Origin of the sequence: Qipengyuania algicida (genome assembly GCF_009828025.1) — a bacterium.
GTDB lineage: Bacteria > Pseudomonadota > Alphaproteobacteria > Sphingomonadales > Sphingomonadaceae > Qipengyuania > Qipengyuania algicida.
Window position 1 is genome coordinate 1 of the sequence record NZ_WTYA01000002.1, and the last position, 57671, is coordinate 57671.

Genomic DNA, 57671 nt, shown 5'->3' on the forward strand with positions numbered 1-57671 from the left:
GACCACACCAGCTACGCCTTCGCGCTCACCCTGCCCGCCATCTGCTACGCCATCATCGCTGGCTTCGGCATCTTCGCCAGACGTCCTGCACAAGCCTGACGCGGAATCGCAGATTAGGAGAAAGGCCCGGCCGCCAAGCGCGACCGGGCCTTTTCTTCTGCCTCAGCGAGCCTGTTCCAACCAGCCGCCGATGAACCCTGCTCGTTTCAGGCCTCGCACGATGTTGGCGCTGCGGTGCATCGCACGCCACACGCTTTCGCTGCGATAATTGGCCAGCATCCCGATAATCGGGCCCTGATCGATGCCGAGCCAATCGTTAGCAACCCATCCTGTTTTCGGATCGACTGTGCCGGAGTTCTGCTTTTCATCCATGTAGGTGAAGCTGGGATTGAAGGAATCCCGGAAACCATATTGGCCATAGAGCCGTTCGCCGTGCCGTTCATGCATCACGATAGCGGATGGGACACAGATTTCCGGAGCAAACGCAACCGACCCGAGCATGGCGGTCGGCGCAATCGTGCCGTCGTCGAAGCCGTCGGGTTCCGAGATTGGGCCGCGCGCCGAATAGCCGCGATAATTCGCCTGGTGATGATCGAGCTGGAGGTGAAAACCACCGGGACCATCGCAGGCCGTCAGGCCCCAGATATGTTCATCATATCCATGCCAGCCCATCGGATTGGCGATGGCATAGGCGTGCTGTGCCAATGTTGCGCGGCGGCTGTTCTCGAAATAATCGAAGCCGGCCTTGCGCATCGGCGCGTCGTAGATCCCGCGAAAATCGATCCACATTTCAGAATACTGATGCCCGAACATTGGAGCGAAGGCGAGCCTGCGGAGCTTGCCCTCCCCGCGCCAGAACTCGGGATAGGGTCTGGTCCACGCCTCCCAACTGCCGGGTTTGACAGGGTGTTTGCCCGACCCAAGAGCCAGAACATAGACCAGCTTGCCTTCGTTATAACCGTCCCAGTTGCGCTCGATGAATCCGGTCTCGGGATGCCAGCCCATCGGGATGGCAAGGTTGTCACGCTGGAACCAGTCCCACTCGGCACGGTCGACCAGCTCATGGGCCAGCTTGCGAAGTTCGGCTTCGCGCGGGTCGCCGCGATCGAACCAGCTCGCCGCGTGGAGGATGCCCATGTGCATCAGCGCCGTATCGACCGTCGATAGCTCCGTATGGCCGACACGCAGCCCGGTTTCCATGTCGAGGAAGTGATAGAAGAAGCCGCGATAGCCAGCGAACCCGATCGGCCCCTCGCCCATCGGCAGATTCGCAAGGAAGCGCAGGGTTGCAAGCACTCTGTCGCGGACTTGCTCGCGCGTGACCCAACCTCGCTCCGCACCGATGATCCAGGCGGTGATCCCAAAACCGATCGCTGCGATACTGCAGGATGACTTGCTGGGCCAGCGGTCGGGGACAAGGCCCTTGTCACTGGCTCGTTCCCAGAAGAAGTTGAACGTCCTGCGCTCCAGATCAGTGAAAAACGGCGGCAAGGTCTTTGCACCCGTGCCCACAGGTTTGAACGTATCGGACGATCGCGCCCACACCGCGCCACCCGTGCTCAGTGCGGACAGCCCAATAGCCGCGCCGCAGACCAGTCCGCGACGATCAGTGGTCACAGTCATCTCTCTCCTTTCGTGCGAGCCGTCATCCGCTCGCGGTGGTTGCCCTCGTGATCAAGGTAGGGGTGACGCGCTCGAGTGTGGCCGGAGGGGCATCGTTGCTCAGCTCCGCCACCAGTCGCTCGACCGCTCGTTTCCCAAAATCGCTGATTTCGATCCGCATCGTCGTGAGGTCGAGGAAGCTCGCCAAGGGAATATCGTCGAAGCCTGCCACGGCGACCTGACCGGGGACGCTGATTCCGATCGTGCGGAGTACCTTCAGCGCGCCAAGCGCCATCATGTCGTTTGCGGCGAAGATCGCGTCGAATTCCTCCCCCGACGCCAGCAGTTGCTGAACCAGCAGTTCCGCACCGGTATCGGTGAAGTCGCCATCCAGCACACGAACGGGAAGTTCCGGGGCCAGCGCCTTCATCGTGTCGCAGAACGCCTGCTTGCGCTCTACCGCGTCTAGATTTTCCGCAACACCCGCCAAATGCACGATCCGCTTGCGCCCGCTGGCAAGGAGGTGGCGGACCATCAATGTCACTCCACCGCGATTGTCGATCCTCAGATTGTGGTGCTGGCCATCTTCCTCCGGGCTGTTGACCAACACGGCTGGCGAACCGGCTGGCAAAGCGCGCCGCAGATCCTCGGGTGAGAGTTGCGGCGCCATCACGATTGCGCCGTCGATCCGCCCGCGCATCGCCGAAAGTGCCTGTATCGCCCGTTCGCGATCGGCGTGCATCGTGGACAGCAGCATCATGTAATTGGCATCGCTGGCGGCCATATCCATCCCGCGCACCAGCTCGCTGAAGAATTCGCCGTGAAGGTCCGGAAGGACGATCCCAATCGCGTGAGAACGGGCGGTGCTCAGGCTGCGGGCCGCAGCATTGGGGACATAACCGAGCGTATCCATTGCTTTCAACACGCGTTTTCGCGTGTCGGCATGGACATTTCCGTGCCCATTGAGCACACGCGACACCGATGCCACCGAAAGTTCCGCCAGTTTTGCCACGTCGCGAATCGTTGCCGACGAATTGGCCACTCGGTTGGTACTCCACGAGAGATGAAAATACGAAGATAGCTGTGTATCCGGATCATTGCCACAGGCGCCAGCCTTCTTTATGTAACCGGTTACATGACGCGTCAACGGTCGTATCGATTCGACGTCCAACACATATAATGGTCAGCAAACGGGAGAGAAAATGACGGATCTGCGGATTTCGCGTCGCAGCGCGCTCATGGCGATGGGGGTCATGTCGGCCTGGGCGGCGAGCCCCGTTCGCGCGGCAGTCAAGGCTGCTTCCAAGCTGGCCGACAGCCGCTTCATCGATGATTTGCTGGCACGCATGACGCTGGAGGAAAAAGCTGGGCAGCTGACCCTCATGCCGTCCGCCTGGGGCGGCAGTCTGGCCGCACAGCTCAATCCGCCAGGCAATGGTCAGAACTTCGATGCCCAGATCGCCGATGCTGTCGCCGGCAAGCTGACCGGTGTCTTCAACGGCAATGGTGCGGTCATGGCGCAGCGGATGCAGGCCGCCGTGATGAAGCATTCGCGTCTCAAGATCCCGCTCATCTTCGCAGCCGACATCATTCATGGCCATCGCACGATCTTCCCTATCCCCGTTGGTGAGGCAGCCAGTTTCGAGCCGACGCTGGCAGAGCGCACCGCCCGCGCCGCCGCGTTCGAGGCAGCAGGCGCCGGGATCGATTGGACTTTTGCTCCCATGGTCGACATCGCGCGCGATCAGCGCTGGGGCCGGGTCATGGAGGGTGCAGGCGAGGATGTGCTGACCGGCGAGATTTTCGCTGCCGCGCGTACCCGCGGCTTTCAGGGCACAGACCTCAAGCGCGACGACGCCATGCTCGCCTGCGCCAAGCACTTTGCCGCCTATGGCGCGGTAGAGGCGGGCCTCGATTACAATTCAGTCGACATTTCCATGCGAACGCTGCGCGAAGTTTATCTCCCCCCTTTCCGCGCGGCGATCGATGCCGGGGCCGAGACCATCATGGCCTCGTTCAACGATATCAACGGTGTACCTTCGCACGCAAACCATTGGCTGCTGACGGACCTGCTGCGGGACGAATGGAAGTTCCCCGGCATGGTCGTTTCCGACTATACTGGCGATGAGGAACTGATCGCGCATGGCGTGGCCAAGGATGGCAAGGACGCCGCACGCTTGGCTATCATGGCCGGGGTCGACATGAGCATGGCGAGCGATCTCTATATGCTCCACATGCCCGATCTGGTGCGTGAAGGCACGGTTCCGCAATCGGTGGTCGATGCCTCGGTCCGCCGCGTTCTCGCAGTCAAGGCGATGGTCGGCCTGTTCGACGATCCGTTCCGCCGGATCGACCCGGAGCGTGAGCGCAAACGCTCCATGCTGCCCGCAACCCTTGCCCTTGCTCGCGAATCCGGTCGCAAGTCGATCGTCATGCTCAAGAACGATGGCGATCTGCTCCCGCTGCCCAAATCGGCAAAAGTCGCCCTGATCGGCCCCTTCGCGTCAGGTCAGCACGATTTGATAGGTGGCTGGTGCGTATATGGCAGCGACAAGCAGGCGGTCGACCTGGCGACGGGCATGCGCAATGCGGGTGGCAATATCACCGTGGTCGAAGGGTCGGGTATCACCGATGCAATCGAGGGCGGTGTGGATGCTGCCGTGGCAGCAGCGAAAGCTGCCGATGTCGTGGTGCTGTCGATCGGCGAATCCGAGAACATGTCCGGCGAAGCGCAGTCGCGCACGCGGATTATCGTACCCGAAGCGCAACAGGCTTTGGCTGAGGCGATTGCCAAGACCGGCAAACCGCTGGTCGTTGTCCTGCGCAGTGGTCGCGCCTTGGCGCTGCACGGCGCGGTACGCGATGCGCCCGCCATTCTCGTGACGTGGTTCCTCGGCACCGAGAGCGGCAATGCAATCGCCGACATCGTCTATGGCGCCCAATCGCCAGCCGGTCGCCTGCCGATGAGCTGGCCCTATCGCACAGGGCAGGAACCCTATTACTACGATCATAAAAGTACCGGTCGCCCGCAGCCGCCGGGGCCACGCCTGCCGTACAAGGCGCAATATCGCGAGGTTCCCAATTCCGCGCCGTTCCCGTTCGGTCACGGCCTGACCTATGGCAAGCCCGAGTATTCGGACATATCCGTGGGCAGCGGAACTCTGCCGTGGAACGGCACTATCGAGATCAGCGCCAAGATCACCAATGCGGGCAAGCGCGCGATCGAGGAAGTCGTCCAGCTCTACGTCCACGACAAGGTTGCCACCATCACCCCACCGGTTCGCGAGTTAAAGGGCTTTCATAAAATTGCACTCGAACCCGGGGGCAGCAAAACGGTGAAGTTCACCCTCACCCGGGCCCAGTTGGAATACATCGGTCTGGACAACAAGCCCACCGTCGAACCGGGCGAATTCATCGTGTGGATCGCGCCTTCCGCTCAGGATGAAGGCGTCACATCGAGCTTTGTCTTAAGCCAGTAAGCAACTGGCACAAGCAATTGGCCAACGTTCGAACGAAAACCGACGACCATATTCTGCGCTTGGCGGAAATGATGGTCGTCGGCGATCAGGGGAGATCCTATGCCTCGAGTTATGCGAAATGTCCTGACGACGGACAGTGAACCTCGATGCTTTTGAAGGGCACCTATGGCTCTGCTTCATCCTAAACCTGTCGTTCCGGGCACGACAACATTGCGCACGTTCGCCTCAATCGAGCGTTATGTACGCTGGCGCGACATGGTCAGTTAGCCAAACTCCATTTCCCGAAATGCGAAACTCCTGACCTTGAGCAGACAGTCGCCCAGCCAAAACTCGCAGAACAATGGGCTTCCCGCGTCTCGCGCCTACCGTCCGAGCTGTACCGACGTCGCTTGAAAGATGAACGTGATGTCGGCCCATCGGCTTCAAACCTTGGGAAAAAATGGACGCAACAAAACGCTCGACGGTGCCATGAAACAAAATTTCTGGTGGTTCCGTTACGGGCCAGTTCAAACTCACGGGAATCGTATGACCTTGTCTTGCCCGTATCAGCTTTCCATCACCCGACAACTCGAAGCGGTTCTTGTCGCTCTCCGCAACAACATCTTCAACGGCTCGCCTGCCTCCAGGCACACCAATTCGCTCCAGTGCAGCCAGAACTTCATCGACATCGACCCAACCAGCCGGATCAACGGTGAGATTGCCATCATCCGGCTTGTGTCGGAGCCAATAAGAAAGTCGTTTTGAAAGGCGAATGTCGCTAGCCATTAGGCTCGATTGAATGAAGCAAACCGATGACGAACGCAACGCACATAGAATGCGTCAGCTCCCCCCAACATTTCGGTCATCGAACCCGCTGGTCGAAAACCTCAATAGCGGACACTTGCGGGCGAGACAGTCGTCCACCCGCTCTAAAAAGTATAGCCAATCCCCAGCCCTGCGGTCCACTGGTTCGCGCTGCCGCGGATGCTGGTGAACGGCGTATCGGCGGCCGAACCCTGCAAACGCGAATAACCGCCGATCGCGAAAACCGCCCAGCCGCCGTTCGCCAGATTACCGTCGAGGTCGATCGCACCAAACAGCGTGGCTGACAGCTTGTCGAACCCGCCCTGCGCGTTGAACACCGGTAGCTGGTCCGCCACCGGCACACCGGCCGGGGCGGTCGGGACCGAATAGTAATAATCCGCGAATCGGTCGTTAACATGTCGCGCCGAAAGCGACAGCGACACCGCAGCGCCCCGGCTGACCGGCGTGAAATAGCTGACCGAGGGATTGACGATCATGCCCTTGGACGCGCCCGCCACGTCCCACAGGACATCGACGTTGACCGAGAGGCTGTCATAAGGGTTGAGCACGCCGGGAAAGCGCACCCCGACCGTGGGACCGACTTCGACCCCGGTGTCCAGTTCGCCATATTGTTCAACCACCCGGTCCTTGATCCGGCTGGAGCGGTTGCGGTCGAGCCGTGCCGCGATGCCCAGCGACAGCGATGGCTTGCCGTCCGAAGATGGCAGAAAGTTCAGCGCCAGACCCGCGGGCCGGGGGTTGATCCCGATTCCCGCAACTCGTCCCTGGATAACCGGGACGGGCGTCACGTCGTAATCGTTCGAGCCGGTATAGGATGGCGACAGGATCGCACCCACACCGATGCTGATCCAATTGCCGTTATACACGCTGTTTCGGAGAGCGTCTCCGGCAGTGGCGGCATCGGATGCCGCCCCGCTGGCGACGGGCGGCGGTGTGGTTTCGGTGCGGTCCTGCGCGGCGAGCGGGCCGCCAAGCGAAAACGCGCCGAGAAATGCGGCCAGAGCCACTGCAGATCGAAACGACATGTCTTGAAATACCCCTTGTTTACATTCTGAACGAAACAAGCCTCCCGCCGGTTCCTGAAGATATGTGCCGCATAGCTTGCGCACGCACTTCATTGTAACGCAAGCCACATCGCCCTACTCACAGCAGCGTGACGAACGGCAACCCTTCCGACACTGCTACCGCCTGCGATATCGCCATCGTGGGCGGCGGGCTGGCAGGTGGCCTTGCCGCGCTGGCGATCCATCGGGCGCATCCTGGATTGAGGTTGAGGCTGTTCGAGGCGGGTGCACATCTGGGGGGGACCCACCGCTGGAGCTGGTTCGACAGTGACCTGCTGCAACCCGAAGCCGAGCTGCTGGCGGAGTTTAGCACCACCAGCTGGCCATTGGGCACGCAGGTCATCTTCCCCGGCCACCGGCGCGAGCTGAGCGCGCCCTACCGCTCGCTCGCCAGCACGGATTTCGATTCGACGCTGCGCCGCCTGCTACCGGATGATGCCATCCGCTGCGACGCGCCCGTCACCCGGCTCGACGCGCAAGGGGTAACGCTTGGCGATGGTCAGCGAATCACCGCGCGCGCAGTGATCGATTGCCGGGATTTCCCACCATCACGCACGCTCACCGGCGGTTGGCAGCTCTTCGTGGGGCGCCACATCAGGACTGCGCAGCAGCACGGGCTAGACCGCCCCATCATCATGGATGCTGACCTGCCGCAGCACGGGGCCTATCGTTTCGTCTATTCGCTGCCGCTGTCCCCGCACGATATCTTCGTCGAAGACACCTATTACGCCAACCAGCCGGAGCTCGACCGCGCCGCGCTGGGCGACAGGATCGCGGCCTATTGCACCGCGCGCCGCTGGGATGGCGAGATCTTAGGCGAAGAGCACGGCGTGCTGCCCGTCCTCACCGGCGGCGATTTTCCCGCTTATCGCGGTGAGGTGAGCACATCGGGCGTGGCACTGGCGGGCGCCCGCGGCCTGTTCACCCATCCCCTCACCAGCTACACCCTGCCATTCGCCGCCGCCAACGCGCTGGCCATTGCCGAGGCGGCCCAATTGCCCGGTTGCGCGCTGGCCGGGCTGATGGACCAGCGCGCAGCTCAGCACTGGCACGCCACGCAGTTCTATCGCCTGCTGGGCAAGATGCTGTTCGAAGCCGCAGAGCCTGAACACCGCTATCGCATTTTCGAACGGTTCTATCGCCTGCCCGAACCGCTGATCGAACGGTTCTATGCCGGATGTTCGACCGGGCGGGATCGACTGCGTATCCTGAGCGGCAAGCCGCCGGTACCGATCCATCGGGCAATCGCCGCGATGCTTGGCAAAGGGGCACCACTCGTTCAAGAGGACGCACAGTGACCACCGCTACACCGCCCGATTTCACCATTGCCCCTGCTTTCGATGCGCAGGGCGAACCGATCGCTTCGACCGGCAAGACTGCCTGCGTGATCGGCGCGGGATTTGGCGGGCTTGCACTGGCAATCCGGCTGCAATCTGCCGGGATCGCGACCACGCTGATCGAAGCGCGCGACAAGCCTGGCGGGCGCGGCTATTTCTGGGAGCGGGACGGGTTCACCTTCGATGGCGGGCCGACGGTCATCACCGACCCCGATTGCCTTCGCGAGCTGTGGGCGCTGACCGGCCATACGATGTCTGACGATATCGAGCTGATGGAAGTCACCCCCTTCTATCGCCTGAGCTGGCCTGACGGCACGCAATTCGATTATTCCAACGACGAAAACCGGCTGTTCACCGAAATCGCCCGCCTCAACCCCGCCGATGTCGCCGGTTACCAGCGCTTCCTCGAATACTCCGCCGGGGTCTACGAGGAGGGCTATGTCAAATTGGGCCATGTGCCCTTCCTCGATTTCAAATCGATGCTGAAGGCCGCGCCCGCGCTGATGACGAAGCAGGCATGGCGCAGCGTCTATTCGATGGTGAGCCATTACGTCGAGAACGAGAAGCTGCGCGAGGCGTTCAGCTTTCACACGTTACTGGTCGGCGGCAATCCGATGACCACCAGCGCGATCTATGCGCTGATCCACAAGCTGGAAAAGGACGGCGGCGTGTGGTGGGCAAAGGGCGGCACCAACCGCCTCGTCGCCGCGATGGTCACCCATTTCGAACGGATCGGCGGCACGGTGCGGATGCACGATCCGGTGACCTGCATCCATACTTTCGGAACGCGCGCGAGCGAGGTGGAAACCGCCTCGGGCTGGAAAGAACGGTTCGATGCGGTCGCCAGCAATGGCGACCTGATGCACACCTATCGACAGCTTCTGGGCCACACCAAGCGCGGCGACAAATACGCGCGCAGCCTTGCCAAGAAACGGTTTTCGCCCGGCCTGTTCGTGGTCCATTTCGGGGTGGAGGGAGCATGGCCCGGCATACCCCATCACTCGATCCTGTTCGGGCCACGCTACAAGGGCCTGCTGGAAGACATTTACGATCGCGGCGTGCTGCCAGCGGATTTCTCGATCTACCTCCACCACCCCACTGTGACCGACCCCAGCGTCGCGCCCGAAGGCATGAGCACCTTCTATGCGCTCGTCCCCGTCGCCCACATGGGCAAGCTGGCAATCGATTGGGAACAGATCGGTCCGCTGCTCGAACAGCGCATCCTGGAGGAGATCGAGCGGCGACTGATCCCCGGCCTCAAGGACCGCATCGTGACCAAGTTCCACTATGCCCCGCGCGATTTCGCACATGATCTCAGCGCGCACCTGGGCAGCGCGTTCAGCCTCGAACCGATCCTGACGCAGAGCGCCTATTTCCGTGCACACAATCGCGACGACGTGATCGAAAACCTCTACCTCGTCGGTGCAGGTACGCATCCGGGCGCAGGCATTCCCGGCGTGGTCGGCAGCGCCAAGGCCACCGCCGCGCTGATGATGGAGGACCTGGCGTGATGAGCCCCCTCGCCACTGCCTGTGCCGCTGCGATAATGGCCGCATTCCTCGCCGCCCCCGCTGGGGCGCGGGATATGGTGCTGCTGCACGAAACGCAGGCCCACAATCGCATCCTGCTCGACCGCGACAGCCTGAGCATTACCAAGCAGTTCGATCGCACTTTGCGTGAAGGCATGGTGTCGCTCGATAACAGCGTCAGCACCGCAGCGGTCAACCTCTACGCCGCCGATGTCAGGGTGCAGGCCGATTGCGCCACGGGTCAATTGGCGGTGCTGTACGCGCGCGCCTATTCGCCGGACGGCAGCCCTTCACCCAGCTCCTTCACCCCCACACCGCATGAACTGGCCAAGCCTGCCACTCTGTTCGAGCGGATTGTCTACAAAAGGATTTGTCAGTCACGATGAAGCGTATTGCCGTCTATTGCGGGTCCGCCACCCCCGCAGATCCGCGTTACATGGAATTTGCCCGCGAAGTGGGCCGCTCTCTGGCAGAGCGCGGGATCGGTATCGTCTACGGCGGCGGAAGGCTCGGGCTGATGGGGGCGGTCGCATCCTCCGCGCTTGCCGCAGGGGGCGAGGTGATCGGCGTGATCCCAGACGCGCTCGCCAGCGCGGAAGTGGCCAACACCGATTGCACGCAGCTGATCAAGGTCGGCGGGATGCACGAACGCAAGCAGACCTTCACCGATCTGTGCGATGGTTTCCTCACCATCCCGGGCGGCGTGGGAACGATGGACGAATTGTGGGAGGCAATGAGCTGGGCGCAGTTGGGCTATCACAGCAAGCCGGTCGGCCTGCTCAACGCTTTCGGCTTCTACGACCATCTGATCGTTTTCAACCGCCACATGGCCGAGGTCGGCTTCGTGCGGCCCGCCCATCAGAATATCCTGATCGCAGCGGACACGTTAAGCGAATTGTTGGAATTGATGGCTAGCCATCGCCCGCACACACCGATCTTTGCAATGACAGCGGACGACCTCTGACCAACACGCGCTCCCTTGCCCCTTCGCGCTTCATCCGCAGCACGCCCGTCCGCGCGGGCGGTGGGCGCGAGCGCACGGCGCTGGTCGCAAGTGCGAAAGCGGCGATAAGCGAGGGATCGCACTCCTTCGCCGCCGCCAGTCGCCTCTTCGACCGCCGGACGCGCGAGAGGTGCTGGCTATTCTACGCCTGGTGCCGCCGGTGCGACGATATTGTCGACGCGCAGCACGCAGGACATCCGCTGGCCGAAAACGACCATATCGATGCCGAGCTGCTCAAGAATGCCGAGGACCGGCTGCAAGCCATCCGCGTGTTGACCCGCCGCGCGTTCGAACGTCAGCCGACCGCCGATCCGGCTTTCGACGGGCTGGGCCTGCTGGCTGAGGAATGTGGGCTGACCCCGGACATGGCAGAGGATATCATTGCCGGTTTCGCGCTGGACGTGGCCGAATGGCGTCCGCGGACCGAGGGCGACCTGATGCGCTATTGCTACCACGTCGCGGGCGCGGTGGGCATTGCCATGGCCAAGATCATGGGCGTTCCCGGCGATGATGGCGACACGCTAGACCGTGCCTGCGATCTGGGGCTGGCGTTTCAACTCGCCAATATCGCGCGCGACGTGATCGAAGATGACGCCAACGGGCGCTGTTATATTCCCACCGACTGGCTGGTCGAGCTGGACCTGCCGCCCGGCGGGCTGGCCTGGCCGCAAAACCGCGAAAAGCTCGCGACGCTGATGCCGCGCATGATCGCGCTGATGGAGCGTTATGCGGCAGCCTCCAGGCTCGGCGCGGCGCGGCTCGCTTTTCGCCAGCGCTGGGCGGTGCTTGCCGCCGCGCGGATCTACACCGATATCGGGCACAAGGTGCTCGCCGCCGCGGCGCAGGCGTGGGACCGGCGGATTGTCGTCACGCGGCGCGAAAAGCTCGTTCACGTCGCGCGTGCTTTGCGCGAAGCTTTGCGCAACAAGCCCGAAGCGCCCGCCGAACCGATCGACTGGACACGCCACGATTTCAGGCCGGTTGCCGGGTGGTAGCTTGAAGCGCTGGCCAGTGCGGGCTAGCGCAGCATCCATGATATCCAAGCTTCTCATCGCCAACCGTGGCGAGATTGCCTGCCGCATCATCCGCACTGCGCGGGAAATGGGGATTGCGACGGTCGCTGTCTATTCCGATGCCGATGCCAAGGCGCTGCATGTCCGCTCGGCCGACGAGGCGGTGCATATCGGCCCCTCGCCCGCTGCCGAGAGCTATCTGGTGGGCGAAAAGATCATCGCCGCCGCGAAACAGACCGGTGCCGAGGCGATCCATCCCGGCTATGGGTTTCTCAGCGAGAACGCAGGGTTTGCGCAAGCGGTGATCGATGCCGGTCTGATCTGGGTCGGACCGAAGCCTTCGAGCATCGAGGCGATGGGGCTGAAGGATGCCGCCAAGAAGCTGATGCGCGAGGCGGGTGTGCCCGTGACGCCGGGCTATGATGGTGACGACCAGAGCCCCGAACGGCTGAAGCAGGAGGCCGATGCGATCGGCTATCCCGTGCTGATCAAGGCGGTCGCGGGCGGCGGCGGCAAGGGCATGCGCAAGGTCGATGCGCCCGAAGATTTCCTCTCCTCGCTCGAAAGCTGCAAGCGCGAGGCCAAGGCCAGCTTTTCCAACGACGAGGTGCTGCTGGAAAAATGGATCACCAGCCCCCGCCATATCGAGGTGCAGGTGTTCGGAGACAGCCATGGCAATGTCGTCCATTTGTTCGAGCGCGACTGCTCGCTCCAGCGCCGCCACCAGAAGGTGATCGAGGAAGCCCCTGCCCCCGGCATGGGCGAGGACACCCGCGAACAGCTCTGCGCCGCCGCCGTGCGCGCGGCCAAGGCAGTCGGTTACGAGGGCGCAGGCACGATCGAATTCATTGCCGATGCCAGCGAAGGCCTGCGCGCCGACCGCATCTTTTTCATGGAGATGAACACGCGGCTTCAGGTCGAACATCCGGTGACCGAGGAGATCACCAAGGTCGACCTGGTGGAGTGGCAGCTTCGCGTTGCGAGCGGTGAGCCGATTCCGCTGAAGCAGGAGGAGCTGAGCATCAACGGCCATGCCATAGAGGCTCGGCTTTATGCTGAGGATCCGGCAAAGGGGTTTCTGCCGAGTACGGGGCGGTTGGATCACCTTCACTTGGATACTGATTTACCCACCCCATTCGCCATGTTCAGATATATAGAAAACGGCGGCTTTGAGGGGCTCGAGTTCGGTGCGGAAGCCCCCGCCCCCTTGCGGATCGAAACCGGTGTCGAGCAAGGCTCGGAAGTATCGCCCTACTATGATCCGATGATCGCGAAACTGGTAGTATCCGCCATCGATCGAGTTGCGGCGGTCAAGCGTCTTGCGGAAGTTTGCGGCAAGGTAGAGGTTTGGCCAATCCGCACGAATGCGGCATTTCTGTCTCGTCTTTTGCAAGAAGAACCCTTCCTTGCTGGCGAAGTGACGACCGCGTTCATCGGCGAGGTTGGCGACAACCTTGCTCAACCGCTTTCCCTCCCCGACGACGATGCGGCCATGGCGCTAGGCTTATTGCAAAGGGAGGCAGAACCAGATCAAGGCAGCTTGGGACCACAGGGTTTTCGGCTTAATGCAGCTCGGCGGAATAGTGCCACCATTTTTGTCGACGGCATTGCCAGGGACGTCGTGCTTCCGGACACCAACTTCCCATCTTGGGCGCACAGCAAGACGATCACGGACAATCTGGTACGCGACACGGGCGATCTCATCCTGTTCGCCGCTGGCAGCCCGCATCGCGTCACCCTGCGATCTCCTGCGGACTCTGGGGCGCAGGCCCACGATGGCGCCATCATCGCCCCCATGCCGGGCAAGGTCATCGCGGTCGATGTGGCCGAGGGCGACAGCGTCACCGCTGGCCAGCGGTTGATGGTGCTCGAGGCGATGAAGATGGAGCACGCGCTCACCGCGCCGTTCGACGGGACCGTCACCGAACTGTCCGCCGAGACAGGCGGACAGGTGCAGGTCGAGGCGGTGCTCGCCGTGGTGGAGCCTGTTTCCCACGAATAGGCGTCATCCCAGCGAAAGCTGGGATCGCCATCGACTCAGCGCGACACCGACAGCGGTCCCAGCTTTCGCTGGGACGACGGCTTGGTTATGGGTCAGCTATGAGCTGGGCAAAAGAACTCGATGAACTGCGCGCACGCGAACAACTCGCCGAGCAGATGGGCGGCACCGACAAGGTCGCTCGCCAGCATGGACGCGGCAAGATGGATGCGCGCGCAAGGCTTGCCGCGCTGGTCGATCCCGGCAGTTTCCGCGAGATCGGCAAGATCGCTGGGAAAGGCTCCTATGACGATGACGGCAATATCGCGTCAGTCCTGCCCGCCCCCTTCCTTTTCGGCAAGGCCCTGATCAACGGGCGACCCGTGGTCGCCACCGCCGACGATTTCACCATTCGCGGGGGCGCGGCGGATGCCGGGATCAGCCGCAAAATGGTGCAGGCGGAAAAGATGGCACACGAGCTGCGGTTGCCCATCATCCGCATGATCGACGGCACTGGCGGCGGCGGCTCGGTCAAGACGCTCGAAATGATCGGCGCAACCTACATTCCCGCCGTCCCCGGATGGTCGGATGTAGTGAAAAACCTCGATACCGTGCCGGTCGTCGCGCTCGCGCTGGGGCCGACCGCGGGGCTCGGCGCGGCGCGTGCCATCGCCAGCCATTATTCGGTCATGGTCAAGGGCCTCAGCCAGATCTTTGCCGCCGGTCCCGCCGTGGTCGACGGGCTGGGCGATGCCTACAAGGGCTCGGACGACCACAGCCAGGCCAAGGAAGATCTCGGCGGCAGCGCCATCCATACCCGCAACGGCGTGGTCGATGACGAGGTGGGATCCGAGGCCGAAGCCTTCGCCCGCGCGCGTCATTTCCTCTCCTTCATGCCCGAATACGCCGGGCAGCCCGCGCGCCGCACCGCCAGCATCGATCCGGTCGACCGGCGCGAGGAAGATCTGCTGAGCCTCGTCCCGCGCGATCCGAAACAGGTCTATTCAATGCGCCGCTGTCTGGAGATGGTGTTTGATTCCGGCACCGTGTTCGAGATCGGGCGGATGTGGGGCCGCACCTGCATCACCGCCCTCGCCCGCCTCGATGGCTGGCCGGTAATGGTGCTCGCCAGCGACCCGAGCTATCTCGGTGGGAGCTGGGATGCCAAGACATCGGAAAAGGTCGAGCGGTTCGTGAAGCTGGCCGATCTGTTTCGCCTGCCCATCGTCCATCTGGTCGACAATCCCGGCTTCATGATCGGTCGCGAGGCGGAAATGGCAGGCACGATCCGCTATGGCGTGCAGGCGATGAATGCGATCTACAAGGCGAGTGTGCCGCTGGCGTCCGTCGTGCTGCGCCGCGCCTATGGCATTGCGGGTAGCGCGATGAGTAACGCTGAAACCTATCAGTACCGTTATTGCTGGCCTTCGGGCGACTGGGGCAGCCTGCCGATCGCGGGTGGGCTGGAAGTCGCCTACAAGTCCGACCTCGAAGCAGCGGACGATCCCGCCGCCGAACTCGAAGCGATCCGCGATCGGCTGGCCAAGGTCACCTCGCCCTTCCGCAGCGCCGAACGCTTCAATGTCGAGGACATCATCGACCCGCGCGATACCCGCCCACTACTGTGCGAATTTGCCCAGCTGGCGTGGCGCAGGCTCGGCAGCGAGGCTTAGTGAAACTGGCTCATGGAGGGAATCTTGCGCGCCGTGCCCGGACGGGTGAACAGCTTGCCGTGTTCGCTGAACAGCACCAGCGCGAGCGTCACCAGGCTGCATAGCAACAGCGCGAAAGCCAACGGCCTTGCGCTGCCGTCATAGAACTGGCCGATCACGATCCCCGTTCCTGCACCCAGGATCATGCGAACAAAGGATTGCGCGCTCGACGCGGAACCGGCGGCACGTTCGAACGGCTGCATCGCGATCGAGCTGAAATTGGCGCCGGTGAAGCCGAGCAGGCAAAGGTTCGCCGACATCAGCGGCACGAACAGCCACAAATTGCCACCCTGCGTCAGCGACGCATAGACCTGCATCACCGATACGACCACGAAGGCGACCAGCGCCGTGTGCGAAACCCGGCGCGCGCCGAACCGTTCGACGATCCGCGAATTGAGGAAGCTCGACAGCGCCAGCGTCGATGCGGTGACGCCGAAGATCACCGGAAACATGTCACCCGCGCCGAAGTGCTCACCCACCAGCTGCTGCGCGGAATTGATGTAGCCGAACACAGCCCCGAAGGTCAGCCCGCTCCCCAGCACATAGCCGATCGCCGCGCGGGTGCGGAACGTCAGCAGCAGATTGTGCAGCGCATGGGTAAAGTCGAGTGCCTGCCGGTCTTCCGGGTGCATGGTTTCGGGCAGACGCGCCCACGCCCACACCAGCACGAGCAATGCCAGAGCTGCGATCACCACGAACACATAATGCCATGTTGCGAAGGTCAGCACCGCCTGCCCCACGCTGGGCGCGAGCACCGGCACGACCATGAAGACGATGAAGATGGTCGACAGCAGCCGCGCCATCGTATCGCCTTCGAACCGGTCGCGGATGATCGCGGCGGGCAGCACGCCCAGTCCCGCCGCGCCGAACCCTTGCAAAGCGCGCAGGCCCAGCAGAGCATCGAAACTCGGCGCAAGCGCACATAGCAACGCGGTCACGACATAACAGCCCAGCACCCCGAACAGCACGCGCCGCCGCCCAAAGCGATCGGCCAGCGCGCCGGGAATCAGGCAACCGACGCCGTTCGCCAGCAGGTAAATGCCCACCACCAGCTGGCGTTCGTTGGGATCGGTCACCCCGAACCCTTGGGCGATCTGTTCCAGCGCGGGCAGCATTCCATCGATTGCCAGCGCGCCAAGGCTCATCACCGCAGCCATCAGCGCGATGAACTCGGGCCGGCGCAGGCTGCGGCCGCTCGTGTCGCTGGCGGTGATGGCGGTACTCATGCGCAGCGCCATGCCTGTTGCGCTGCAACAAGCCAAGAGGATTGCGCGCGATCTTTCCTTACGCCCCCGTCAAGCCTAGCTTCGGGCGATGAGCGAAACGCAGCGGCAGGACGATGATGGCGAGGCCGATGGCCTGCGCAAGATCATCCATGTCGACATGGACGCCTTCTTCGCCAGCGTCGAGCAGCGCGACAATCCCGACCTGCGCGGCAAGCCCGTGGCAGTCGGCGGGGCTGGCGGACGCGGCGTAGTCGCCGCCGCCAGTTACGAGGCACGCACATTCGGGGTGCGCAGCGCGATGCCCTCGGTCACGGCCAAGCGGCTGTGCCCGGACCTGATTTTCTGCAAGAGCCGGTTCGACGTGTACCGCGAGGTCAGCCGCCAGATTCGTGCGATCTTCCACCACCACACCGATCTGGTCGAACCGCTGAGCCTCGACGAAGCCTATCTCGACGTGACCGAGGACAAGCTGGGTATCGGCAGCGCCACCCGCATTGCCGAGCTGATCCGGCAGGAAATCCGCGCCAAGACCAGGCTCACTGCCAGCGCCGGGGTGAGCTACAACAAATTCCTCGCCAAACTGGCCAGCGACCAGAACAAACCTGACGGGCTATGTGTGATCCGACCGGGCGAAGGGGCCGAATTCGTGGCGGGCCTGCCGGTGCGGCGGTTTCACGGGGTCGGCCCGCGCGGGGCGGAGAAGATGGCCAAACTCGGTATCGAAACCGGCGCCGACCTTGCCGCCAGGGATATTGCCTTCCTGCGCCAGAATTTCGGCAGTTTCGCCGACTATCTCTATCGCGCAGCGCGCGGGATCGACCTGCGTCCCGTGCGCGCGCATCGCATCCGCAAGTCGGTGGGCGGAGAGCGGACTTTCGGCGAGGACATTTCGTCCGGTCCAGCGCTGCGCGAAACGCTGGAGGACATCATCGACATCGTATGGGGATATATCGAGCGCGCCGAAGCGAAGGGGCGCACCATCACGCTCAAGCTGAAATATACCGATTTCCAGACTTTGACGCGGGCGAAATCGGTAAACCAGCCAATCGCCGACAAGGCCGAGTTCGCACGTATCTCGCGCGATCTGCTCGACGAGGTGCTCCCCTTGCCTTTGCCCATTCGCCTTATGGGCCTGACATTGTCGAAGCTGGAACGAGCTGACGAGGAGGACGATCAAAGCCGCCACGATGCGCAGCTCTCGCTCCTTTAAAGCACTGCCTGATCGCGATGTGCCATCGCTGCCTGGTTGTCGCGCGATGCGGCAGCATCAAGTCCATATACCGTGACCGTGCGCCCACCGCCAAATTCTTCCCGGACCACGATCAGACCCTGACGTTCCAGATGATCGAGCAGGCGACGAATGCGACTTGGCGAAGACGTGCCGTACACCCGCGCGAGTTCCTCCTCGTCCGGCGTTGCCAGGCCTTGCGCAGCCGCAACCGCAAGGGTGAGGTAAGGTGCAAGAACGTCATCCGGCACATCTTCGGCCAAACGTTCGATTGTCTCCCGCGTTGCAGAATCCAACCGCTCGAGCCCCGCACTGGCATAGGCGAACAATCGGCGAAAATGCACCATGTCGATATGCGCGCTCGGCACACGCGCCTGCCTGCATCGCATTGCAAAGCTGCGGAACAGGGCTGCCGCTGACTGGAAGGTGGAGCCGTCCTCGGCAGCAAGCTCGCCGATAATCCGCATGACAGCGTGCTCATCAATGTCCGGCGCCGATGCCGATGCAGATTCGCTCTCAGAAGAGGTCGATCTATCGCTCGTGTGGGAAGCGGCAGGACGTTCGGCCTCACTCACGCCGCGTCGTGATATCTCCTGCTCGACATCGACCGAGCGTTGAACGCGAACGGCGGCGCGGGGCAAAGGCTCGGCGGCTTCCTTGGCGAGTTCGTCATGCAAAAGCGCCTCGAGGTCAGCGCCGGTTGCGGTTGGCAATGGAGTCAAATCCTCGGCTGCGTTCTTCCCGCCGGTCTGGACCGATCCGATCTGCACCGCGATCGGGTGGCGGCTGATCGCAGGGCCGAGGCCGAGGAAATGTCCACGCTGCAAGTCGCGGATGCGCTCGGCCTGCCTGCGATCCATGCCCAGAAGATCGGCCGCACGCTGCATGTCGATATCAAGGAAAGTTCGCCCCATCAGGAAGTTCGAAGCCTCCGCGGCGACATTCTTCGCCAGCTTCGCAAGGCGCTGCGTGGCAACGATCCCTGCAAGTCCGCGTTTCCGGCCACGGCACATCAGATTGGTCATGGCGGACAGCGTCATCCGGCGCGTATCCTCAGCCAGTTCGCCGGCGGCGGCAGGCGCAAACATCTGTGCCTCGTCAACCACGACCAGCGCGGGGAACCAATGTTCGCGCGGCGCATCGAAAAGTGCGGCAAGGAAAATCGCAGCGCAGCGAATCTGCTGCTCCACTTCGAGTTCGTCCAGCGCCAGGACCACCGAAACGCGGTGCTGCCGAACACGCCCTGCCAGTGCCTCTATTTCGCGGGAGGAATGGGCCGCCGCATCGATCACCACATGGTCGAATTGATCGGCGAGACTGGTGAAATCGCCTTCCGGGTCGATCACCACCTGCTGGACGAGCCCCGCGCTCTGCTCCAGCAAACGGCGCAGCAAATGCGATTTACCCGACCCGGAATTGCCCTGCACGAGCAGCCGTGTGGCGAGCAGTTCCGCTACATCGATAGCAACGGCTTGCTGAGCCGAATCCGTGCCAATCTCGATTTGCGACCTCATTCCGAAGGGGAATAGGTCCACCTCGCCCACCAGCAAAGGTCTACCGGGCACTTATCCATAAATGGTCCGAGCCGGCCGCTTGGGTGGCCTTCGCTATTCAGCTGCGTCCGGCACCCGCTTGCGCTCGTCAATTCGCTTGGCGATATAACCGCCCGCAGCCAGTGCCAGCATTCCAGGAATGCTCAGACGCCTCAGGATCGCCGGTGCGAGAACGCCCAGCGCCGCGCCGGTCGGACCGCCCACCCCGGAAGTTTTTTCTGCAACTCGCCCGCCGACGAATGCACCAATGATCTTGCCCAGCATGTTGTGTCTCCTTGCCGAAACAACCTGCCGGAGCGCGCGCGGTTCCACGGACGGCTTTCGGTCACCCGCTCGGGCCGATGCCCTTATTCAGCAGCACGCTGGCGTTTGTCGCGATTCGGGCCTCGTCGGGATCGTCCGATTTGCGCCAGATCACATAGCGCAGACCGAGAAACACGTTCATTCCCATCACCGCCCAGGCTTCGACCTCCCCCGCATCGCCGCGAAATTGCCCGCCGGCGGCACCCTGCTCGATCCTTTCGCGAATCCGCTCGGCAACCGTTTCGTAATGTGCGCGGTAGCTTTCCGGATCAACGAATTCGGCCTCGTCGATGATGCGATAAATCTCTTTGTGCTCTCCGGCAAAACGCAGAAACGCTTCGAGCGCGGCGCGTTCGATCTCCAGCGGCGGCATTTCGGGCTCGATGGCCTCACGTGCCGCCTGCTTCACCGCCTCGCTCATGTCCGCAACGAGCGCGCGGAAGATCGCATCCTTGCTGTCGAAGTAGGTATAGAATGTCCCCAGTGCCACGCCCGCACGACGGGTAATGGTGCTGATCGAAGCTTCGTGAAAGCCGCGCTCGCCGAATTCCGCGGCGGCCGAATCGAGCAGCTTGCGCAACGTCTGTCGCCCACGCGCGGTGCGCGGCTGCTTGTCGCTGTTGGCGGCGCTTTTGTGCATCGCTTTCCTCCCCGTCGACGCCATTCATAATGGACTTTCTCAAACGGACACAACCAAAAACTTGAAAGGTGGTTCAACTTTCATTATCGTGCGATCAACGACAACTTCCTGGGAGGGGAAAACGATGCGTTCTCGCAATTTTCGCGCCGTCACTGCTTTGCTCATCGGGGGCGCTGCACTCGCCTATTCCGCCAATCCAGCCTTCGCTCAGGACAATAGCGGCGCCATTGCGCAAGCCCCCTCAGACGAAGACCCTGCGCAAGGCGACAGCGCCGATTCGGCGACCACCACTGAAAGCCAGGCGATCATCGTCACTGCCCGCCGCCGCGCGGAAACGCTGGTCGACGTTCCGATCGCGGTGACCGCCTACTCCGCCGCTGCGCTCGATCAGGCCGGATCGGTCGATATCACCGACCTCAGTGAAACCACGCCCAACGTCACTCTGGAGGTATCGCGCGGGACCAACTCCACCCTCACCGCCTTCATCCGCGGCGTGGGTCAGCAGGATCCTGTGGCCGGGTTCGAGCCAGGCGTCGGCGTTTATCTCGATGACGTCTACCTCAACCGTCCGCAGGCCGCCGTGCTCGATATCTACGATGTCGAGAGGATTGAGATTCTGCGCGGGCCGCAGGGTACACTTTACGGTCGCAACACCATTGGCGGCGCGGTCAAATATGTGACCAAGCGCCTCAGCGACTCCCCGACGCTCAACGCACGGGCCACCTACGGCACCTACAATCAGGCCGATCTGGTGGTTTCTGCCAGTACGCCGATCGATGACGGGAAACTCAAGATCGGCGTTGCCGGGGCACGGCTGAGCCGCGACGGTTTCGGGGTCAACCTCACGACCGGACAGCAGAACTACAACAAGGACATCTGGGCTGGCCGCGCGACGTTGGAGTTCGAACCGAGCAGTGACTTCTTCCTGCGCATTTCGGGCGATTACACCCATGACAAGAGCAACCCGCGCGGCGGCCACCGGCTGATCGCCGGGCTCGCAAGCGGGATCGCGCCGCTCACCGACGTCTATGACACCCGCGGCGGGCTGAACGATCCCAAGCAGGATGTGAAGGCCTGGGGCATCACCGCGCTGGCCGAAGCGCATCCTTCGGACTGGCTGACGTTCCGATCGATCACCGCCTATCGCAAGGACGATAGCGCAACGCCGATCGATTTCGACGCTCTCCCCGCAGTCGATCTCGACGTGCCAGCCTATTACAACAACAAGCAGTTCTCGCAGGAAATGCAGCTGCTGGTCGACACCGGCCCGCTCAACGGCCTGGTCGGCGTCTATTACCTCGATGCCAGCGCGCGCACTGTGTTCGATGTCCGCCTGTCGCCAGCCGTCGCGGCGCTGACCTATGGCCTAGTTGATACCGACACCGTGGCTGTCTTCGGCGACTTCACCTATGATTTTACCCCGCAGTGGAGCCTGTCGCTGGGCGGTCGCTACACCTGGGACAACCGCAAGTCGGATATCAACCGCGGAGTTTATGTCGGGGCCGGAGGCTCGCCTTATTTCGGCGGCAATGGCGTACTGGCAATCGTCCAGTCGGACTTCACGGGCAAACGCGATTTCACCCAGTTCACGCCGCGCGCATCGATCAGTTTCAAGCCGACGCTGAACCAGAACTTCTATGTCAGCTATGCCAAAGGGTTCAAGGGCGGCGGCTTCGACCCGCGCGGGGTTTCGACCGCAGCGCCCGACGCCAATGGCGATGGCACCGTCAGCTATCAGGAAGTCTACAACTTCATGACGTTCGACCCCGAAAAGGTCGACAGCTACGAAGTCGGATACAAGGCCGCACTCTGGGACAACCGGCTCAACATTGCTCTCGACGGCTTCATCGCCGAATACAAGGACGTTCAGGTGCCGGGGTCGGTCGGCACTGTTATCAACGGCCAGCAGACCTTCATCGGGGTGACCACTAACGCCGGTCGCGCGCGGATCAAGGGCATCGAATTCGAGGGCAATCTGATCGCTGCACGCGACATGGCGACCGGTGGAGACCGGCTGACGCTGGCTTGGACGCTAGGCTATATCGACGCAAAATACACGCAGTTCATCGACTCGCGCGGGATCGATGTCGCCAATGAGCGCGCGTTCCAGAACACGCCGGAATGGACCGCCAGCGGCACGCTGGGCTATTCGACGCCGGTCGGCAGCGGCGATCTCGATTTCACTGGCACCGTCTCCTACCGCAGCAAGACGCAGCAGTTCGAACTGGCGACGCCCATGCTCGACCAGCCGGGCTTCGCGCTGTTCAATGCCAACCTCGTGTGGCATTCGGCGGGCGACCGTTTCAGCATCGGCGTGCATGGCCGCAATCTGTTCGACAAGCGCTACATCGTGTCGGGCTACAACTTCCTCGCGCAGAACCCGGATACCGGCGCGTTCCTGACGAACGGGAACGGGGACTATATCCCCACCCTTGGCTCGGAAGGCGTGCTCACCGCCTATTATGGCAACCCGCGGCAGATATCAGCCACGGTGACATTCAAATACTGATCGCCCGCGCGCGATCCTTGCGGTTGCGCCGCGGCGGGGGTGGAATGGCTGGGGGGCCATTCCGCCCCTGCTTTTTTGCTCGGCGGCGCACGTGGTGCACGGTCAACTGACCACTGGCCAAATTGCCCCGGCGCAGGCATAGGCGCGGCCATGCACGACATTGTCTTCATCCGTCAGAATCCCGGCGCGTTCGATGCCGGGCTTGCGCGTCGCGGTCTGGAACCTGCGGCCGACGCCATCCTCGCGCTCGACGCCAGGCGGCGCGAGGCACAGACCACGCTCCAGACGATGCAGAACCGCCGTAACGAGGCATCCAAGGCCATCGGTCAGGCGATGGGTCAAGGCGACAAGGACAAGGCAGAGGCGCTGAAGGCCGAAGTCGCCGATATCAAGGCGCAGATGCCGCAATGGGAAGAGCAGGACCGGCAAACAGGCGAGGAACTGGAGGCGACGCTCGCCACCCTCCCCAACCTGCCCGCCAGCGATGTTCCCGATGGTGCGGACGAGGACGACAATGTCGAAGTGTCGCGTTGGGGCACACCGCGTAAGTTCGACTTTACACCGAAGGAACACGCCGATCTCGGCCCCGCGCTGGGTATGGATTTCGAAACCGGCGCGAAGCTGTCGGGCGCACGCTTCACCTTCCTGCGCGGCGATATGGCGCGGCTGCACCGTGCGCTGGCGCAATTCATGCTCGACACGCATACGCGCGCAAACGGCTACACCGAATGCAACCCTCCGGTGCTGGTCAACGACGATGCGATGTATGGCACCGACAAGCTGCCCAAGTTCTCCGAGGACAGTTTTCGCACCACCGACGACCGCTGGCTGATCCCCACATCCGAAGTCAGCCTCACCGCTTCGGTGGCAGGGCAAATTCTGCCGGATCTCGCCCAGCCGATCCGCATGACCGCGCACACGCTGTGCTTCCGCTCCGAAGCAGGCGCGGCGGGGCGCGACACACGCGGCTTCATCCGCCAGCACCAGTTCGAAAAGGTCGAGCTGGTCAGCATCTGCGCGCCGCAAGACAGCGAGGCCGAGCATGAGCGGATGGTCCGCTGTGCCGAGGGCATCCTCGAAGCGCTCGATCTGCCCTATCGCAAGCTGCTCCTGTGCACCGGCGACATGGGCTTCGGCGCGCGCAAGACCTATGATCTCGAAGTCTGGCTTCCGGGTCAGGATGCCTATCGCGAGATTTCGAGTTGCTCCAACACCGGAGATTTCCAGGCGCGGCGGATGAATGCGCGCTACCGTCCCGAAGGCAGCAAGAAGACCGAGTTCGTCCACACGCTCAATGGCTCGGGCCTCGCGGTCGGGCGGACGCTGGTGGCGGTGCTGGAGAATTACCAGCAGGCCGATGGCTCCGTCATCGTGCCGTCTATGCTGGCGCCCTATATGGGCGGGATCGAAAGGCTGGAGCCGCAATGAAAATCCTTCTCACCAATGACGACGGCATTCACGCCCCCGGCCTCAAAGTGCTCGAAGCGATTGCGCGTGAATTTTCGGACGACATCTGGATCTGCGCCCCGGACGAAGAACAATCGGGCATGGGCCACGCCCTCACCCTCACCCGCCCCGTCCGCTTGCGCAAGCATGGCGAGCGGCGCTTTTCGGTCACCGGCACGCCGACCGATTCCGTCACAATGGGCTTGCGCAAGGTGATCGACGGTCCGCCCGATGTGATCCTTTCGGGCGTCAATCGCGGGGCCAATCTCGCCGACGACATCACCTATTCCGGCACCGTCTCGGCGGCGATCGAGGGCGCTCTTGCCGGCATCCGCTCGATTGCCTTGAGCCAGATCACCACCCGTGATGGCGAACCGGGCGCCTACGCGTTCGAAGCCGCCCGCAGCTGGGGCGCCAAGGTGCTCGCCCCGCTGCTCGACACGCCGCTGCCCAATCGCACGCTGGTCAATGTCAACTTTCCCGCCCTTCCCTCTGGCCAGATCAGGGGGATCAAGGCGGTGCGTCAGGGCTTCCATGATTATGCCCGCGGCACGGTGGTCGAAGGGCGCGATCCGCGCGGCTTCAAATATTATTGGTTCGGACTGGAGGCGATCGAGCACACGCTGGACCACGGCACCGATCTGGAGGCGGTCGATGCAGGGTACATCTCGGTGACCCCTCTCCAGCTCGACCTGACCCACCACGCTTCGCTCGGCGCGCTTGCGGAGCGGTTCAGCTCCTGACACAAGGAGCGCGGGGATGAGGGACAAACCGATCAAGCACACGCCCCTGAGGCGCGCGGTGAAGCTCCCGGTCTGGGGCGATCTGTTCATCCGCCTCGGGCTCGTGTTCTTCCTGATCGGGCTGGTGGTGATGATCCATTGGTGGGATCGCACCGGGCTGGTCGACCATCACGATGGCAACGTCAGTTTCCTCGACGTGGTCTATTTCACCATGATCTCGATCACGACGACCGGCTTCGGCGACATCGCACCGATTTCCAACCACGCGCGGCTGATCGAGGCGGTGATCGTCACCCCGATCCGCTTTGCCGTGGTCTTCATCTTCGTTGGCACGGCGTATAATTTCATCATTCGCAGAAGCTGGGAGAAATGGCGCATGGCGCGCATACAGGGACAGCTATCGGGCCATATCGTGGTGCTGGGCTATGGCGTATCGGGCTCTCAGGCGGTCGCCGAGCTTGTCGAGCGCGGATCGGACCCGCACAATATCGTCGTCATCGACCCGAGCGAGGAGCGGCTGGTCGAGGCCGAGCAGCTCGGCTGCAACGTGATGGCTGGCGATGCCACGCGCGACGAGACGTTGAAGGACGTGCGCATCAGCAAGGCGTCCAACGTGCTGGTTTCCGCCGGGCGCGATGACACCTCGATCCTGATCGTGCTGACCGCAAGATCGCTCGCCCCCGAAGTGCCGATCAGCGTGGTGGTACGCGCCGAGGACAATGAATCGCTCGCCATGCAAGCGGGCGCAAACAATGTCATCAACCCGGTACGTTTCACCGGCCTGTTGCTGGCGGGCAGCGCCAAGGGCGCGCATATCGCCGACTACCTCGCCGATCTCGCCTCGATCACCGGGCGGGTGCAACTGGTCGAGCGCCCCGTAAAGCCGGAGGAAGTGGGCAAGCCGCTGACCGAACTGACCAGCGGCGGCAAGGGCCTCAGGATCTATCGCGAAGGCCAGCCGCTGGGGTTCTGGGAGCAGGAATGCACCGTGCTCAAGATGGGCGACGTGATCGTGGAAATCGTTCCGACCCTCGAGCGGGACGGTTAGCTGCGTCCGTTATTCGGCATTGCCGGCAACAAGGCGACTTTCCGGAACCGACCCCTTACCGGACATTGACGATTTGCCTCTCCTGCGGTCATAGTTGGTTTGAGGGTGGCAAAAGGGTCAAGATATGAAACGGTTGTTCCAACTTGCTGTAGCGACCGTCTTGGGTGGTATTGCCGCCTCCACCACAGCAATGGGTGCCGATCCAGACAGCGCTACCAAAGTTAGTGCAGTAATTGCGAGAAGCAAACTCACTAAGAAAACTTACGCGATTTATTTCTGGAACAAAATAAATCATCCTAATCAGACCTCGATAGAGGAATGGTCAGCAGAGTTTAACTCTGGCAGTCGGCACAGGGTCGAAACCCCGCGAGACCGTCTGATCGCTGATTGCGCTGCGATGACGGGGACTTATTTCTCACTCTTGAGTGGTGAGGTAATTCGGGGTCCACAAGTCGCTGCTGCGGCTTGCGGGATAGATACGAACAGGAAGTTTCTTGACGTTTCGTGGCTTGGACGCGTGAATTCCCGTTTCGGTGAGGCAGATCGTGTGATCGTTACTGATGCAGACAATATCAGGACCTATGACATCTCCGACGAAGGAGTGATCCTTCGGACGATTTATCAAACGAACGATGTCCGCCATCTAACGGTGCTCGATGTCGAAACCGTCGCGCTGACGAAAAGTCTCCCTAGTGGGAGAATGTTTGATGAGGCGTCGCTGAAGGAGAGCTTTGTGCCAGAGGAGTTCAAGCGCGCCCCCGCATCAGCGCCCTCAACCTAGGCGGCAATGTCAGCTTCCCCCAACATTCCAGCCATCCGCCCTATCCCACCTGCTTCCCGATAGCAGACGCTCGCCTACCCGGAGTTTGCCCTGTTCGTTTCAGGACAGCGCCACGAATACCGCCCCCATTGCCAGCGTCCCGACGATAAAATGCCCGGCATCGATCGCGAACAGCGTGAGGCTGCGCCGCTGGAACAGATAGTTGATTGCGATCGCCGGGGTCATGATCGTCGCCCCGATCCCGAACGCCATCATCCAGATCACATGAGTCGGTGGCTGAAGTCTCGCCAGCATGTGGCCGAACATGGTCGACACTACCAGTTCGGCGAGGAAGCACAGGCCGAACAGCACTATCGGGCTGCCACTCATCTGCGGGGTGCCTTCAGGCCAGACCTGCTTTTGCCACACCTTTCCGAACAGCGCGCCGTACCAGACCATGCCGACCACAAAAAACGCAGCCGCGCCGAGCACCACTGCGAGCCAGTTTACCGGTCCCATATCATATCCTCCCACCTGATTGCTGCGTTCACTGTAGCGTGATGCGATGCTGAGGTGTAGAGGCGCGCGCATCATGGCTACTATTCCCGAACAGAAAAAGGTCGGCATGGTGTCGCTCGGCTGCCCCAAGGCGCTGGTCGATTCCGAACGCATCCTCACCCGCCTGCGCGCCGATGGCTATGCGATGAGCGCCGATTACGCCGGGGCAGACGTGGTGCTGGTCAACACCTGCGGCTTCCTCGATTCCGCCAAGGAAGAAAGCCTCGATGCGATCGGCGAGGCCATTGCCGAGAACGGCCGCGTGATCGTGACCGGCTGCATGGGCGAAGAGGCGGATGTGATCCGTGCACGTTTTCCCCAAGTGCTCGCGGTGACAGGCGCGCATCAGTATGAGGATGTTGTCGAGGCGGTGCATGAAGCCGCCCCGCCGACGCAGGGGCCGTTCATCGACCTGATCCCGCAGCCGGACGTGAAGCTAACGCCCAGACACTACAGCTACCTCAAGATTTCGGAGGGCTGCAACCACTCCTGCGCCTTCTGCATCATCCCCGACCTGCGCGGAAAGCTCGCCAGCCGGCGGATCGACGCCGTGCTGCGCGAGGCGGAAAAGCTGGTTGCGGCAGGCACAAAGGAACTGCTGGTCATCAGCCAGGACACCTCGGCCTATGGCGTCGATACGCGGCATGAGGAGCGTCTGTGGAAAGGGCATCCCGTACGTGCGCACATGACCGACCTGGCGCGCGAGCTGGGCCAACTCGATATCGGCGGGGGCGTCCCCCCTTGGGTGCGGCTGCATTACGTCTATCCCTACCCGCATGTCGATGCGGTGATCCCGCTGATGGCCGAAGGGTTGCTGACCCCCTACCTCGACATCCCTTTCCAGCATGCCAGCCCCAAGGTGCTCAGGGCGATGAAGCGTCCGGCCAATGAAGCCAAGATGCTCGATCGGCTGAGGAGCTGGCGCGAGATCTGCCCGGACATCGCCGTGCGTTCGAGCTTCGTGGTCGGCTTCCCGGGCGAGACAGAAGATGACTTCCGCTATCTGCTCGACTGGCTGGAACAAGCCCAGCTCGACCGGGTCGGCGCGTTCCGCTTCGAGCCGGTCGAAGGCGCACAAGCCAACGCCTTGCCCGATCCTGTGCCGGAAGAGGTCAAGGAAGAACGCTACGCGCGGATCATGGAAGTGACCGAGCGGATCAGCGCCGCCAAGCTCGCCGCCAAGGTCGGCAAGACCATCCCCGTCATCATCGACGAAGTCGGCGAACCCGACGAGGATGGCGATATCGGCGCGACCGGCCGCAGCCAGGCCGACGCGCCGGAGATAGATGGACAGGTATTCCTGCGCCAGGTGCCTGAAACCCTGGGCGCCGGGGATATTGTCGAGGTTCGTATAGAGGATGCCGACGCGCATGATTTGTACGGCGCGCTTCGTTGATTTTTTGCGTTTTCCAAGCGCCAAAGCGCTTTGCCGAAAGCGATAGAGCCAATCACAAGCGAAATAATTGACGGCGATGGTTAACGCCTTTGCGCGAGGCATCGGTCGTGCGCGCAGTTTGGATTCACCTCGCCAAGACGCTGATTTTTGAACGCTTTGCAAGGGAGAGCTCGGGCGGCGGCGGCAAATTCCTAAGCCGTCCTTAACCACTACGACCCTTGGAAATCCGCGCCCTCAGGAAGAATCCCGCCTCCGCGTCAAAACATTCTTAATCTTACTGGCGCATTACGATCGGCGATGGTCGAGGATACCGACATCTCTGGATCGCGCAGCGGCTCGAAACGCGCGATCTTCGGTCTGAGCCTGACACGCTGGGAACGCGTGAAACACGCGCTGTGGGCGGGTGCGATTGCGCTGGTGATGGCGATGGTGTTCCTATTTGAACCACTCGACCAGACTCTTTGGCTAACCCAATCGCGTATCAGTCCAACAAGGGTTTCGGGCAATATTGTATTCGTGCAAGCCGGGCCCAACATCACGGACCCGGAATATCCACTCGATCGTGCAGCGCTCGCCAAGGCACTGGACAAAATGCGTCAGGATGGCGTCGAAAAGGTTTATCTTAACCTGGTGTTTGACCAGCCATCTTCGCCCGCTGTGGATGCACAGTTGGCCAAGGCTGTGTCCAAATGGGGCCCGCGCTTGGTTTTTGTCGACAGACTGAAAAGGTCGATCGATGGTAAATTAACACCAAGTAAGTCTATACAGCCGATTGCGGGCAAACAGCCTCGCGTTGAGCAAGGTATTTTTCCGAATTACCTGGGCTTCGCGTGGTCGGCGCCTTATAATTTGAAGGTAGGCAGCAACTGGGAGCGCACTTTTGAGGCGTCGCTCGGTGATGCCAATAAGAATAAGGTCGGAGAATTTCCGATCAACTACAGCTTCGCTTCAGCTTCAATCCCAAGCTTTTCACTGACCCAATTCACATCTTCTGCGAACCGCAACTCTATACAAGGCATCGCCGGGAAAACCGTCGTTATCGGTGCACAGGGTATCTCAGGGACATCTGAGCTAAAAATACCTGGGCAGCCCTATGCCCCGCCAAGCCTTGCATCTATATTTGCTGCCGAAACGCTTCGTATGGGGGGAATGCCTTTCATACCAAGCGTAGCGGTGGTTATTGCATTTAGCTTGCTACTTTTGGTGTGCGTAGCATACACTTCTCGCAAACGTCAGCGTCAGATCGCCTATGTTCTCTGTTCTACCGTACCTCTGGCCACCTTCTTTATCGCAGCGGTGTTCGGGTGGCGGATTGAGCTGTCCTATACTGTTCCCGTACTAGTATTTTACGCGCTGTTCCGCTCTCGTACGCGCTGGAAAAAGCGTGTAGCACTGATTGATCAGGAAACCGGCCTACCCACACTTCGTGCGCTTGACGCATGGATCAGCAATGGTTCCGAAACTGGCCACGTGGTGGTTGCCAAAATCCATGGCTACGAGAATGTCGTCAAAACCTTCGGCTCAGGGGACCGCGCAAGCTATGTTCTCAAGCTGGTCGATCGAATGCGCGCGACCGACACCAATCTTCAGATATATTTCGATGGACACTACCTCGCCTGGCATACCAACGAAGAAGCTGCCTCGGCCCTGATCGAACACCTCGAGGGCTTGCGCGCAATCTTTGCTGCACCAGTGTCGGTAGCCGGACATACCGTCGATGTCGGCATTACATTCGGTGCCGCAGATATGATGGGTGACCGGCACAGGTCGCTCGCCGCCGCGACAGCCGCCGCCGAGGAAACTTCCGAAGCCCATCAGCCAATCAAGCTAGCGAAGAGCAGCACCGATCATGACCATTTCTGGGATCTGTCGCTGCGCGCACGCATCGATGAAGCGATGAAAGCTGGCGAGATTTATTGTGTGTACCAGCCAAAGCTCGACATCGTCCAGAATCGCCTGATCGGCGTTGAGGCGCTGGTCCGCTGGCAGGACCCGGTCAAGGGTTTTATCTCACCGATGCATTTCATCATGCAGTGCGAGAAGGCGGGGCGCATGGAACACCTGACTCGCTATGTGCTGCAATCGGCATGTTCGGCCGGGCAATTGCTCCATTTCCGCGGAACGAAAATCACCATGTCGGTCAATGTGTCGGCGACATTGCTGTGCGACATGCGGATCGTCGGCCTCGTCCGCAATGTGTTGCAGGCAACGGGCTTCAGTCCGGAACATCTTGTGCTCGAGATCACTGAAACCGCCCGTGTGGGAGATCTCGAAACCGCCGACGTGATTATCCGCCAGTTGAAAGCGCTCGGCACGAAAATCTCCATGGACGATTTCGGTGTGGGTGCAGCCAATTTCGAAGCGCTCCATGCGCTGCCGTTCGACGAGGTCAAGATCGACCGACGCTTCGTTGCGGATGCGAGCGACAATCCCAAGGCACGCGCGATCGTCTCCAGCATTCTCGCTTTGGGTCGCGAATCGCGAATCGCCATCGTTGCCGAAGGCGCAGAGACCGATCAGGACCTTGATATGCTCCGCTTGATCGGGTGTACGCAGGTGCAGGGCTATGCCATTTCGCGCCCCATTTCCCTTACCAATCTGTTGGAAAAATACGTTTCTGGCTCAGAGCGCCAGGCGCGAAACATGGTTTAGGCTTTACAAACAGACATGGTTAATGGATATTAAATCCTTCTGATAACAGGAGGCTTGACCATGTGGAATTTTTGGGCTTGGGCATTCGGCCAGAACTAAAATCTGGTCTGTCCATACAGACTAATTAGGGAAGGGGGTCCGCTTGGGCCCCCTTTTTCGCTTCTGCGCAATGTCGCTTCTGCCGGGAAACCACCATCGCTCCAATCCGTTCGCTCGATATGCCCATCGCTATCGAGATGTCCTTCGCCTTTCGCGCGCAGCAGCCAACCGATGTGCTGCTCCAGTTCGAAGCGGCAGCTATTCCCGAGCAACAGCTCTCCAACACCCGTACCAGCCTGTCTGACAGCCCCCATATCGCCCGCATCCCCGCGCAGGACACGATCGGGGAGCGTATCTGGGTGCGCGCGGAGGGTCGCTTCGAAGCCAGCTATACGGCGACAGCCTCGATCGAGCGCGTTGCAGGCACGCTTGACGAACTTGGCGCAGTACCGATGCGCAACCTGCCCGGCGAAGCGGCACCTTACCTCTTCGACAGCCGCTATTGCCCGGCCGACCGCTTCCAATCCTTTATCGACGCGGAGTTTGCAGATCGGTCTGGTGGCGCGCTGGTGGCCACGCTACACGACTGGATAGCGAAAAATTTCACTTATACCCCCGGGTCGAGCGGGCCCAACACCAATGCGCTCGACAGCTTCGTGGAACGCCGCGGTGTCTGCCGCGATTATGCCCACATGCTCATAACCTTCGCCCGTGCCGCCGGAATTCCTGCCCGATTCGTGAGCGCTTACGCCCCCGACGTATCACCGCCGGATTTTCATGCATTGGCCGAGGTGTTTCTTGAAGATCCGGCCCAGCCAGAGGGAGGTGCCTGGTATCTGGTCGACGCGACAAACATGTCGAAGCCCGATCAAGTCGTGAAGATCGGCGTGGGGCGCGATGCGGCCGACGTCAGCTTCCTGACCAGTTTCGGTCCCACCGAATTCCTCGAGAAACACGTGAGCGTCCGACAAGAATAGCTATGCGCAAGTCTGGCATCGCGCCAGCGGCGCTGATAGGCCCGACGCTGACCATCATTTGGGGAATGTTCCAATCATGCCCTTCACTGCCGATCGTTTGATCCTGTTCGGTGCCACCGGCGACCTTGCGCAGCGTATGCTGTTGCCGTCGCTATGCGCACTCGATGCCGATGATCTGTTGCCGCCAGAACTCCGGATCGTGGGAACCGCTCGATCCGAAATGAACGATCAGGGGTTTCGCAATTTCGCGCGGGAAGCGTTGGAAACCTATCTTCCGGCCAACCGCCGCGGCAGCATGGCCGATTTCCTCAATCGCCTACACTATCAGCCGCTCGATGCAACCACACTGGAAGGGTATGAAGAGCTTGCCCGGAAAGTCGATGGTGCGGGCAAGGGTCTGGCAATCTTCCTTTCGACTGCGCCCAGCCTGTTCGAACCGACTATCGCAGGGTTGGCCCATGCGGGGCTGACCGGGGACAATGTGAGAATTGGACTGGAGAAGCCGCTCGGAACCGATCTCGCGTCGAGCAAGGAAATCAACGATGCAGTAGCCAGCGCCTTCGACGAAAGCCGCATTTTCCGGATCGATCACTATCTCGGCAAGGAAACCGTCCAAAACCTGCTGGCCTTGCGGTTCGCCAACATCATGTTCGAGCCGATCTGGAACGCCAATTATATCGAGCATGTTCAGATCACTGTGGGCGAGACGGTCGGGCTCGAATCGCGCGTAGCCTATTACGACGATTCGGGCGCGCTACGCGACATGGTGCAAAATCACATGCTCCAGTTGCTGGCACTCGTCTGCATGGAGCCGCCGACCAGCTTCGAAGCGACCGCGGTGCGCGATGAGAAGGTCAAGGTACTGCGCGCGCTGCGCCCCCTCACCAATGCAGACAGCGTGACCGGCCAATATCGGGCGGGGGCAATCGGTGGAACGGCCGTCCCGGGCTATGACGAGGAATTGGGTAAGCAATCGAACACCGAAACATTCGTCGCGCTGAAGGCTCATGTCGACAACTGGCGCTGGAACGGCGTGCCTTTCTACATGCGTACCGGCAAGCGACTGCCCGAACGGGTCACCGAAATCGTCGTCCAGTTTCGCTGCATTCCATTTTCGATTTTCGACGGACGCGGCGCGACGACCAAACCCAACCGGCTGGTGATCGGCATCCAGCCCAAGGAAAACATCCAGCTTTCCCTGATGGCAAAACTGCCCGGTCTCGATCGCGAGGGTATCCGGTTGCGGCAGGTTCCACTCGACATCGCCATGCCCGATGCCTTCACCGGAGTGCATCGGCGAATAGCCTACGAGCGCCTGCTGCTCGACCTGATCGAGGGCGACCAGACCCTGTTCGTGCGCCGTGACGAGATCGAGGCGCAGTGGGAATGGATTGATGCGATCCGCGCCAACTGGGTCGAGAATGGCGCGACTCCCAAGACCTACACTGCTGGTAGTTGGGGGCCGACCGCAGCAATCGCACTGACTGAACGAGATGGAGTGAGCTGGCATGACGAATAAGCCACTCAACGATACGGTCCACCGCGTGACCCAGCGCGTGATCGCAAATTCGTGCGATGGACGAACGCGCTACCTCGAGCTGATGGAGCGCGAACGCGAGCGTACGCCTGAGCGTAGCCAGCTATCCTGCTCCAACCTCGCCCATGCCTATGCCGGGGCGCAAGAGGATCAGGCGGCTATGAGCGCGCATCTTGGCCCCAACCTCGCCATCGTCACCGCCTACAACGACATGCTGTCCGCGCATCAGCCCTATGGTCGCTATCCGGACCGGATGAAGATCTGGGCGCGCGAAGTCGGCGCGACTGCTCAAGTCGCGGGCGGGACTCCGGCGATGTGCGACGGCGTCACGCAAGGGCACGACGGTATGGAGCTGTCGCTGTTCAGTCGCGATGCGATTGCACTCGCCGCCGCCATCGCACTGTCGCACCAGATGTATGACGGCATGGCGATGCTTGGTATCTGCGACAAGATCGTACCCGGCCTCGTTATCGGCGCGCTGCGCTTCGGCCACCTGCCCGCGATTTTCGTTCCGTCTGGCCCGATGCCGAGCGGCATCCCCAACAAGCAGAAGCAGGCCGTGCGCCAGCTCTATGCCGAGGGCAAGGCGAGCCGCGCGCAGTTGCTCGAAAGCGAAATCGCCAGCTATCATTCGCCCGGCACTTGCACATTCTACGGCACGGCCAATTCCAATCAGATGATGATGGAAATGATGGGCTTGCATGTGCCTGGGGCGGCTTTCGTCCCTCCCGGCGTCAGCCTGCGGCAGGAATTGACCCGCGCGGCCGTCCACCGGCTTGTAGCGATGCGCCCCGACGGCGAGGATTATCGGCCAATGGCGCAGGTCGTCGACGAAAAAGCGATCGTAAACGCCGCAATCGGGCTGCTCGCCACCGGCGGATCTACCAACCACGCCATCCACATTCCGGCGATGGCCCGTGCAGCCGGGATTGCCTTCGACTGGAATGACCTTGCCGAACTGTCCTCTGCCGTGCCACTGGTTGCGCGGGTCTATCCCAATGGTCCGGGAGACGTGAACCAGTTTCACGCCGCAGGCGGCATGGGCTATGTTATCGGTACTCTGCTCGATGAGGGACTCGCGCATGGAGACATCCTGACCGTCTGGGACGGCGGATTCGAAGCGTATAGTCGCGAACCGAAGATCGAGGGCGAGCAGCTTTCATGGCACGCTCCCGGTGAAGCGGGTGACGACACCATGCTGCGCCCAGCGAGCGCGCCGTTCCAGAGCGATGGCGGGATGCGACTGCTGACCGGCAACCTCGGGCGGGCCTGCTTCAAATCCTCCGCCGTCGAGCCGGAGCGTTACACGATCGAAGCGCCTTGCCGCATCTTCTCCGAACAGCATGAGGTTTCCGCGGCGTTTGAACGCGGTGAACTTGATCGCGATGTGGTCGTGGTCATGCGTTTTCAGGGCCCGCGCGCCAACGGAATGCCTGAGCTGCACAAGCTGACCCCGCCGCTTGGCGTGTTGCAGGATCGCGGATATCGCGTGGCGCTGGTCACCGACGGCCGGATGTCGGGCGCGAGCGGAAAAGTCCCGGCAGCAATTCATTGCACACCGGAAGCTTTCGGCGGCGGCCCTCTGGCCTATCTGCGCGATGGGGACGTCGTGCGCGTATGCGCGGCCACCGGCGAGCTTTCCACCACCGCCGATCTCGAATCACGCGATCCGGCCCCCAATCCGGCCCCCGCTGCGGGTGTCGGGCGCGAATTGTTCGCCATGTTCCGCCATCATGCAGACAGCGCAGAGCTGGGCGGATCGGCCATTCTCGCAGAAGCAGGACTATGATGGACGTCGTTGCAGTAGATATCGGCGGAACCCACGCACGTTTCGCCATCGCTCACGTTTCAGCCGACGGGGCAATCGAGCTCGAAGATCCGGAAACGCTCCATACTGCCGATTACGCCAGCTTCCAGAGCGCCTGGCAGAGTTTTCGCAACAGCAAGGGCGGCACCCTGCCTCCGCGTATCAGCATGGCGATTGCCGGACCCGTGGGTGGCGAAGTGATCCGGTTTACCAACAACCCCTGGATCATTCGCCCGTCACTGATGGAATCGAAGCTCGACGTCGAGCAATGGACCATCGTCAACGATTTCGAGGCCATCGGCCATGCGGTGGCGCGCGCACCGGAAGACCAGTTCATCCACTTGACCGGTCCTGACGAGCCGCTCGCAAGCGATGGCACGATCAGCATCCTTGGCCCGGGGACAGGGCTCGGAGTGGCGCATTTATGGCGCTCGTCGGCAGGTGACTACCGCGTGACCGCAACCGAGGGCGGGCATATCGATTTCGCCCCACTCGACAGCATCGAGGACGCCATCCTCGCGCGCCTGCGCAAACGTCACAATCGTGTGTCGATCGAACGGGTCGTATGCGGACCGGCGATCATCGAGATCCGCGCAACCCTTGCCGCGCTCGAAGGGCGCGCGGTGCCGGAGGAGGACGACGTCACGCTGTGGACGCGCGCAATGGCAGACAAGGACAGCCTCGCCGCCGCAGCGCTTGACCGCTTCTGCCTGTCGCTTGGCAGCGTGGCAGGCGATATCACTCTGGCGCAGGGTGGCTTCGGCGGCGTGGTCATCGCGGGAGGGCTGGGATACCGCCTGCGCGATCATCTGCCGCATTCCGGCTTTGCGGAGCGATTCCGCGCCAAGGGCCGCTTTGCAAACCTGATGGGCGAAATACCGGTCAAGCTGATCGTCCATCCGCAACCCGGCCTGTTCGGTGCTGCCGCGGCCTTCGCCAAAGAGCATGGAGTTTCACAATGAATGTTGCCGCTGTGATGACGAAAGCACCAGTCATACCGGTGATCGTGGTGGAGGACATTGCCCATGCAGTTCCGCTGGCCGAAGCGCTGGTTGCGGGCGGACTTCCGGTACTCGAAGTCACACTGCGTACCTCGGCTGCACTCGACGCGATCGCGGCGATGAAGCAGGTGGCTGGAGCCATCGTGGGCGCAGGCACGGTGATCAATCCCGACCAGCTCGATCAGGCACTTGCAGCGGGTAGCGAGTTCATCGTTTCACCGGGTTTGACCGAGCCGCTGGGCAAGGCGGCGATCGCCAGCGGAGTGCCGTTCCTTCCGGGAATCGCCAATGCCGGCGACATTATGCGCGGGCTCGACATGGGCCTTACCCATTTCAAGTTCTTTCCTGCGATGGCCGCGGGCGGGCTGCCTGCACTCAAGGCGCTAGCCGGACCGTTCCAGCAATGCCGCTTCTGCCCGACCGGCGGGATTGGCCCGGACAATGCCGCCGAGTGGCTGGCTTTCGACCCGGTGCTGTGCGTCGGCGGAAGCTGGGTTTCGCCCAAGGGTGCGCCGGACAAACCCGAAATCGAGCGACTGGCGCGCGCTGCGGCTAAGCTCGCCGTTTAGGCAAGAGCGCTATCCGGTTCGGCGAGGCGGTTCAGGCTCGAAATGCCAGACGCCTTCGAGATCGGGCCGCGCCAGCATCCCCCCCAGCGACGCGTTTTCGCCCGCGCGCAGCCGGTCGACCATAGTTCTGGCATCTCCACGCGAGATGTCCGCGCCCAGCTCAGCGCCTATGCGCAGGATGATCTCGACCGCTTCAAACGAGTGCGCTTGCCCTAGGGCATAGCCAAACCCATCGCTCGTCTGCACGACCCAGTTTCGCCATGCTAGATCGACCTGCGCATTGAGGTAGGCTTCCGCGTCGGCCAGCAATTGCGCGCTGCGCGCAAGCCCGGAAGGATCGATGCCATCCTGCGACGCCAGCAAGCGCCGCACGCGAACACGCTCGAAGCGCAGGTCGTCATTGGAGGGGTCGCGCACGGGAGTCAGTTCGGCATCCTCGACCAGCGCCTCCAGCTCCGCCCGTCGCCAGCCGAGCAACGGGCGCAGCAGTGCCAAATCGGTTCCCGGCACATTGCCCCGGGGACGAACGCCCGCCAGACCCGCAATCCCGCTTCCACGGTGGAGGCGCATCATCAGCGTCTCGGCCTGATCGTCGAGCTGGTGGCCCGTCGCCAGTGCGGCCAGTCCGCGCCGATCCAGCCATTGCGCCAGCGCGGCGTAACGCGCCTCGCGCGCTTGCGCCTGCACATTACCCGCGGCAACCTCTACCGGGAGCGTGCTATGCGGCACCCCGATATCCTGACACAGACTGGCAACCGTCGCGGCCTCTTCGGCGCTTTCAGCTCGCAGCCCATGATCGACGGTCGCGGCCTCCACCCGGCCAGGCATGATCATTGCGGAAAGTATCAACAGCGCAAGGCTGTCGGGTCCGCCCGATACCGCGACGCCGAGCCGCGCGTCTTCGCCAGCGATCTCGGGCCACACGCGCGCGAGATCCTCGCGGAAACGCGCCGCTAAAGGAGCGAAAAGCGCACGATCAATTGCAGTTCGCCTTGGCACGGTCGGCCTGATATTCGACCTTCAACCGCCCGGTCGCCAGCGCCGGATACGTGTCGGCAAATTCGGTCAGTGCGATGCAGGCCCGCTTGGTATCCTTGAGCGCGATCATCGATTCGGCGAGGTACAAAAGGCTGTCACCAGCACGCGCGCCGGTCTTGTCGGCCTGGTAATTCTTGAGCAGCCACGGGGCGGCTTCCCTGGGCTTGCCATCGTCGAGATAGGCGCGACCAAGCAAGTTACGGCCATAGCTGATCATCGAGCTATTGGGATATTTTTCGACGAATTTGGTCAGCTGCTGCTCTGCCTCGGGATAAAGCTTGGCGTCCCACAGGCGGAAACCATAGGTGTATTCGTCGGTCGCATCATTACCCGTCTGTGGCTTCTGGATCGCGTTGATCTTGGCGAGCCGTTCGGCGCTTGGTGCGCTCGCTGGTGTCGGCGTTGATCCAGATGCACTCGCGACAGGTTGAGCAACGCCGGATGTTCCCGCCGCCCCGCCAGTTGCAGTTGCAGGCAGCGGCGCTGCGGCAGCCGCCTCGAGCGCCTTGACCCGATCGGTCAGACCGCTGATTTCATGGCCATATTGCTCGTTCGCGGCCGTCAGCCGCTGAACTTGCGCTTCGAGCGCATCGAGGCGGCCGAGAATATCGGTTACTGCCGTGGTCGAGGGCGTGCCGGGAAGCGTTGCGGGCGTGGCAGTCTGAGCCGGGGCGGTCGATACTTCAGGCGAGAAGAACTTGCCGTCCGGGCCGGGGAAAACCTTGCGCTGAAGCGCGCGGACCTCGGCCTCGACACGCTTGAGCCGCGCATCGGTGTTCTGGTCCTGAGCCACGGCGGGAAACGAGGAGGCCACGAGCGCGGTGGCGATAACACCCATGCCCCAGCCTGCTGGCGTACGGAATTTCATCTGACGAACAACTCCTGATTGGTTCGGCAACAGGATTGCTGCCCTAGCCTTGCTTGCCTGTCGAGAGGATGAAGCGGTTTATCCCACCGCTAACCCGCGTTCAGTTGGCACCTTGCGCGGATTGAGGGATATTTGGTGCGGTGGCTGCGGCCTGCGTGTCTGGTGCAGCCTGCTCACGCGCCAGCAATGCCTGCGGGGTAACGGAAATGTCCTTCACCACGACATCGTCTTCCGACAGCTTGGGCACCTGCTGCCCGCCCACCGTAATTTCCAAAGCATAAGGGCGTCCGGTCCAGACTTTCGGATCCTTCGCATCTGTGGGAATGGTATAGCTTTGGCCCTTGGCCATCTGCGCTTCGTAGAGGCGCTTGCCATCGCCATCGTAGAATTTGACCCAAGTACCGTCCATCAGGCTGGTAAAAACCACGGGGCCGTTTGCAACAGGCTGAGCGGTGGCTGCTCCCGTCGGCTGCTGCGCGACCGGGCCGGCTGGCGCAACGGCGTCGGCAGTCAGCGGCGGAGGCGTGATGGCGGGGGAGAAATAAGTGCGATAGAATGTGAAAGCCCCGGCGATCAGCAGCACCGCAGCCAGCATCGAAAACCACACCAGTCCACGTGATGGCACACGCGCAGGATCGCCAGGTTCGAATTTGTCGTGGCGTTGCTGGCCTTCGCCAGCGCCTTCGGCCAATTCCTCGCGCAGCCGCGCCAGCACGACCGTTTCGTCGAGCCCCAGCAGCCGCGCGTAGCTGCGGCTGAAACCGACCGCATAGGTGCGCGAGGGCAGCTTGCCATAATCGCTGCTTTCAATCGCGACCAGATGGCGTTGGGGTATGCGCGTTTCAGCTGCCACCTGGGCAATATCCAGCCCTTCGGCCTTGCGCGCCTCGCGCAGCATTTCGCCCGCGCGCAGCTCGTTTGCGTCGTGTTCGTCGATCTGGACGCTTTCGTCCATGAAACCCCGCCTTGACCCGTTCTCTTGTGAGAAAAGAGAAACTTCGCAAATGTTACACTGTCAACCGCTTCATGGGAAGGGGTTCGCCGGACGCAGACCAATCGGGCATTTACCGCGACGAGTGTGCGCGCAGTTATTCCACATCGATCCCGTGTCGTTCGGCCCACAGCGTCATTTCGGTGCGCATATTCGCAGGCGGATTGGCGAGCCATGCCTGCATCGCTTCGGTAATCTCGGCAAGGTCGACCTTGCGAATGAGTTCCTTGATCGGCCCGACCGATGCCGGTGTGATCGAAAAGCGGCGGAAACCTATGCCGAGCAGAGCCAGTGCTTCGAGCCTGCGACCGCCCATCTCCCCGCAAACCCCAAGATCGACCGATTGTCCGGCAAGCCCGTTGGTCACTCGCTTGAGGAACCGGAGGATCGCGGGGCTGAGCCAGTCGTAACGCTCGGCCAGCCGCGGATCGGCGCGGTCGGCGGCGAAGAGGAACTGCGTGAGATCGTTGGTGCCGACCGACAGGAACGAAAGCCGCGGGACCATTTGTTCCAGCACTTCGGCAAGCGCGGGAACTTCCAGCATCGCGCCATAGCGGATCGCTTCGGGCAGCAGCTTGCGCCGCGCCTTCAGATAGGCGAGCTGGTCCTCGAACACGGCCTTGGCGGCATCGAACTCCCACGGTTCGCTGACCATCGGGAACATGACGTTGAGCGTGCGCCCCGCCGCCGCTTCGAGCAGTGCACGCGCCTGCGCCTTGAGCAGCCCTTCGCGATCGAGTGCGAGGCGCAGCGCACGCCAGCCGAGCGCGGGATTTTCTTCCCTCTCGATCTCTTCGTTGACCAAATAGGGCACCGCCTTGTCACCGCCGATATCGACCGTGCGGAACACCACTGGCTTGTCCCCCGCCGCCTCCAGCACGTCGCGATAGAGCCGTGTCTGGCGTTCGCGCTGCGGCAATGTCGCGGAAACGAGAAACTGGAATTCGGTCCGAAACAGGCCGACGCCATCCGCACCGGTCATTGCCAGCATACTCATGTCGTCGCGCAGTCCGGCGTTGATCATCACCGTGATGCGCGTGCCGCAGCGGGTGAACGGCTCGACATCGCGCATCTCGGCATAGGCCGCCTGCCGCTCGCGGCTCTTGGCGAAACGTGCTTCGAACAATTCGTTCATCTGCTGCGTCGGACGCAACGTGACGGTTCCCTTGTCGGCGTCGAGCAGCACCTCGTCGCCCTCGTTGACGTGGCGCAGCACGCCCTCGACCCGGCCAAGCACCGGCACTCCCATAGCTCGCGCTACGATCACGACATGCGAGGTGAGCGAGCCTTCCTGCAGGAGGACGCCTTTCAATCGCCGACGATCGTATTCCAGCAGTTCGGCAGGTCCGAGATTGCGGGCCACGAGGATCGTATCGCGTCGCAAGCCTTGTGTGGCCGCGGTGCCGAGCTGGCCGGAGACGATGCGCAGCAATCGGTTGGAGAGGTCCTCCAGATCGTGCATCCGATCGGCGAGCAAGGGATCGTCGATCTCGCGCATCCGCATCCGCGTGCGTTGCTGAACGCGCTCGATCGCCGCTTCGGCGGTCAGGCCGGAATCGATCGCTTCATTGATGCGCCTGCCCCAGCCCTCGTCGTAAGCGAACATCTTGTAGGTTTCGAGCACCTCATCATGCTCGCCGCCCTTCCCGAAATCGACCGAGCTGGCCATCGCGTCGATCTGGTCGCGCATCTTGTCGAATGCGCGATAGACGCGCTGGCGCTCGGCCTCGATATCGTCGGCCACCACCTGATCAATATGGATGCGCGGCTGGTGTAAGACGACCGAACCCGCCGCCAGCCCCTTGACCAGCGACAGTCCGGGAAGGATGCGCGGGCCGCCATCAGCCTCGCCCAATCCCCGCGCATGTTCATCATCGATGAGGTTATTGTGCGCGATCAGTTCGGACAGCACCATGGCGGTGGTCTGCAATGCCTCGATCTCGACATCCTCATAGCGGCGCGGATCGACGTGCTGGACGCACAAAACGCCCACCGCACGTTCGCGATAGATGATCGGCACGCCGGCGAAGGAATGGAACTTGTCCTCCCCTGTTTCCGGGCGATAGGCAAAATCGGGGTGAGCCTTGGCTTCGGCAAGATTGAGAGTTTCGATATGGGAGGCAATCGTGCCCACCAACCCCTCGCCAATTGCCAGCCGGGTGACATGCACGGCATTGGCGTTGAGACCCTGGGTTGCGAACAGTTCTAGCGCGCCTTCGCGCAGCAGGTAGATCGAACAAACCTCGCTATCGAGGCTTTCGGCGATCACCGCGACGACCTGGTCCAGCTTGTGCTGCGCATTGCTGCGCGAGGCCATTACCTCGTGCAGTGTGGTCAGTATCTGGCGGGCGCTTGCAGCAGCTGTCATGGTGGCGGGCTATAGCAGCCCACACAGAACGCGAAAGACCGCGTCCGGCTCGCCACCCCCGCTAATTTCCGGCGCCGCCGCGGCTCAGAGGCCGGCAATTTCTTCCTTGATCCGCAATTTGCGCTTTTTCAATTCCCGGATCATCGCATCGTCGCGTGCAGGGCGGGCCTGTTCCTCGTGCAGGCGCGCCTCGATATCGGCGTGCTTGATCGTGAGGGCGTCGACGTGGGATGAATGCATGGGGCTGTCTCCTGCCTCGGGGGTTAAACCAAGCTCGGCGACTCGCCACGGCGGACGAACCGCTGAGATCGACATACAACCACAAGCTTTACACTTTGCGAACCCCGGAAGAGTGATTAGTCAGCGCACCGCGAGAAAATCGCGACGAACGGATTCGCTCAAGCAAAGGACATGGCGATCAGGTGACCGAACAGGAGCTCAACAAGCGACTGGCCAATCTTCGCACCGAACACCGTGATCTGGACGCAGCAATCGCCGCACTGTCCAGTGCGGGTGCATCCGACCAGCTCCAGATTGCGCGGCTCAAGAAGCGCAAGCTCAGGATCCGCGACCAGATCGCGATAATCGAAGACAATCTCCTGCCTGACATCATCGCCTAGAAACCTAGGATATTGGCAAAGATCAGTTCCTAATTGGGACGCACCCCATAGCGGCGCTGGCGCGTGGTCGGGCCGCGGCGTATTTCGCAAGACATGGGGAAAGATCGTATCACCAGACAGGTTGTCGACGAGCTCTATGTCGAAGCACTCGTGCTCAGCGACGAGGCTCGCGAAGCCTTCAACCTGCGCATTCAGGAAACAGAGGGACCGCTGGACGACAGCATGAAGATGGCGCTGTCCGTCGAAGGGCTGCGAACCACCACGCGGCTGATGAACGTGCTCGCATGGCTGCTCAACCAGCGCGCCTATCTTTCCGGGGAGCTGTCCGAGAACCAGTTGCGTCGCTATGGCGAACTGGGTGATGAGCGACAATCCGACCCAGTCCAGGCCGCCCAGCTGCTGCCTCATACGCGATTGCTGATTCGCGATAGCGAGTTGCTTTACGCCAGAATTGCCCGCCTTGATCGCGGTTGGCGCAATCGCCCATCGGCGACGGCCAGCCCGGTCGAAGCGCTACAGGGCCGCCTTGCCACCGCCTTCGGTTCTGCATGAGCTGCGCCGCGCACGCGTGACATAGCGCGGACCAGCCCCCATATTGCGGGGCATGGTTACACCACCTCCCAAGCCATGGCCCACAGGTGCGGCCGAGCAGATCGAACCGCTCATTCGGCGTGTGCTCGCCCCCAACCCCTCGCCCTACACCTATACCGGGACCCAGACCTATGTCGTCGGGGCCGGCGCAGGGTGTGCAGTGATCGATCCGGGGCCGGACGATCCGGCGCATCTCGCCGCGCTTGAGGCAGCGATTGGCGGCGAACCGGTCCACGCGATCATGTGCACCCACACCCACCGCGATCATTCGCCTGCATCGCGCCCACTGGCGCAGCGCACAGGCGCGCCGATCGTGGGCTGCGCCCCGCTTGCCTTTGACGTCGACGGTCCGCGCGCAGATGAAGGCTTCGATCCCGATTATGAGGCGGACCGGGTGCTGGCCGATGGCGAGGCGATGACCGGGCCGGGCTGGACGCTGCGCGCCGTCGCCACGCCGGGCCATGTCTCCAACCATCTTTGCTTCGCGCTGGAGGAAAGCGGCGCACTGTTTACCGGCGATCATGTAATGGGTTGGTCCACTAGCGTAGTGGTTCCGCCCGATGGCGATATGGGTCAGTATATGCGCAGCCTCGGACTCCTCCACGAGCGCGAGGACCGCATTTATTATCCGGCACATGGCCCGGCGGTCGACAAGCCCCGCCAGCTCGTGCGCGGAATGATCGGCCACCGTCGCCAGCGCGAGAACCAGATCATGCGCCTGCTGGGCGAAGCACCACGCGCCGTCGAGCAGCTGGTCGAGAGGATGTACAAGGGTCTCGATCCGAGGCTTACGAAAGCGGCAGGGCTTTCGGTCAGCGCGCATCTGATCGATCTGGAACGACGCGGGCTGGTCGGCCGTTCGGGTAATATATGGCAAACAAACTGACGACCGAAACCCGCACCGCATCTCTGGCGCGAGTGCAGGCGCTGCCGTGGCTACTGGTGATCGTCTTGTTCGCAGCGACGGCGTGGCTAGGCTGGCGCCCATTCTTCTATCACGAGGAAGGCGATCCGGTGGCCAGCGCCATGCTCGCCTTCAGCAAGCAGGATTCGCTTACCGTATTCAGCTCGCGCTTCGAGGTGGTGGCCGAAAGCACCAATGCCCAGGGCGTGCTGGGGATCGACCTACTCAAGAGCCGCCAAGCCGCAATCATCCCGACGCTGGTGGAATATCGCGTGGACCTTTCCCACATGGATCGCGACCGGTTCAAATGGGACGCATCCAGCCAGACGCTCGACGTGAAATTGCCCCCCATGCGCATTTCGCGGCCCAATCTCGACGAGGCCGCCGCCAAGACCTACACCCAAGGCACATTCGTAACCGGAAGCGCGGCCGAGGCGCTGGCGAAGAACAATTCCCAACAGGCCGAACGCAAGGCCGAAGCCTTTGCCAAAAACCCCGAAATCCTGGCGCTGGCCCGCAAGGCGGCGAAGGAAGCTGTTACCCAGAACCTGGTCATCCCGCTGCAAGTGGCCGGATACAAGGACGCCAAGGTCAGTGTCAGCTTCGACGGGCAGCCTCAGGGTTGATCGCCCTTCCGATTGACGCCTCCGCAGGAGCATAATATTCTCAAGCCATAGAAAAGACGGTCGCTTGGCTCTTTAGGGGGAGAACCACCAATGGCGACCGCTGCTCCGCGTTCGACGCCCGTCGCAGGCGATACGCGCTTCTTCGCAATCATGGCTTTCGTGATGTGCGCGACCATCGTCGCGGGCTTTTCGCTCAATCTGGCGATGGGCCGCTCGACCTTCGCCGTGCCGTCTGTCTACCATATCCACGCGCTGATCTTCATGAGCTGGATCGGGCTTTATCTCGCCCAGCACATAACCATCACGACGGGCGACATCGCACTCCACGTCAGGCTGGGCAAACTCGCCTATTTCTGGATTCCGGCCATGCTCGGGGCTGGAACTGCGCTGATGATCGCCGTGGCGCGACGCACCGGTGGGCCGTTCTTCTTCGACGTCAACGAATTCCTCGTCAGCAACCTCGCCCTGCTGGCCTGTTTCTGCGTGCTGGCATTCTGGGCTCTGCGGCAACGGCGCTACACCGGTTGGCACCGCCGCCTGATGCTTTGCGCGATGACCATACTCACCGGGCCGGGCCTTGGCCGGCTGCTTCCCATGCCGCTGATGATCCCTAACGCCTGGACCCTCACTTGTGCGGCAACGTTGATTTTCCCTGTCATCGGCATGATCGCGGACAAGCGCCGCTGTGGCCGGGTCCATCCCGCCTATTGGTGGGGAACGGGTCTCTATGTCGGCACCTTCGTACTCTCGATGCTGATCGCCTATTCGCCGCTCGGCTATGCCTTCACCGATTGGGTGATCGCCGGAACGCCGGGCGCTGCCCGACCGATGCAGGCGTTTCTCCCGCCGGGATTTGCCATGTAACGGGAACACCCTCGCTTCCTGTCCCGTTCGCCCTATATGGGATCCGAAGCAACCAGACGGGGCAGACCATGACCGCCGAGAACGCCATTCCCGCAGGCGAAGACCTGCTCAATGAAATCAACCGCCTGCGCAAGGAGCGCAACGCGGTGATCCTGGCGCATTATTACCAGAAGCCGCAGATTCAGGACCTCGCCGATTTCGTCGGAGACAGTCTGGAACTGAGCCGCAAGGCCGCCGACACGGACGCCGATGTGATCGCGTTTTGCGGGGTCAAGTTCATGGCCGACACTGCCAAGATCCTGAGCCCGGAAAAGATCGTTGTGCTGCCCGATCTGGACGCCGGGTGCAGTCTGGAAGATTCCTGCCCCCCGGAAAAGTTCAGGGCCTTCCGCGAGGCGCATCCCGACCACATCGCGCTGACCTACATCAATTGCTCAACCGAGGTGAAGGCGCTGTCCGACGTCATCGTGACCAGCTCCAGCGCCGAAACGATTCTCAGCCAGATCCCCAAGGACCAGAAGATCATCTTCGGCCCCGACCGGCATCTGGGCGGTTACCTGTCGCGCAAGTTCGATCGCGAGATGCTGCTGTGGCCTGGAGTATGCATTGTGCATGAAGCTTTCAGCGAAACCGAGCTGCTGAAACTCAAGGCTCAGCATCCCGACGCGCCCATCGCAGCACATCCCGAATGCCCTCCGACAATCATCGACCATGCCGATTATGTCGGATCGACCAGCGGCATCCTGCAATTTGCGCAGACGTTCGAAGGCGACACGCTGATCGTCGCGACCGAACCGCATATCATCCACCAGATGGAACTGGCGATTCCCGACAAGAATTTCATCGGCGCGCCCGGTGCCGACGGCAACTGCGCCTGCAACATCTGCCCCTATATGGCGCTCAACACTCTACCCAAGCTCTATACCGCGCTGCGGGATCTGGAACCGCGGATCGAGATTGAGGAAGGCCTGCGTCTCAAGGCCAAGCAGAGCCTCGACCGGATGCTGGAAATGGCCAGCGGCACCATCGGGAAGGGCGATCTGGGCAAAGTCTGATCGGCCAGAGTTTGCCGTCGGGCGCAACTTGCGCACACGTCAGGCGTTGAACCAGTCGATGGCAACAGGGGAGACGAATATGGACGCGTTTGAAGCGATAGCGGCAGCTAGCGGGGCATGATCGCAAAACTGTCCCGCATCTGGCAGACGGTCAACGCCAGCTACTGGTTTTACCCGGCGCTGTTTTCGGTCGGAGCCCTGTTGCTGGCGCTGTTCACAATCACGCTCGACCGGGGCGGTTACACCGCATGGATGAACGATATCGACTGGTTGCAATCGGCGCGGCCGAGTGGTGCGTCCAACATGCTGTCGGTGATCGCCGGTTCGACGATCGGGGTCGCCGCCACCGTCTTTTCGATCACCATTGCCGCCGTCGCCTATGCCAGCGGCAATTACGGTCCGCGCTTACTGACCAATTTCATGGAAAATCGAGGCAACCAACTCAGCCTGGCAACCTTCATCGCCACCTTCGTCTATGCGATCACGGTGCTGCGCGTGGTGCGCAAGCCGGACGAGGCGCCGGTGTTCTTCCAGCACAGCACCACGCCGGGCTTCGTCCCGCAGTTGTCACTGTTGCTGGCGTTTGCGTTCATGGGCCTGTCGGTGATGGTACTGGTCTATTTCCTCAACCACATCCCCTCCTCGATCCGTATCAACACCGTGCTCGAACAGATCGGCCAGCGTTTGCTGCGCGATATCGGCACCACCTTTCCCGACCCCGATCGCGGTGCCGTGGTTCTGGATGAGCCGGGCGGGCGTGCCGTTCGCGCTGACGGGGTGGGTTATGTCCAGCATATCGATTTCGACCGTTTGCGCCGGATCGCCAACACGGTCGGCGGGCGATTGCAGCTCGGCGTGCGGACGGGGGATTTTCTCCATGACGGCCTGCCGCTCGCCTATTGGCAGGATGACGATTCCATTGACGATCTGCGGGACAAGGAAATCCGTGAATGCTTCGTGCTGGCCGGGCTGCGCACTCCGGCGCAGGATCTTCATTTCCTAATCGACGAGCTGGTCGAGATTGGCCTCAGGGCGCTGTCGCCCGGGATCAACGATCCCTTCACCGCAATCTCTGCCCTGCACTGGCTGGGCGCGGCCACCGCCGAGCTGGGTCGGCGCGACCTGTCCCGCAAGGTCGATAATCTGGTCGACAAGGACATCGAGGAAGATCGGCTGCAATTGCTCGACGATGATTTCAGGCATTTCGTTCAGCGCGGCCTGGGATCGATGCGCAGCGCGGTGGCGACCAGCCCCAATGCCGCACTGGTGGCGTTTTCGGTGATCCATGGGGCTGCCGAAGTTATCGACGATGCCAGCAGACACCACACGCTGATGCAGGAAGGCGAGCAGCTTATCGAACAGGCCCGGATTGCGCTCGACGGCCCCGACCTTGCCATGGTCGAAGCGCGCTACCAGAGCTTCCACGATAAAATGGTCCAAATCGCCTGATAGGTTCGAAATCCGCCTCCCGCGCCAGGGGCTGGCCTTTGCTGCCGACCCGTCTTAGTAGGTCGGCGTCAATCCGATACTCCAGCAAGGGGTCGCACAATGAAATTCAAATCCACCCGCATTCTCGCAGTCGCAGGCATTGCCCTGGCAGCTCCGCTGGCGATGGCCGCCACCGCGCAATCGGCCGATCCCTATCTCTGGCTGGAGAATATCCACGGCAAGCGCGCGTTGGCCGCGGTCGATGCGTGGAATGCGAAGACGATGAAAGCGCTGACGGCGAACCCGCAATATGAAAAGGATCGCGAGCAAGCGCTCAAGATCATGAACGATCCCGCCCAGATCGCCACGCCCGCGCAGGTGCTCGGCCAGTCGGTTACCAATCTGTGGCAGGACACAGGCCACACCCATGGATTGTGGCGCGAGGCGGACCTTGCCTCGTTCGAAGCGGGTAAGCCTGAATGGCAAACGCTGATCGATCTCGACGCGCTGTCCAAGCAGGAGGGCCAGAAATGGGTCTGGCACGGGGCCGACTGCCTGCCTCCGGCGGACAATCGCTGCCTCGTTGCGCTGAGCCCGGGCGGTTCGGACGCGGACATCGTGCGCGAATGGGACCGGTCGACGAAGAGCTTCGTCAAGGACGGTTTCACCATCCCGCTGGCCAAAAGCAATTCGACCTGGGAAAATGCCGACACGCTGCTGATCGGGACCGACTGGGGTGCCGGATCGATGACCACCTCGGGCTATCCGCGCGTGGTCAAGCGGTGGAAGCGCGGCACGCCGCTGGCCGATGCGAAAACGGTGATGGAGGGCAAGACCACCGACGTTTCGGTCACGCCACTCACCATCGTCGACAATGACGGCACCGCCTATCACTTCATCAACCGCGGCATCACCTTCTACACCGGCGAAAACTGGATCGAGGGTGCCGATGGCAATTTCGTCAAGACACCGATTCCCGAAACCGCCAACCTCAGCGGCGTGCAGGACGGGCGGCTGATCGTTTCGCTGAAAAAGCCGCTGGGCGATATTCCGGCAGGATCGATCGTCGGCTGGAACATCGCCGATGTGCTGGCGGGCAAGGCGGACGCGCCCAAGGTGGTGTTCGCACCCAGCAACACGCAGGCGGTCAAATCGATCGCCACGACCGACCATGCGATCTGGATCAACCTGCTCGACAATGTTGCGGGCAAGCTGCTCAAGCTGACGGCAGACGGCAATGGCGGCTGGACGCAGCATGTTGCGCAGCTGCCCGGGAACGCAACCATCGATCTCGATACCGCGGACAAGAAATCGGACACGATCTTTGCCACCGTGCAAAGCTTCCTGACGCCGCCGACGCTTTATGCCGTTTCCGCCAACGGCAGTGCGAAGGTGCTGCAATCGTTGCCCGCGCAATTCGATGCCACGGGAATGAAGGTCGAACAGCATTTCGCTACCTCGAAGGATGGCACGAAAATCCCCTACTTCATGGTCCGCAAGGCTGGTGCGCCCAAGCCGGGTGCGGCGCTAATCCATGCCTATGGCGGGTTCGATCTGCCCCAATTGCCCAGCTATCTCACCACAGAACCTTACCGGGCGGGGCCGGTTGCAATGTGGTGGGTCCAGCAGGGGCAGACCTATGTCCTGGCGAATATCCGCGGCGGCGGCGAATATGGGCCGCGCTGGCATGATGCAGCGCTGCGTCAGAACCGCCAGAAGGCCTATGATGATCTTTACGCGGTGGCGCAGGATCTGATCTCGCGCGGACTGACGACCAAGGGCAAGATCGCCGTATCAGGCCGTTCCAACGGCGGCCTGATGGCGGGCGTTGCCGTGACCGAGCGCCCGGACCTGTTCGGCGCGGCGATCATCGGTTCTCCGTTGCTCGACATGAAACGCTATTCGCATCTTCTGGCGGGCGCATCATGGATGGCCGAATACGGCAATCCCGATGTGCCGGCGGACTGGGCTTTCATGCGCAAATATTCGCCCTATCAGAATATCCGCAAGGACGTGAAATACCCGCCGGTTTTCCTGTATTCCTCGACCGAAGATGACCGGGTCCATCCCGGCCATGCGCGCAAATTCGCCGCCAAGCTGATGGCGGACGGCGATCCGGTGTTCTTCCACGAATATCGGTTCGGTGGGCATTCGGTCGGCGGCGATCACAGCGAAGACGCGGTGCGGGCCGCGTTGATCCACGCCTATCTCGACCGGGTGTTAATTGACGGTAACAAGACCGCGCCCTAGGCGGCGCGCCTGCCTTCACGGCGGCGGGTCTGCACGCGCGAAAGCACGAGCGCCCCGCCGACCAGCGCCATACCGGCGACATCGGGCCAGCCCAGCCCTTCGCGAAAGGCGACCCAGCCGATAAGCGCGGCAAGCGCAGGCTGAGTCAGCAGCGCCATGCCCACGATCAGCGGCGGGAAATGCTTGAGCGAGAACACCAGCAGCCCCTGCCCGATCACCTGGCTGCACAGCGCCAGACCGATCAATGGAGCAAATCCGGCGGGGCCGGGCCACACCGGCTCACCCATGGCAATCGCAGTGCCCAGAAGGATCGGTGAACCGGCGGCGCAGACCAGCGCCAGAACGCTCCACTGCCTCAGCGCCTCTCGCGCGCGTTGAGCCGGGATCAGGTAACAGGCGTAGAACAGCCCGGCGAGCAGGCAGAAAAGGTCGCCCGCAAAGGTCCGCTCCGAAATCTCTAGACTGCGCCCCATCAGGATCAGCGCGCCCGCCACCGCGCACAGCATTGCCAGCGCCTCACCCGCTCGTGGCCAGCGCCGCAGCGCGACGATGCCCCAGACCATCAGGATCAGGCTGCCCGAATTGCCGAACAGCGTCGCATTGGCGAGCTTGGTGCGCTCAATCCCGATATGCCAGCTCGCCAGATCGCAGGCAAAGAACACGCCCGCCCCCAACACCAGCAGTGCTACCCGGCGATCAAGCCGTGCGAACAGCCCTTCGCGCCACGCCAGCGCCACGAACAATGGCAAGGGAAGCAGAAGGCGCCAGAACCCGGCGGCGACCGGGCCGGTGTCCGACAGCCGTACCAGCAGCGGCCCGAACGCCAGCGCGGCATTGCCTGCGAGCAGGGCGACAAAGTGCCACGCACCGGGGGCGTAGATTTTCTCCTCGCGGGCTGTGGTTGCGATTGCCATGATCGGCCCCTAGCTCTCAGCCATAAAAGAGCCAGCGAAAAGGACGGCACTCGATGCACGACACTTTGTTCAAACCCCTCACCCTCGGCAAGATCGCGGCGAAGAACCGCATATTAATGGCCCCGCTGACGCGTGGTCGCGCAACGCTGCCCGGCAGCGTGCCCAACGAGATGATGGCGACCTATTACCGCCAGCGCGCCAGCGCCGGACTGATTATCAGCGAGGCGACCGGGATCAGCGTCGAAGGGCTCGGCTGGCCCGCCGCACCCGGCGTGTGGAGCGATGAACAGGTCGAAGGCTGGCAGCAGGTGACGAAGGCCGTCCACGAGGAAGGCGGCCAGATCGTCTTGCAGATGTGGCACATGGGCCGGATCGTCCATCCTGTGTTCCTGGGCGGCGAGAAACCCGTTTCGGCCAGCGCCACCACCGCACCGGGGCAGGCACACACGCCCGAAGGTCGCCTCGATTACGTCGAGGCGCGCGCGCTCGAGACCGAGGAAGTGGCGCGCGTCGTGGGCGACTATGTCCATGCCGCCGAGAATGCAAAGAAGGCCGGTTTCGACGGCGTGCAATTGCATGGCGCGAATGGCTATCTGGTCGACCAGTTCCTGCGCGATGGCACCAATCTGCGCGAGGACCGCTATGGCGGCAGCCCGGAAAACCGCACCCGCTTCCTGCGCGAAGTGCTCGAGGGGCTGGTTGGCGTATGGGGCGCGGACCGCGTCGGCGTACGCCTGTCACCCAATGGCGAGACGCAAGGGTGTGACGACAGCAACCCACCCGCGACATTCGGTGCGGCGGCCAAGGTGGTCGAGGAACTCGGCCTCGCCTTCCTCGAACTGCGCGAGCCGGGCCCGGAAGGCACTTTCGGATCAACCGATGTGCCCAAGCAGAGCCCGCTGATCCGCACAATCTATTCAGGTCCGCTGGTATTGAATTCAGATTACACACCGGAGGAGGCCGTAGCCGATATCGAAGCCGGGCGATGCGATGCGGTGAGCTTCGGGCGCGACTTCATCTCCAACCCCGATTTGCCCGCACGATTTGCGCAAGGCGCCGAACTGGCGCCGAATGTCAACGTGCCCCAGAGCTGGTATCTTCCCGGAGCGGCGGGATATATTGACTATACCACATTGCAGGAAGCCGAAGCGGCAGAATAGCCAATTACCGATAGACCATGACAAAAGAGCCCGGATGCCGCTGTGGCATCCGGGCTCTTGTTTGTCCGATTGACTGGCAATCAGCTCACATAGGCAAGTTTCCTGCGAACTTTCTTGCGCGAGCGAACCAGTCCGCCAACTCCAAAGAAGCCGGTAATCAACAGCGCCCAGGTCGCTGGTTCGGGAACTGCGCTCATTCCGCCACCGGGATGAATTTCACCCGAGGCAACCGGAAGAACGGCGAGGAAGCCGTTGGTGCCATGAACTTCGCCGGACGTCCCCGCACCCGGACCTGCAGGTACGGTCAGGCCGTGGATCACGATTTCGCGCAGCTGGAACGGCATCAGGTCCTGTGCGTCAAAGCCATTCGCGAACACGGACGAATCGCCGAGGTTGAAAGTGGCCGTGTAATTCGACGTGCCCGATGCAGAAGAGCCAATGTCCCCTAGCGGCAGGATGATATCGCCATAGCTCGTCTTGCCTTCGGCCAGCTCGATAAAGCCATCACCGTCGGTGTCCTACGCCATGGTCGGCGTCGTCGAATTCTTCGCCTGCCCACCATTGTTGAACAGGCCGTGGATGTGCGCGACGTGTGTCACGCCCGGCTCCAGCCCCGACACATTGAAGGTGACTTTCAACTCATCGGTGGTCTGGTTGAAGTCGAGCAATGCCGAACCGAAAACGCCACTGTTGTTGAGCGTGGTAAAGTTCGCCACATATGTCGCAGCGCTAGCGGGAACGGATGCTCCGACCATCAGTGCGGCAGCCACGGCCATTTTCGGCAAGGATGGTAGTTTCAGTCTCGATGTAATCATGGGTCTTCCCTTTCCTCCTCCGCACACCGCTTCGAAGCAGGCAGCCCACGAAGACATTCGTCTCCCGTCGTTAACCATAGTCGCGAAAGGCGTTATCGTTCAAAAATTTGATGCGCAGTCCATGATCCCGGCTGACATACGCGTCGGTTCAGCAGATCGAGATGAGCTGCTGCCTCGCCGGTCGATCTGTACTCGATCTATTGTGGGTCGTCGGAATCCGATGCCGGTGGCTTGGACGAGCTCTGCTTGGGCGCAGATTCTGCCGCAGCTGGACTGTCGGAGGGCGCTGCTGACGCTTCCGGGGTCGGAACTGGCGTCGGCGCCGCACTCGGTGCCGAACTGCCCTCGTCGCCTTGGCGATCCGGCGGCGATGTCGAGGTCACTGTTGCGAGCGGCAGCATGGAATCGCTGATCGTCCCGCCCAGAACCTGACCCTCGGCCGCGCGATTATCGGTCCTCTGCTGCGCCTTCTGGCCGCATCCGGAAAGCACGATGCAGACGGCAGCTAACACGAGCGAGCGCATCATCATGGCAACGAACAGGCCTTTCCTTCAAGGCTCGCGAGAAAATCGTCGAGCCGGGCAAGCAATGCCTTATCGAAAGCCTCCGGCGCAAGCCCTATGCCGAGCCGCTCCAGGCTCGTAATCCCGAATTCCTCGATCCCGCATGGCACGATGCCGGTGAAATGGCTGAGGTCGGGCGCAAGATTGACCGAAAAACCATGCATCGTGACCCAGCGACGCACACGCACACCGATCGCACCGATCTTGGCTTCGCGCCCGTCGATATCCTTCGTCCAGATCCCCACGCGCCCTTCGGCGCGCCAGCTTTCCAGGCCGAGATCGGCAAGCGTTGCGATCACCCAGCCTTCGAGCGAGTGGACGAAGCAGCGCACGTCGCGCCCGCGCTCCCCAAGGTTGAGCAGGATGTACCCGATCCGCTGGCCCGGACCGTGATAGGTATAACGCCCGCCCCGCCCCGCCTCGAACACTTCGAATCGCGGATCAAGCAGTTCATCCGCTGCCGCGCTGGTCCCGGCGGTATAAACAGGGGGATGCTCCAGCAGCCACACGAGTTCCTCTGCCGTTCCGTCGGCAATCGCGCGGTTACGCGCTTCCATTTCCGTGAGCGCCTGCGCATAGGGAACGGGCGCGCTCGCCTGTCGCAACTCGGGAGTTTTCGGGGAGGGCATCGACATCCACGATTGCGTGGGAGCACTGGGCGCGCTTATCAAGAGGCAATCGGCATGAAATGCCGCGGCGAGGGAAGATAATGGCAGCGACGAAACTCGATCTCAATGCGGTATGGGACCGCTCGGTCCGGCTGATGATGGCCAACCGCGAGTTGATGCTGGTGATCGCCGGAATCTTCTATTTCCTGCCGCGCGTGACCTTCCGCCTGTTCGTCCCGCCAGTCGAAAAGGCGCTGGCGCAGGCAACCTCGTCCGAACAGGCAATGGCGGTGTTCAACGCCTATTCCCAGCAATACTGGTGGCAAAACCTGCTCCTGCTGGTGCTTCAGGCGGCGGGAATCGTGGCCATGCTGGCCCTGTTCGGAGATCGTTCCCGCCCGACCGTGGCCGCAGCCATGCGGCGCACGGGCATCTATCTACTCCCGACCATCGGGGCGGTGATCCTGTTTGCCATCATCCTGTCACTGGCGTCGCTGACCAGCGCGCTGCTGGGCGGGCTCACCGGATCGCTTGCGGTTACGCGAGTGCTCTTCCTCATCATGCTGCCGGTGATCATCTATATCGCTACCCGGCTTTCGCTGTTCGCGCCGGTGATTGCGGTCGACAAAGTCGCCAATCCGTTTCGCACATTGCAGGAATCATGGCAGCTAACCGAGGGCAACGGTATGAAGCTGCTGCTTTACTACGTGCTGCTGGGCATTGCTTTCCTGGTGATAAGCTGGGTGTTCGTGCAGGGCATCGGCCTCCCGCTCGCCCTGCTTGGGCCCACCCCGGCACTGGTTGGTGGGGCGATCCTCGAAGGATTGACCAGCGCAGCATTCTGGATCGTGCTCAATGCCAGCCTCGCTGCGATCTTCCAGCTGTTGAAGCGCGGGCCTAACCCCTGGCCCGATTACGATTGATCGGGAAGGCGGCGATTCACCCGCCTGAATGACTGACCGGCCGTAGGCGGGTAGGATCAGGCGGAGGGGCTGAAGCCATTCTTGGCGATATGGCGGTCGAGATAGGCCATGACCACGTCTTCGGTGATATTGCCCGCTGTGGTTGAGAAGTAGCCCCTACCCCAGAACCTCTGCCCCCAGTAGCGCCTGCGGATGTGTTCGAACTCCTGCTTGAACTTGCGCGACGAACGCCCTTTGGCGCGGCGCACGAAATCGCTGACCGAGACATGTGGCGGGATCTCGACGAACATGTGAACGTGGTCGCGTGACAGTGCGCCATTGATGATGGTCACATCCATTTCATCGCAAACCTGCTTGATGCTCTCGCGCACGCGCAGGCGAACTTCGCCATGCAGCACTTTGAACCGATATTTCGGTGCCCATACGAGATGATAGCGATGATGAAAGGTCGTGTGGCAACCCTTGCTGTAGCCCATAGCAGGTATCCTCGGGGAGGTGAGACTTCACGCCCTTCAGGCAGTCTCACTTCCCCGAGGATACCTGCTATCGAACGAGTCCAGGGCTGAAGCCAGTATCCCACTGAAGTCGGAGGGGTTGCTCCCAGGCGGGGCCTAAAATTCAGTCGGTGGCTTTCTTCCAGCCCCAGAACAGTTTGCACGGCAGGACGTTGCGCCATTCGTACCCGGCATCGATATGGGTGAAGTGGCGCGCCATGAAATCGCGTGCGCGTGCGGTGAACTGATAGACCAGGAAGGCACCGCCGGGACGGATCACCCGGTGTGTAGCCGCCGCAATCGCCGGGCCGACGCCATCGGGCAAGGTCGAGAACGGCAGTCCGGAAAGAACATAGTCGGCCTTCTCGTACCCATGCGCAGCAACGATCGCCTCGACATCTTCGGCCGAGCCAAGCACCGCGTGGAAACGGCTGTCGGCATATGTGCGCTTGAGATAGTCGATGTAGAGCGGATTGGTATCAATCACGATCAGCGCGCCATCACGGCGCAGCTTTTCCAGCACCGGGCCGCAGAATGTGCCGACACCCGGACCGTATTCCACGAAAAGCTCGCATTCGTCCCAGCGGACCGGGGCGAGCATCTTCTCGATCGTGTAGCGCGATGACGGAATGATCGAACCGACCATCTTGGGCTGCTCGAGGAAGCCGCGGAAAAACACGCCCCATTGCGCGAGATAGCCCGTCTGCTTGCCTTTGCGGCGTCGGCGACCCAACGCTCGTGCCCCTTGATTGCTATTCAATTGCTTGTCCCTGCAAACTGGAAGCGTGCTGACTACAGTCTGTCGGCGGCATTGCAAGGGGGCGCGGCTCATTCTAGCGGAGATTTGCCATGGCCGAACCTGCCCAGAGCCCTCCCGTAGCCGCCAGCGTGCCCGCAGCGAGCACGATTTCGCGCGGACGCATGGTGCTGCTGTTCGCGGTCATGCTGACCACGGCGGCGGGCAATACGGCAATGCAATCGGTCATGCCCTCGATCGGCACGGAGCTGGGCGTGGCCGACGTCTGGATCAGCCTGGCCTATACGTGGTCGGCATTGCTGTGGGTGATCTGCGCGCCGC

General features: G+C 62.0%; 53 protein-coding genes (1 of these 53 running past the window's edge). 32 read left to right on the forward strand and 21 right to left on the reverse strand.

Annotation, left to right across the window (positions count from 1 at the left end):
- Nucleotides 1-162 precede the first annotated feature (162 nt).
- Entirely contained in the window at nt 163-1623 is a 1461-nt protein-coding gene (locus GRI58_RS02420) for a glucoamylase family protein (RefSeq protein ID WP_160751991.1), read from the reverse strand.
- Nucleotides 1624-1645: 22 nt separating this feature from the next.
- Nucleotides 1646-2644 (reverse strand): LacI family DNA-binding transcriptional regulator, encoded by a 999-nt coding sequence (locus GRI58_RS02425; protein ID WP_337190864.1) that lies wholly within the window; start codon nt 2642-2644, stop codon nt 1646-1648.
- A 160-nt stretch (nt 2645-2804) separates the two neighbouring features.
- On the opposite strand from GRI58_RS02425, the gene GRI58_RS02430 reads away from it, so the two are divergent.
- Nucleotides 2805-5081 carry a glycoside hydrolase family 3 N-terminal domain-containing protein gene (locus GRI58_RS02430; protein WP_160751992.1) on the forward strand — a complete coding sequence of 759 codons (2277 nt, stop codon included), beginning with the start codon at nt 2805-2807 and terminating at the stop codon, nt 5079-5081.
- A gap of 225 nt (nt 5082-5306) precedes the next feature.
- On the opposite strand, the gene GRI58_RS15895 is transcribed toward GRI58_RS02430, so the two are convergent.
- Entirely contained in the window at nt 5307-5846 is a 540-nt protein-coding gene (locus GRI58_RS15895) for an RNA 2'-phosphotransferase (protein ID WP_160751993.1), read from the reverse strand.
- A 143-nt stretch (nt 5847-5989) separates the two neighbouring features.
- Nucleotides 5990-6910 carry a MipA/OmpV family protein gene (locus GRI58_RS02440; RefSeq protein ID WP_160751994.1) on the reverse strand — a complete coding sequence of 307 codons (921 nt, stop codon included), beginning with the start codon at nt 6908-6910 and terminating at the stop codon, nt 5990-5992.
- Nucleotides 6911-7038: 128 nt separating this feature from the next.
- Between GRI58_RS02440 and crtY the strand changes: the two genes are divergently transcribed.
- From crtY to GRI58_RS02475, 7 genes are all read left to right on the forward strand, one after another.
- A complete protein-coding gene (crtY, locus tag GRI58_RS02445) occupies nt 7039-8247 on the forward strand; it encodes a lycopene beta-cyclase CrtY (protein WP_160751995.1) in 1209 nt (402 codons plus the stop codon).
- Nucleotides 8248-8306: 59 nt separating this feature from the next.
- A complete protein-coding gene (locus tag GRI58_RS02450; RefSeq protein ID WP_160752382.1) occupies nt 8307-9797 on the forward strand; it encodes a phytoene desaturase family protein in 1491 nt (496 codons plus the stop codon).
- Nucleotides 9797-10201 carry a hypothetical protein gene (locus GRI58_RS02455; protein ID WP_160751996.1) on the forward strand — a complete coding sequence of 135 codons (405 nt, stop codon included), beginning with the start codon at nt 9797-9799 and terminating at the stop codon, nt 10199-10201. Before GRI58_RS02450 ends, GRI58_RS02455 begins: the two co-directional genes overlap by 1 nt.
- Nucleotides 10198-10779 (forward strand): LOG family protein, encoded by a 582-nt coding sequence (locus GRI58_RS02460; RefSeq protein ID WP_160751997.1) that lies wholly within the window; start codon nt 10198-10200, stop codon nt 10777-10779. Before GRI58_RS02455 ends, GRI58_RS02460 begins: the two co-directional genes overlap by 4 nt.
- Nucleotides 10780-10883: 104 nt before the next feature.
- Nucleotides 10884-11813, forward strand: a complete 930-nt coding sequence (locus GRI58_RS02465) for a phytoene/squalene synthase family protein (RefSeq protein ID WP_337190878.1) — start codon at nt 10884-10886, stop codon at nt 11811-11813.
- 37 nt (nt 11814-11850) lie between these two features.
- Nucleotides 11851-13833: an acetyl/propionyl/methylcrotonyl-CoA carboxylase subunit alpha gene (locus GRI58_RS02470; protein WP_160751998.1), complete on the forward strand. Its 1983-nt coding sequence runs from the start codon at nt 11851-11853 to the stop codon at nt 13831-13833.
- A 98-nt stretch (nt 13834-13931) separates the two neighbouring features.
- Complete coding sequence (locus GRI58_RS02475; protein ID WP_160751999.1) at nt 13932-15482, forward strand: acyl-CoA carboxylase subunit beta; 1551 nt, start codon at nt 13932-13934, stop codon at nt 15480-15482.
- On the opposite strand, the gene GRI58_RS02480 is transcribed toward GRI58_RS02475, so the two are convergent.
- Nucleotides 15479-16747: a multidrug effflux MFS transporter gene (locus tag GRI58_RS02480; RefSeq protein WP_237452049.1), complete on the reverse strand. Its 1269-nt coding sequence runs from the start codon at nt 16745-16747 to the stop codon at nt 15479-15481. The genes GRI58_RS02475 and GRI58_RS02480 overlap by 4 nt on opposite strands.
- A gap of 88 nt (nt 16748-16835) precedes the next feature.
- On the opposite strand from GRI58_RS02480, the gene dinB reads away from it, so the two are divergent.
- Nucleotides 16836-17957: a DNA polymerase IV gene (dinB, locus tag GRI58_RS02485; protein WP_160752001.1), complete on the forward strand. Its 1122-nt coding sequence runs from the start codon at nt 16836-16838 to the stop codon at nt 17955-17957.
- Here dinB and GRI58_RS02490 read toward each other — a convergent pair.
- The 3 genes from GRI58_RS02490 to GRI58_RS02500 all read right to left on the reverse strand — a co-directional run bounded on the left by GRI58_RS02490 (nt 17954) and on the right by GRI58_RS02500 (nt 20471).
- Entirely contained in the window at nt 17954-19489 is a 1536-nt protein-coding gene (locus GRI58_RS02490) for a helicase HerA domain-containing protein (protein WP_160752002.1), read from the reverse strand. The two genes, dinB and GRI58_RS02490, sit on opposite strands and share 4 nt — an antisense overlap.
- Nucleotides 19490-19582: 93 nt before the next feature.
- Nucleotides 19583-19792: a hypothetical protein gene (locus tag GRI58_RS02495; RefSeq protein ID WP_160752003.1), complete on the reverse strand. Its 210-nt coding sequence runs from the start codon at nt 19790-19792 to the stop codon at nt 19583-19585.
- Nucleotides 19793-19853: 61 nt separating this feature from the next.
- Nucleotides 19854-20471 carry a TetR/AcrR family transcriptional regulator gene (locus GRI58_RS02500; RefSeq protein ID WP_160752004.1) on the reverse strand — a complete coding sequence of 206 codons (618 nt, stop codon included), beginning with the start codon at nt 20469-20471 and terminating at the stop codon, nt 19854-19856.
- A 124-nt stretch (nt 20472-20595) separates the two neighbouring features.
- Between GRI58_RS02500 and GRI58_RS02505 the strand changes: the two genes are divergently transcribed.
- The 5 genes from GRI58_RS02505 to GRI58_RS02525 all read left to right on the forward strand — a co-directional run bounded on the left by GRI58_RS02505 (nt 20596) and on the right by GRI58_RS02525 (nt 26998).
- Complete coding sequence (locus tag GRI58_RS02505) at nt 20596-22980, forward strand: TonB-dependent receptor (protein ID WP_160752005.1); 2385 nt, start codon at nt 20596-20598, stop codon at nt 22978-22980.
- Between the two features lie 150 nt (nt 22981-23130).
- A complete protein-coding gene (gene serS / locus GRI58_RS02510) occupies nt 23131-24408 on the forward strand; it encodes a serine--tRNA ligase (protein WP_160752006.1) in 1278 nt (425 codons plus the stop codon).
- Complete coding sequence (gene surE, locus GRI58_RS02515) at nt 24405-25169, forward strand: 5'/3'-nucleotidase SurE (RefSeq protein ID WP_160752007.1); 765 nt, start codon at nt 24405-24407, stop codon at nt 25167-25169. Before serS ends, surE begins: the two co-directional genes overlap by 4 nt.
- 16 nt (nt 25170-25185) lie before the next feature.
- Nucleotides 25186-26217: a potassium channel family protein gene (locus tag GRI58_RS02520; RefSeq protein ID WP_160752008.1), complete on the forward strand. Its 1032-nt coding sequence runs from the start codon at nt 25186-25188 to the stop codon at nt 26215-26217.
- 124 nt (nt 26218-26341) lie between these two features.
- A complete protein-coding gene (locus GRI58_RS02525; RefSeq protein ID WP_160752009.1) occupies nt 26342-26998 on the forward strand; it encodes a hypothetical protein in 657 nt (218 codons plus the stop codon).
- Between the two features lie 99 nt (nt 26999-27097).
- Here the strand turns inward: GRI58_RS02525 and GRI58_RS02530 are convergent, their stop codons facing one another.
- Nucleotides 27098-27571: a DUF1761 domain-containing protein gene (locus GRI58_RS02530; protein ID WP_237452050.1), complete on the reverse strand. Its 474-nt coding sequence runs from the start codon at nt 27569-27571 to the stop codon at nt 27098-27100.
- Here GRI58_RS02530 and rimO point away from each other — a divergent pair.
- The 7 genes from rimO to eda all read left to right on the forward strand — a co-directional run bounded on the left by rimO (nt 27570) and on the right by eda (nt 37513).
- The gene (gene rimO, locus GRI58_RS02535) at nt 27570-28931 is read left to right on the forward strand and encodes a 30S ribosomal protein S12 methylthiotransferase RimO (RefSeq protein ID WP_202386759.1); all 1362 of its coding nucleotides are present in this window, start codon (nt 27570-27572) and stop codon (nt 28929-28931) included. The genes GRI58_RS02530 and rimO overlap by 2 nt on opposite strands.
- Nucleotides 28932-29228: 297 nt before the next feature.
- Nucleotides 29229-31583 (forward strand): EAL domain-containing protein, encoded by a 2355-nt coding sequence (locus tag GRI58_RS02540; RefSeq protein ID WP_160752011.1) that lies wholly within the window; start codon nt 29229-29231, stop codon nt 31581-31583.
- A 218-nt stretch (nt 31584-31801) separates the two neighbouring features.
- Nucleotides 31802-32599: a transglutaminase-like domain-containing protein gene (locus GRI58_RS02545; RefSeq protein ID WP_160752012.1), complete on the forward strand. Its 798-nt coding sequence runs from the start codon at nt 31802-31804 to the stop codon at nt 32597-32599.
- A 76-nt stretch (nt 32600-32675) separates the two neighbouring features.
- The gene (gene zwf / locus GRI58_RS02550; RefSeq protein WP_202386760.1) at nt 32676-34118 is read left to right on the forward strand and encodes a glucose-6-phosphate dehydrogenase; all 1443 of its coding nucleotides are present in this window, start codon (nt 32676-32678) and stop codon (nt 34116-34118) included.
- The gene (edd, locus tag GRI58_RS02555; RefSeq protein WP_160752013.1) at nt 34108-35925 is read left to right on the forward strand and encodes a phosphogluconate dehydratase; all 1818 of its coding nucleotides are present in this window, start codon (nt 34108-34110) and stop codon (nt 35923-35925) included. Before zwf ends, edd begins: the two co-directional genes overlap by 11 nt.
- Nucleotides 35925-36905: a glucokinase gene (glk, locus tag GRI58_RS02560; RefSeq protein WP_419957022.1), complete on the forward strand. Its 981-nt coding sequence runs from the start codon at nt 35925-35927 to the stop codon at nt 36903-36905. Before edd ends, glk begins: the two co-directional genes overlap by 1 nt.
- Nucleotides 36902-37513, forward strand: a complete 612-nt coding sequence (gene eda / locus GRI58_RS02565) for a bifunctional 4-hydroxy-2-oxoglutarate aldolase/2-dehydro-3-deoxy-phosphogluconate aldolase (RefSeq protein WP_160752015.1) — start codon at nt 36902-36904, stop codon at nt 37511-37513. The genes glk and eda overlap by 4 nt, the downstream gene beginning before the upstream one ends.
- A 9-nt stretch (nt 37514-37522) precedes the next feature.
- Here eda and tilS read toward each other — a convergent pair whose 3' ends face one another.
- The 5 genes from tilS to GRI58_RS02590 all read right to left on the reverse strand — a co-directional run bounded on the left by tilS (nt 37523) and on the right by GRI58_RS02590 (nt 43018).
- Nucleotides 37523-38437 (reverse strand): tRNA lysidine(34) synthetase TilS, encoded by a 915-nt coding sequence (tilS, locus tag GRI58_RS02570; RefSeq protein WP_337190865.1) that lies wholly within the window; start codon nt 38435-38437, stop codon nt 37523-37525.
- A 52-nt stretch (nt 38438-38489) separates the two neighbouring features.
- On the reverse strand, nt 38490-39419 hold the full coding sequence (locus GRI58_RS02575; protein ID WP_160752016.1) for a tetratricopeptide repeat protein: 930 nt from the start codon (nt 39417-39419) through the stop codon (nt 38490-38492).
- A gap of 100 nt (nt 39420-39519) precedes the next feature.
- Nucleotides 39520-40374, reverse strand: a complete 855-nt coding sequence (locus GRI58_RS02580) for a helix-turn-helix domain-containing protein (protein ID WP_160752017.1) — start codon at nt 40372-40374, stop codon at nt 39520-39522.
- 133 nt (nt 40375-40507) lie between these two features.
- Nucleotides 40508-42778, reverse strand: coding sequence for a phosphoenolpyruvate--protein phosphotransferase (gene ptsP, locus GRI58_RS02585; protein WP_160752018.1), 2271 nt, complete (start codon nt 42776-42778; stop codon nt 40508-40510).
- An 84-nt stretch (nt 42779-42862) separates the two neighbouring features.
- Nucleotides 42863-43018 (reverse strand): YdcH family protein, encoded by a 156-nt coding sequence (locus GRI58_RS02590; RefSeq protein WP_160752019.1) that lies wholly within the window; start codon nt 43016-43018, stop codon nt 42863-42865.
- Between the two features lie 182 nt (nt 43019-43200).
- Here GRI58_RS02590 and GRI58_RS02595 point away from each other — a divergent pair, with 182 nt between their 5' ends.
- The 8 genes from GRI58_RS02595 to GRI58_RS02630 all read left to right on the forward strand — a co-directional run bounded on the left by GRI58_RS02595 (nt 43201) and on the right by GRI58_RS02630 (nt 51116).
- The gene (locus GRI58_RS02595) at nt 43201-43398 is read left to right on the forward strand and encodes a DUF465 domain-containing protein (RefSeq protein ID WP_160752020.1); all 198 of its coding nucleotides are present in this window, start codon (nt 43201-43203) and stop codon (nt 43396-43398) included.
- Between the two features lie 93 nt (nt 43399-43491).
- On the forward strand, nt 43492-43950 hold the full coding sequence (locus GRI58_RS02600; RefSeq protein WP_160752021.1) for a DUF1465 family protein: 459 nt from the start codon (nt 43492-43494) through the stop codon (nt 43948-43950).
- A 52-nt stretch (nt 43951-44002) separates the two neighbouring features.
- The gene (locus GRI58_RS02605) at nt 44003-44875 is read left to right on the forward strand and encodes an MBL fold metallo-hydrolase (protein ID WP_160752022.1); all 873 of its coding nucleotides are present in this window, start codon (nt 44003-44005) and stop codon (nt 44873-44875) included.
- On the forward strand, nt 44860-45519 hold the full coding sequence (locus tag GRI58_RS02610) for a DUF4230 domain-containing protein (protein ID WP_160752023.1): 660 nt from the start codon (nt 44860-44862) through the stop codon (nt 45517-45519). Before GRI58_RS02605 ends, GRI58_RS02610 begins: the two co-directional genes overlap by 16 nt.
- A gap of 90 nt (nt 45520-45609) precedes the next feature.
- Entirely contained in the window at nt 45610-46383 is a 774-nt protein-coding gene (locus GRI58_RS02615) for a hypothetical protein (protein ID WP_160752024.1), read from the forward strand.
- A gap of 68 nt (nt 46384-46451) precedes the next feature.
- On the forward strand, nt 46452-47438 hold the full coding sequence (gene nadA / locus GRI58_RS02620; protein WP_160752025.1) for a quinolinate synthase NadA: 987 nt from the start codon (nt 46452-46454) through the stop codon (nt 47436-47438).
- Nucleotides 47439-47555: 117 nt separating this feature from the next.
- Nucleotides 47556-48887 (forward strand): DUF2254 domain-containing protein, encoded by a 1332-nt coding sequence (locus GRI58_RS02625; RefSeq protein ID WP_160752026.1) that lies wholly within the window; start codon nt 47556-47558, stop codon nt 48885-48887.
- Between the two features lie 99 nt (nt 48888-48986).
- Nucleotides 48987-51116: a prolyl oligopeptidase family serine peptidase gene (locus tag GRI58_RS02630; RefSeq protein ID WP_160752027.1), complete on the forward strand. Its 2130-nt coding sequence runs from the start codon at nt 48987-48989 to the stop codon at nt 51114-51116.
- Here the strand turns inward: GRI58_RS02630 and GRI58_RS02635 are convergent.
- A complete protein-coding gene (locus tag GRI58_RS02635; protein WP_160752028.1) occupies nt 51113-52030 on the reverse strand; it encodes a DMT family transporter in 918 nt (305 codons plus the stop codon). The genes GRI58_RS02630 and GRI58_RS02635 overlap by 4 nt on opposite strands.
- A 53-nt stretch (nt 52031-52083) precedes the next feature.
- On the opposite strand from GRI58_RS02635, the gene GRI58_RS02640 reads away from it, so the two are divergent.
- Nucleotides 52084-53190, forward strand: coding sequence for an alkene reductase (locus GRI58_RS02640; RefSeq protein ID WP_160752029.1), 1107 nt, complete (start codon nt 52084-52086; stop codon nt 53188-53190).
- 80 nt (nt 53191-53270) lie between these two features.
- Here GRI58_RS02640 and GRI58_RS15835 read toward each other — a convergent pair whose 3' ends face one another.
- The 4 genes from GRI58_RS15835 to lipB form a co-directional block, all read right to left on the reverse strand.
- Complete coding sequence (locus GRI58_RS15835) at nt 53271-53567, reverse strand: PEPxxWA-CTERM sorting domain-containing protein (RefSeq protein ID WP_160752030.1); 297 nt, start codon at nt 53565-53567, stop codon at nt 53271-53273.
- A 141-nt stretch (nt 53568-53708) separates the two neighbouring features.
- Nucleotides 53709-54005: a CHRD domain-containing protein gene (locus GRI58_RS02650; protein WP_160752031.1), complete on the reverse strand. Its 297-nt coding sequence runs from the start codon at nt 54003-54005 to the stop codon at nt 53709-53711.
- 197 nt (nt 54006-54202) lie between these two features.
- Complete coding sequence (locus tag GRI58_RS02655) at nt 54203-54535, reverse strand: hypothetical protein (RefSeq protein ID WP_237452051.1); 333 nt, start codon at nt 54533-54535, stop codon at nt 54203-54205.
- Nucleotides 54532-55197, reverse strand: a complete 666-nt coding sequence (gene lipB / locus GRI58_RS02660) for a lipoyl(octanoyl) transferase LipB (protein WP_419957023.1) — start codon at nt 55195-55197, stop codon at nt 54532-54534. Before lipB ends, GRI58_RS02655 begins: the two co-directional genes overlap by 4 nt.
- 80 nt (nt 55198-55277) lie before the next feature.
- Between lipB and GRI58_RS02665 the strand changes: the two genes are divergently transcribed.
- Entirely contained in the window at nt 55278-56099 is an 822-nt protein-coding gene (locus GRI58_RS02665; protein ID WP_160752033.1) for a glycerophosphoryl diester phosphodiesterase membrane domain-containing protein, read from the forward strand.
- Between the two features lie 56 nt (nt 56100-56155).
- On the opposite strand, the gene tnpA is transcribed toward GRI58_RS02665, so the two are convergent.
- Nucleotides 56156-56575 (reverse strand): IS200/IS605 family transposase, encoded by a 420-nt coding sequence (tnpA, locus tag GRI58_RS02670; RefSeq protein WP_160752034.1) that lies wholly within the window; start codon nt 56573-56575, stop codon nt 56156-56158.
- Between the two features lie 142 nt (nt 56576-56717).
- Nucleotides 56718-57326 (reverse strand): class I SAM-dependent methyltransferase, encoded by a 609-nt coding sequence (locus GRI58_RS02675; RefSeq protein WP_160752035.1) that lies wholly within the window; start codon nt 57324-57326, stop codon nt 56718-56720.
- 116 nt (nt 57327-57442) lie between these two features.
- Between GRI58_RS02675 and GRI58_RS02680 the strand changes: the two genes are divergently transcribed.
- Nucleotides 57443-57671: the beginning of an MFS transporter gene (locus GRI58_RS02680; RefSeq protein WP_237452052.1), read on the forward strand. It continues 1151 nt past the right edge of the window; 229 of the gene's 1380 nt are visible here — the first part of the coding sequence; its start codon is at nt 57443-57445; its stop codon lies off the right edge, out of view.

Bases quoted from the DNA above. Each gene is read 5' to 3' on its own strand.
- GRI58_RS02630 (WP_160752027.1), top strand. From the start codon at position 48,987: ATGAAATTCAAATCCACCCGCATTCTCGCAGTCGCAGGCATTGCCCTG.
- GRI58_RS02475 (WP_160751999.1), top strand. From the start codon at position 13,932: ATGAGCTGGGCAAAAGAACTCGATGAACTGCGCGCACGCGAACAACTC.
- GRI58_RS02610 (WP_160752023.1), top strand. From the start codon at position 44,860: ATGGCAAACAAACTGACGACCGAAACCCGCACCGCATCTCTGGCGCGA.
- GRI58_RS02640 (WP_160752029.1), top strand. From the start codon at position 52,084: ATGCACGACACTTTGTTCAAACCCCTCACCCTCGGCAAGATCGCGGCG.
- nadA (WP_160752025.1), top strand. From the start codon at position 46,452: ATGACCGCCGAGAACGCCATTCCCGCAGGCGAAGACCTGCTCAATGAA.
- GRI58_RS02505 (WP_160752005.1), top strand. From the start codon at position 20,596: ATGCGTTCTCGCAATTTTCGCGCCGTCACTGCTTTGCTCATCGGGGGC.
- eda (WP_160752015.1), top strand. From the start codon at position 36,902: ATGAATGTTGCCGCTGTGATGACGAAAGCACCAGTCATACCGGTGATC.
- GRI58_RS02495 (WP_160752003.1), bottom strand. From the start codon at position 19,792: ATGCTGGGCAAGATCATTGGTGCATTCGTCGGCGGGCGAGTTGCAGAA.
- GRI58_RS02530 (WP_237452050.1), bottom strand. From the start codon at position 27,571: ATGATGCGCGCGCCTCTACACCTCAGCATCGCATCACGCTACAGTGAA.
- GRI58_RS15895 (WP_160751993.1), bottom strand. From the start codon at position 5,846: ATGGCTAGCGACATTCGCCTTTCAAAACGACTTTCTTATTGGCTCCGA.
- GRI58_RS02500 (WP_160752004.1), bottom strand. From the start codon at position 20,471: ATGCACAAAAGCGCCGCCAACAGCGACAAGCAGCCGCGCACCGCGCGT.
- dinB (WP_160752001.1), top strand. From the start codon at position 16,836: ATGAGCGAAACGCAGCGGCAGGACGATGATGGCGAGGCCGATGGCCTG.
- tnpA (WP_160752034.1), bottom strand. From the start codon at position 56,575: ATGGGCTACAGCAAGGGTTGCCACACGACCTTTCATCATCGCTATCAT.
- zwf (WP_202386760.1), top strand. From the start codon at position 32,676: ATGCCCTTCACTGCCGATCGTTTGATCCTGTTCGGTGCCACCGGCGAC.
- GRI58_RS02455 (WP_160751996.1), top strand. From the start codon at position 9,797: ATGAGCCCCCTCGCCACTGCCTGTGCCGCTGCGATAATGGCCGCATTC.
- lipB (WP_419957023.1), bottom strand. From the start codon at position 55,197: ATGCCCTCCCCGAAAACTCCCGAGTTGCGACAGGCGAGCGCGCCCGTT.
- ptsP (WP_160752018.1), bottom strand. From the start codon at position 42,778: ATGACAGCTGCTGCAAGCGCCCGCCAGATACTGACCACACTGCACGAG.
- GRI58_RS02665 (WP_160752033.1), top strand. From the start codon at position 55,278: ATGGCAGCGACGAAACTCGATCTCAATGCGGTATGGGACCGCTCGGTC.
- rimO (WP_202386759.1), top strand. From the start codon at position 27,570: ATGGCTACTATTCCCGAACAGAAAAAGGTCGGCATGGTGTCGCTCGGC.
- GRI58_RS02600 (WP_160752021.1), top strand. From the start codon at position 43,492: ATGGGGAAAGATCGTATCACCAGACAGGTTGTCGACGAGCTCTATGTC.
- serS (WP_160752006.1), top strand. From the start codon at position 23,131: ATGCACGACATTGTCTTCATCCGTCAGAATCCCGGCGCGTTCGATGCC.
- GRI58_RS02525 (WP_160752009.1), top strand. From the start codon at position 26,342: ATGAAACGGTTGTTCCAACTTGCTGTAGCGACCGTCTTGGGTGGTATT.
- GRI58_RS02480 (WP_237452049.1), bottom strand. From the start codon at position 16,747: ATGAGTACCGCCATCACCGCCAGCGACACGAGCGGCCGCAGCCTGCGC.
- GRI58_RS02635 (WP_160752028.1), bottom strand. From the start codon at position 52,030: ATGGCAATCGCAACCACAGCCCGCGAGGAGAAAATCTACGCCCCCGGT.
- GRI58_RS02605 (WP_160752022.1), top strand. From the start codon at position 44,003: ATGGTTACACCACCTCCCAAGCCATGGCCCACAGGTGCGGCCGAGCAG.
- edd (WP_160752013.1), top strand. From the start codon at position 34,108: ATGACGAATAAGCCACTCAACGATACGGTCCACCGCGTGACCCAGCGC.
- GRI58_RS02615 (WP_160752024.1), top strand. From the start codon at position 45,610: ATGGCGACCGCTGCTCCGCGTTCGACGCCCGTCGCAGGCGATACGCGC.
- GRI58_RS02625 (WP_160752026.1), top strand. From the start codon at position 47,556: ATGATCGCAAAACTGTCCCGCATCTGGCAGACGGTCAACGCCAGCTAC.
- GRI58_RS02460 (WP_160751997.1), top strand. From the start codon at position 10,198: ATGAAGCGTATTGCCGTCTATTGCGGGTCCGCCACCCCCGCAGATCCG.
- GRI58_RS02520 (WP_160752008.1), top strand. From the start codon at position 25,186: ATGAGGGACAAACCGATCAAGCACACGCCCCTGAGGCGCGCGGTGAAG.
- GRI58_RS02655 (WP_237452051.1), bottom strand. From the start codon at position 54,535: ATGATGATGCGCTCGCTCGTGTTAGCTGCCGTCTGCATCGTGCTTTCC.
- GRI58_RS02540 (WP_160752011.1), top strand. From the start codon at position 29,229: ATGGTCGAGGATACCGACATCTCTGGATCGCGCAGCGGCTCGAAACGC.
- GRI58_RS02440 (WP_160751994.1), bottom strand. From the start codon at position 6,910: ATGTCGTTTCGATCTGCAGTGGCTCTGGCCGCATTTCTCGGCGCGTTT.
- glk (WP_419957022.1), top strand. From the start codon at position 35,925: ATGGACGTCGTTGCAGTAGATATCGGCGGAACCCACGCACGTTTCGCC.
- GRI58_RS02580 (WP_160752017.1), bottom strand. From the start codon at position 40,374: ATGGACGAAAGCGTCCAGATCGACGAACACGACGCAAACGAGCTGCGC.
- GRI58_RS02430 (WP_160751992.1), top strand. From the start codon at position 2,805: ATGACGGATCTGCGGATTTCGCGTCGCAGCGCGCTCATGGCGATGGGG.
- GRI58_RS02575 (WP_160752016.1), bottom strand. From the start codon at position 39,419: ATGAAATTCCGTACGCCAGCAGGCTGGGGCATGGGTGTTATCGCCACC.
- GRI58_RS02590 (WP_160752019.1), bottom strand. From the start codon at position 43,018: ATGCATTCATCCCACGTCGACGCCCTCACGATCAAGCACGCCGATATC.
- GRI58_RS02470 (WP_160751998.1), top strand. From the start codon at position 11,851: ATGATATCCAAGCTTCTCATCGCCAACCGTGGCGAGATTGCCTGCCGC.
- GRI58_RS02650 (WP_160752031.1), bottom strand. From the start codon at position 54,005: ATGATTACATCGAGACTGAAACTACCATCCTTGCCGAAAATGGCCGTG.
- GRI58_RS02420 (WP_160751991.1), bottom strand. From the start codon at position 1,623: ATGACTGTGACCACTGATCGTCGCGGACTGGTCTGCGGCGCGGCTATT.
- surE (WP_160752007.1), top strand. From the start codon at position 24,405: ATGAAAATCCTTCTCACCAATGACGACGGCATTCACGCCCCCGGCCTC.
- GRI58_RS02545 (WP_160752012.1), top strand. From the start codon at position 31,802: ATGCCCATCGCTATCGAGATGTCCTTCGCCTTTCGCGCGCAGCAGCCA.
- GRI58_RS02490 (WP_160752002.1), bottom strand. From the start codon at position 19,489: ATGAGGTCGCAAATCGAGATTGGCACGGATTCGGCTCAGCAAGCCGTT.